We start from the raw sequence: 57,671 nt of genomic DNA, 5'->3' as shown, positions 1-57,671 counted from the left end.
ACCAGCGGATCGAAGACGTTGGAAAAAACCCAGTTGTCGGCATTTTGCGCCGATTTTATCGGGTCAAAAGTGGTGCTGTCCTCGCGACGGCCAATGGTCAATACACCTGCCGCCTGCGCTATTTCGCTCACCACGCTGAGCGTCAGAAAAACGCTCGCCGCCAGTAATTTAACATGCCTGTGCTTCATCAATAGATCCCCCTGTCAAAGGAAAAACGGTCTCATTGCCTTCGTGGTTCAATACGCAGGCATAAGCGTGGTCGGCAATCTGCCGGGTTGGTGGTGGTTCGCCGGTGCGGCACTGCACCTGCGCATAAGGGCAGCGCGGATGAAATGCACAACCTGGTGGAACAGCGACGGGGCTGGGCGGCTCGCCCCCCAGCAAATTTTTTGGCAGCGGTTTATCCGGGTCAATTTCCGGGATCGCGGATACCAGCGCGGCAGTATAGGGATGCAGTGGTCGGGTAAAGACCGCTTCCGTAGGCCCCTCCTCCACGATCCGCCCGAGATACATCACCGCGACGCGATCGCAGAGCCGACGCACAATCGCCAGGTCGTGAGCAATAAACAGAATCGCCAGCCCCATCTTCTCCCGCAGATCCATCAATAAATTCACGATCTGCCCCTGAATAGAGACGTCCAACGCCGCGACACACTCATCCGCCACAATCAGCCGCGGCTCGATGGCCAGCGCTCTGGCAATACCGGCGCGCTGACACTGACCACCGCTAAGCTGAGATGGTTTCGCGCCGGCCTGCTGCGTACGCAGGCCAACCAAGGTGAGCAGTTCCGCTACCCGCTGAGCAACTTGCGCGCGCGGTACCTTCTGATGAACGCGCAGTACCTCCGCAATACTTTCTCCCACGGTCTGTCGCGGATTTAATGACGCAAAAGGATCCTGGAAAATCATCGCGCTTTGCTGGCGCAGACGGGCGATATCGCTGGTTAAGCCATGCGTAATACGCTGACCTTCGAACCGCACCTCTCCGGCAGCAACCCGTTCGAGCTGCAACAGCGCCCGTCCAAGGGTGCTTTTACCGCTGCCGGACTCGCCGACCAGGCCCAGCGTCTCGCCGGGATAAATTTGTACCGTGACCTGGTTAACCGCTTGCACCACTTTTTTCGCTTGCCAAAGCCCGCCGGAAACCGGAAAGGTGACGGAAAGGTTATCGGCCTCAAGCAGCGGCCAGTTAGGGTGAGCCATTATCCCTCCCGCCGGATAAGCGTCGGCAATATGTGATGGCAGGCTGCCGCGTGGCTGTGGCTATCCTGCCCGTAGCGTAGCAACGGCTGGTGCAGGCAGACCTCATCGGCGCGTCGACAGCGCGGATGAAAACGGCAGCCAGATGGAAAGTGGTCGGCAACCGGCGGCTGGCCGTCGATAGTCGTCAACCTCCCCTGCCCGCCTTCGCTGACCGGTTGGCAATCAATAAGTCCGCGAGTGTATGGGTGCAACGGCCCGGCCAGCACTTCTCGCTTGCCGCCCACCTCGCACAGTCGGCCGCCGTACATCACCGCAATCCGGTCACAGGTTTGCGCCACCACGCCGAGATCGTGAGTGATCATAATGACCGCCAGCCCCAGCTCAGCGCGCAGGTCGCTCAGCAGGCGCAAAATCTGCATCTGCACGGTCACGTCCAGCGCGGTCGTCGGTTCATCGGCAATCAACAGCGTGGGCTCCGGCGCGAGGGCGACGGCAATCATCGCCCGCTGACGCATGCCGCCGGAGAATTCATGCGGATAGTTATTGAGCCGATTCTGCGGGTCCGGGACCCCCACTTGTCGCAGCAGCGCCAGCGCATCCTCCCGCGCCTGACGACGGTTAGCGCCAAAATGGAGGCGGCGGCTTTCTGCAATCTGTTCCCCTATAGTCATCACCGGATTCAAGTGGCTGGAGGGGTTCTGGAAAATCATGCCGATTTCCCGTCCGCGCACCGCCGACATTTGCCCTTCGCTCAGGGACAAAATATCGCGGCCTCCCAGCAGAACTTCTCCGCCAGTAATCCGCAGCCCGGCCCCCGGCAACAGGCGCATCAGCGCCCGGCAGGTTACGGTTTTTCCCGACCCGCTCTCGCCGACCAGCCCGAGCATCTCACCGGCTTCGAGACTTAATGAGACGTTATCTACCAGCGCGATATCTTCACCACGCGTGACCGTCAGGTGATTAACCTTCAACAAACTCATACGCGCTCCCCTAACTTATCCCCCAGCCCATCGGCCAGCAGGCTGAATCCCATTGCCAACAGCACGATGGCGATCCCCGGAAAGGTCGTTATCCACCACGCGGTGGTGATAAAGCTCTGCCCTTCGGCAACCATCACGCCCCATTCAGCGGTTGGAGGCTGCACGCCGAGCCCGAGATAGCTCACCGAGGCCCCGTTTAGCAGCACCAGTACGCAGTCGGACATCGAAAAAACGATCGCGCCGGTTAGCGCATTCGGCAGCAGATGGCGGAACAAAATGCGCAGGTGTCCATAGCCCAGGCTGCGGGCAGCCAGAATAAAATCTCGCTGTTTCAGCGTCAGTACCTGAGCGCGCACCAGCCGGGCATAGGAGACCCAGCCCACTATCGCCATCGCAATATAAAAGCTGCTCAGCCCCGGCCCGAGGATGGCAATAATCGCCAGCATCAGTACCAGAAACGGAAAAGCCAGCACAATATCAATCACCCGCATCACCAGCGCATCCACGACGCCGCCAAGATAGCCGGAGAGCGCACCCAGCGTGGTACCGAGCATAAAGGGGAACAGGACTCCCAGAATGCAAATTTGCAGATCGACCCGCGCGCCCCATAGCACCCGGGAAAAGACATCGCGACCAAAGTTGTCAGTACCGAACGGGTGCGCGCCACCCGGCGACAGCAGGCTGGAGGACACGTCCTGAGCAATCGGATCAAACGGCGCTATCCACGGTGCCAGGCAGGCCACCAAAAGCCACAATCCGACAATGGCCAGCCCGGCATATAGCGCCTGCTGGCGCGGAATAATCCGCTGACGCAGACGGGAAAACGTTGCCGTCACCTTCATAGTTTTATCCTCGGGTCGAGAGCCACGGTCAGAATGTCCGCCAGCAGGCTGACCGCCACGGTGGCAAGGGCAAAGACCATGACCACGCCCTGAACCACCATGTAGTCGCGGCTAAAAATCGCCTTTACCAGCAGTTGCCCGAGGCCAGGGATGGCAAACACGCTTTCGATAACTACAGTACTGCCGATTAACCATCCAATATTCACCGCCAGCAAATTGATGGTTGGCACCAGCGAATTGGGCAGCACATGTCGCCAGAAAATGCGTCTTTCCCGCTGCCCGCGCGCCCGTGCCGCCACGACATAGTCACTATTCATCTCCATCAGCAGGCTGGCGCGTAGGTTACGAATCAATACCGCTGAAAGCGCCAGCGCCACGGTCAGGCACGGCAGAACCATATGGCGTAACTGGTCTAAAAAATCGCTGCCGTAGCCGGAAACCGGGAACCAGCCAAGCACGATGCTGAACAGCAGAATCAGCATGATACCGAGCCAGAACGCTGGAAACCCCAGCCCGGCGGTGGTAAAAAGACGAATCAGCCGATCGGCGAGACGTCCACGCTGACGTGCGGCAATCGCCGCTAGTGGCACCGTCAAGGCAATGGCCAACAGGACGCTGCCCAGTACCAGCCACAGCGTTGGTTCAAGACGCGAACCAATCAGCTTCAGAGTATCCACGCGATACACAATCGACTTCCCCAGTTCTCCTTGCAGCAGGTTGCGTAGAAAATAGCCGTACTGCACCCATAGCGGCTCATCGAGACCAAACTGCGCGCGGATGCGGGCCAGCGCAGCCGGAGTGCTGCGGACCCCCAGCAGAATGCGCGCCGGATCGCCGGGGATCGCCCGCACCATCATGAAGGTGATCAAGCTGATGCCGAGCAGAACCGGCAGCAGTTGTAGCGGGCGAAAAAGCAGAAAGCGGTAACGATGCATCAACATCCTCCCGTATCGCGCTGACGCGCCAGAAAATCGAGCAGAACCGGGTAGTAAGCCTGTGGCTCTTCGTAAAACGGCATATGGCTGCTATTGGCAAAAACTGCTATTTCGGCATTCGCCAGTCTCTGCTTCATTTTCAGGGCGCAGGCGGGTGTAAGTTCATCATGCTGCCCGGTGACTATCAGGCACGGCACGCGGATCGAAGCCAGTTCCGCGCTGCGGTTCCACGCTTTTAAATTACCGGTATAGAGGAATTCGTTCGGCCCCTGCATTGTGATATACGGCCCCGTATTCCAGTCCTCAAGCGATCGCTTAACAGGTTCGGGCCACACATCAAGGCGGCAGACGTGGCGATAATTAAGCAGGGTAATCGCCGCCTGATAGGCCGGGTGATCCAGCCAGTCCAGCGCTTCATAGCGCTGCATCATGGCGACGGTTTCTGGTCCCAGCGCACCGCGCAGGCGGTTCAGTTCCTGCACCAGATGCGGCATATCGGCGACGGTGTTTTCCAGAATCAACGAGCAAATTGCGCCAGGATGGTGCAATGCCACTTCAATCGCCAGCCATCCGCCCCACGAATGACCAAGCAGATGCACCTTACCGAGCCCCAGCGCCTGGCGGACGGTTTCCACTTCACGTACGTAGCGCGCCATGGTCCACAGGCTGGCGTCATCCGGTCGGTCGGATTTCCCGGTTCCCAGTTGATCAAAGGCAATCACCCGGTAGCCGTGCTGTTTCAGGCAGGAGTGAGCCTCACGCAAATAGTCGCTGGGCAGCCCAGGTCCGCCGTTGAGGCAGAGGACGGTCTCATCGCCGTCACCAAATTGATAAGCCACGACGTTATAACCATCCACAGCAATGTTATGGCACTGATCGGGCGCTACTTCGCTCCACATGGTGTGTTCCTCGTCGTCGATGCTGCTGGTGTGTCGTAGCCTTAACGCTAACGACAACGTCGGAAGCTGAACAGTTAGCAAAAATACTAGTTTTGCGCTGCGCCGGAACGGCACCGGAATTGCATGCCTCAGAGCGAGCTATTGACGGTTTTGCACAAATCGTGCCCGTCGCAGGTCTCGTTTAACGTAAAGGGGGATATATGCGACTGGAGTTTGAACGCCCCGGCAGCACCCGGGCAACCAGCCTGGATGACGCATTCAGTGGGCTTTTCCAGCACACCCGGACGCTGGGATTTGACGCGGTTATTTACGACTACACGCCGGTCCCGCGTTCGCTGGAGGGGGAGCTGATTACGCCATCGCTGCTGAAAACGTGCAATGTACCGGAGGATATGCGCCAGCTATGGTGCGAGCGAGGATATTACCAGGTTGATCCGGTACAACACTGTGCGCTGGAGAGCTGCGCGCCCTTCGTCTGGTCCTATCAACGGCCGGACAGAAGCATGCTGCGCGGCAGGCTCGACGATCACGCTACCGCAGTCACCGACTATATGCGTGAACACAATATGCCCTGTGGAGCAACGGTTCCCCTGCATCTCCCCAACGGCGGATTCGTTACTCTCACCGGCATCCATACCGGCCAGCGTCAGGAACGGGAAATCAGCGCGACCCTGGCGCAGCTGATGCTGATTGCCCACCAGTTCCAGGAGTCAGCCTTTCCGCTATTCGATAGCACCATGCTGACCTGTCTCCACGTGAAGCTAAGCAATCGTGAACGCGAATGTCTGGCGTGGTCTGCTGAAGGGCTCACCGCCAAAGAGATCGCCCGTAAACTGCACCGCTCGGTGGCGACGGTGACGTTGCACCTGAATACCGCAGCCAGAAAACTGGGCGCCAGCAATCGCGTACAGGCGGTAGTACGCGCTCTGCATTACCGTCTGCTCGACAGCTAAGAACTAGCATTTTTGCTAGTGTTCAGCGTTGGTTGCGACCCTTTACCCTGAAAGCCGGTCCACTTAGCAGGGTAAAGATCATTCATGTACACCATTAGCGAAGGCTACGCCCCGTTTCGGGAATACCAAACCTGGTTTCGTATTTGTGGCGACATCCATAGTGGCCTGACGCCGCTGATTATTGCCCACGGCGGGCCGGGATGTACGCACGATTATGTCGATGCGTTCCGTGATATCGCCCTCAGCGGGCGAGCGGTGATCCACTACGATCAGCTAGGCAACGGCCGCTCAACTCATCTACCGCAGCAGCCTGCCGACTTCTGGCAACCGGCACTGTTCCTCAACGAACTGGATAACCTGCTGCGCTATCTCGACATTGCCGATAATTACGCCCTACTGGGTCAATCGTGGGGCGGCATGCTAGGCGCAGAACATGCTGTGACCCAGCCAACGGGCTTAAAAGCGCTGATTATCGCCAACTCTCCGGCCTCAATGGCGCTGTGGCTGCAGGGCGCAGCAGAACTCCGGGCGCAGCTCCCTGCCGATGTCCAGAAGACGCTGCTGGCACATGAGGCGGCGGGTACGCTGGACAGCGCAGAATATAAGGCGGCAAGCGCGGTATTTTATCAACGTCACGTCTGTCGGCTTGATCCCTGGCCGCCGGAAGTCCGGCGCACCTTTGATGCTATGGATGCCGATCCAACGGTCTATCACGCTATGAATGGCCCCACCGAATTCCACGTCATCGGCAGCATGAAAGAGTGGACGATTATCGACCGCCTCGCGCAAATTCAGATTCCGGTGCTGCTGATTTCCGGGCGCTACGATGAAGCCACGCCGGAAGTGGTACAGCCCTTTATGGACCATATCCTCGGCGCGCGGTGGGTCATTTTTGAAGACTCAAGCCATATGCCGCACGTTGAAGAGCGCGATCTATGCATGAAGACGGTGAGCGATTTTTTAAGCAGTGCGATTGTAAGCATCACGCGTTAAAAAAACGGATAAGCTGATTGAAACCGAGTTTGTACTAGATATGTACATTGAAGATGGTCTTATTACCCGTTTTCGCATGTTCGAGGATAGCTACGCAGTTTCCGAAGCCTGTCTTTGATTTGTAGATATCCTTGTTCCCTTCAGACATCCATTCAAACGAGCGTGCAGCGAACTTTTTCGTTATTGAGAGTTCGCTGACTTAATACCGCATTCAATATTGGCCTGACCCTTGTTGAATTATACCTGCTCACATCCGCTCCGGGTACGAAGCGGATGTGAGTGCTGTTGGTCCGCTGAGAGCGAGGAGCGGACCATCAACATTCGCTGCTAATCCACCGGCAACGATCGCTTTATGATCAACAATGCTCGATGATTTTTTTCTGTGTACTTGGTGAGTTACTCAAGCTGTATGACAACTTTTCCCTTAGCATGCCCTTTTTCAAGATATGACAACCCCTCCAGGCTTTCTTCAAAGGGAAAAACTTTATCAATAACGGGCTTAAGCTGTCCGCCTTCAATTAAGGTTGCAATCTCTGACAATTGTGCGCCGTCAGGACGAACAAAAAGGAACGAATATTTAGTCTTGTGCCGCCTTGCCTGAGAAATGATTTTTCGACTTAGTATCCAGAAAATCATTTTCATTACTTTATTCATGCTTCGCTGACGGGCAAATGGCAAATCCGGCGGTCCAACAAGTGAGACAACTTCAGCCCCAGAATTCAGGATTTGCAGTGATTTTCCAATACTGTCACCACGGACAGTACCAAGAACAACGTCGTACCCGCTCAGCACGCTTTCAACGTCCTGACTTTTGTAATCAATGACAAGGTCAGCACCCAGTCCGGTGACAAGGCTGGCGTTAGTCAGACTGGTCGTGGTTGCCACTGTGGCGCCCAGATGTTTTGCCAGCTGGATAGAAAATGTTCCTATGCCACCAGACCCTGCGGGGATAAACACTTTCATTCCCGCTTTCACTTGCGCCCGTTCAAAAGCCTGCCATGAAGTCAGCGCCACCATCGGAAGCGAAGCTGCTTCGACAAAACTAAGGTTTTGGGGTTTTAGCGCAGCGGCATGCTCCGGAACGAGGGCGTACTCAGCAAGCGCACCACGGTCCATGTCAAATATGCTGGCATAGATGGCATCGCCTTTTTTGAAACGAGTGACATTTTTGCCAACAGCCTCAATAACGCCTGAAAGGTCGCTTCCCACTACAGCGGGTAATGTGAGGGGTAGGATCGGTTTGAACAGCCCTTTGGGTATCATACAGTCTATGGCGTTCAGCCCCACAGCATGCACGTTAATCAGCAGTTCGTTATCTCCCACTGCAGGCTGCGGAACAGAATCAAATACTGTCAGGCCAGGCTTACCATATTTTTTAAGCACCAGTGCTTTCATCGTGTGTCCCTGCCTTTAGTAAAGAAGCGGATTTTCAAAATGTCCCGCCATCGGCGGGACCTCAAAATCAGGCCAGAGAGGCAAGGTCTTCGGCATGAAAACCCTGGAGTTCATCCGTTTTACCCGCCCGGACTTTTTGCACCCACTGCGGATCGGAGATCAATGCGCGACCGACGGCGATCAGGTCAAACTCACCACGCTCCATTCGGGTGTAGAGATTATTCAGCGCTGCTGTGCCAGAACCCTGTCCGCCAAACGCACCGAAGAAGTCCCCGGACAGGCCGACAGAACCGACGCTGATGGTGGCAGCACCGGTCAGTTTTTTGGCCCAGCCCGCAAAATTCAGCCCATCGTTTCCGTCCTGCTCCGGGAATTCCGGCTCCCGGAAACGACGCTGGGAACAGTGCAGAATGTCCACGCCGGCCTCGACCAGCGGAGTCAGCCAGTCAGCCATCTCACGCGGTGTGTTTGCCAGACGCGCTGTGTATTCCTGCTGCTTCCACTGGCTGACACGGAGAATAAGCGGGAAATCCGGACCCACGGCAGCCCGTACGGCACGCACAACGTCAGCTGCAAAGCGGGCACGCTGCAGAATGGTTTCACCTCCCCATGCATCGGTACGACGATTGGTGACCGACCAAAAAAACTGGTCGATCAGATAACCGTGTGCACCGTGCAGTTCTACGGTATCGAACCCAAGGCGCCTGGCATCGGCTGCGGCGCGGGCAAAGGCCGCGACTGTATCGGCAATGTCCTCTTCCGTCATGGCCACACCGCGGGGGTCATCTGCGCCGACCAGCCCGGAAGGGCTTTCAACCGGCGCGTCAGGCTCCCATCCTTGTGCGCGTGTAGAGCCGGTATGCCAGATCTGCGGCCCTATACGTCCGCCCGCTGCATGTACCGCGTCGGCTACGCTTTCCCAGCCCGCCAGCGCCTGTTCGCCGTGAAAGAGAGGAATTCCCGGCATGTTGCGTGATGCCGGACGATTAACCACGGTACCTTCAGTCAGGATAAGCCCGGCTTCGCCTTCGGCGCGACGGCGGTAATAGTCAGCCTGAGCCTGACCTGGCACACCTTCAGATGCCATACCGCGGGTCATGGGAGCCATTACGATACGGTTTGGTAGTGTCATCCCCTTCAGGGTGAAAGGGGTGAAAAGAATATTGTCACTCATTGCTCTATTTTCCTTACGGTGAAACAGGGGTTATTTGGTGTCACTGAGATAGCGAGGAGCGGCGTGTTCCTGACCGTATTCCGTCAGCATGGCCTGGCGGGACTGTTGATGGGCGGTCCACAACGACTCTTCATGCAGAGGAGGAATGGTCACCGCTTCCCGGCGATCGAAACCGCTAAGTGCTGCATCAACCAGTTCACCGGGATCCATCACGCCGGTCATGGTATTCACGTCTTTGCCGGAACGCTCCCAGATTTCAGTGCGAGTGGCCGATGGCACAACAGCCTGGACATACACGCCCTGTGGACCCAGTTCAAGGCTTAATCCCTGCGACAGGAAAAGCACAAACGCCTTGGTGGCGCCGTAAATCGTCATGCCAAATTCCGGGGCCAGACCGACCACGGAACTGATGTTAATAATTGCGCCGGCGCCTGCTTTGGCCAGACGAGGGGCTACCGCGCGTGCCAGGCGGACAACGGCAGCAAGATTAACGGCGATCAAACGGTCGATATCTGCCGGTGTCTGGGTGGTAAATGTACCAGACAAACTCATCCCGGCATTGTTGACCAGGACGGTAATGCGGTCGTCGGTTTCGAGGCGTTTTGCCACGACATCGAGATCCTCTTCCTTAGTCAGATCTGCGGTCAACACGTCCACCTCAACGCTGCACTGCTCCCGCAGTCGGGCAGCAAGCATCTCCATGCGAACGCTATCACGGGCAACCAGAACAAGATTATGCCCGCGGCGGGCAAAACGGTCGGCATACACGGCCCCCAGGCCGCTTGATGCACCAGTGATTAATACAGTCGGTGTTGTCTCAGTCATTTTTAGTTCTCTCTCGGGGAAAAAATCGTCTTGCCTGTCTTTTTAAATGATGATTGACATGTATAATAAATGTCAATCATCATTTATCAAAACAAACTGAGTGGGAGACAGCATGCGATACACAACATTTGGACGTAACACCGGCCTGCGCGTATCAGAGCTGGCCCTGGGAACAGGAAACTTCGGGACAGGCTGGGGATATGGTTCCGAAAAAGAAGAAGCCCGGGCCGTGTTTGACGGCTATGTGAATGCCGGAGGCAATTTTATCGATACCGCAGATGCTTACCAGTTTGGTCAGTCTGAGCAGATGATTGGTGATTTTATTGTGGCCGATCGCGATCATTTTGTGATTGCGACCAAATATACCCTGAGCGCACTCCCGGATGCCGGGGTTGCCAGGACGGGTAACAGCCGCAGGAACATGATTGCTTCGGTTGAAAACAGTCTGAAACGTCTGAAAACCGATCGCATCGAGCTTTTATGGGCGCATTTCGATGACCAGATGACACCGCTGGAGGAAATCGTCCGGGCTTTCGATGATCTTATCCGGGCAGGAAAGGTGCAGTATGCCGGGCTGTCCAACTTCCCCGCCTGGAAGATTGCGCGCGCAGAAACACTGGCTGAATTGCGCGGCTGGTCGCGTATTGCGGGTATTCAGGTTGAATACAGTCTGGCCGAGCGTACCGCCGAACGGGAGCTTTTGCCGATGGCCGATGCGCTGGGTCTGGCCGCCACCATCTGGTCCCCACTGGGTGGTGGAATGCTGACGGGAAAATACCGCACCAGCCAGGAAGGCCGACTACAGGGTTTTGCAGGTCGACTGGTTCATACAGAGCAGGATCCGACACTTCTGGATGAAGTCTTCAGCGTGGCTCAGGAACTGAATGTCATGCCAGTACAGGTTGCCATGGCCTGGCTTCGCCACAGAGCTTCGCAGTTGCAGACGCCGCTGATCCCCATCATTGGCTCGCGTACGCTAGTCCAGCTTACCGAAACACTGCTGGCGCTGGATATCAGACTCAGTGATACCCAGGCAGCCCGACTGGATGACATCAGTGCGGTTTCAGCCGGTACTCCGCATCAGCAGATTGCCGGGACTTTACCGCGGGCACAGGGGCTGGGTGCTGAATATGGTAAGATCACACCACCACGCGCCTGAGCAGGCGATATGTTTTACAGGGGCAGGTTAACTGCCCCGGCTGGAAGTAACGGGAGCAAAAATGGCCAGAACCGGACGAGTGTCAAGAGAGCAAAGCGAGATTAATCGCAACAGCATCATCACTACCTCATCACAGTTGTTCAGAGAACGGGGACTTGATGGGGTCAGCGTTAAGGACATTATGTCTGCTGCCGGACTGACCCATGGAGGATTTTACGGGCATTTCAGTTCTAAAGACGCACTGGAAGCGATCGCCTGTGAGCAGGCATTCGAAGAGAGTCGTTCGGCGATGGCAGAAAGCGGTATAAGCAGTTTTCCACAGCTTGTTGAATACTATCTTTCACCCCGTCATCGGGATGCTCCGGCCAGCGGTTGTGCCGTTGCGGCACTTGCCACTGATGTGCAGCGTAAAGGAGAAGATAAGCCGGTGCATGAGGCTTATATTTCCGGTGTCAAAAAAATGGCCGAGAGTATTAAAAATATGCAGGACGGTGTCCCGACGCCTGACATCAATGACAGGTATCTTGTGCAGTTTGCTCTGATGACCGGCGCCCTGATGCTGGCCAGAGCGACCAGTGGTGATGATATATCTGAACGTTTTCTTACGGCTGCAAAAAAGGCATTGCTTGAAAGGGATTGTGTTTGAAGATCTACCTGCATAAATATTGTCATCCCGCAGAGACAAGCTGGAATCGCATGATCTTATGGATCTGCCCAGAACGTTGTTAGACGCCCGGTTCCAGTTGTGAGTTCAACGAGTCGATGCAACGCTATCCTTAATCAACGGGGAGCATATCAGTGGATAGACGCAAAACGGGCAGCGCTAAGATGTATGGCTTCTGCTACGGATGAACAGCGGAGGTTCTGTCGCAACCCATTTCCCTACTCAATAAACTCATTAATGCAATTGACATCCATTCTCATCTATTATTATCCGCACATCGCACGACCCATGGCAGCTGCAACAAGGGAGGTCGTCAGTGCTACTGGCTATCAGGTACGTCTTTGCTTCATGTCCCCTTCGTATTACCGCGCTCATCGCCGTTGTATTGCTTCAGGGGCTGATACCGGCCCTCAACGTCTTTATGACCGGCCAGATCATCAATACGCTGCATGCAGCGCAAACCACCGACGGCGAACTAATGCTGAACGTCGCAGTTTGGTGTGTCTCACTCCTCGGCATGCAGCTGATGCAGCCCCTGGTCAATCTTGTTCAGGGGGATGTCACCGAGATTTCGACCAATTACTTCAGCGCTAAGATCATGCGCCGCATGAATGACTCCTTTTCCCTGAGCCTGTTTGATAACAAGGCGCGTTACGAGCAGCTGGAATATTTGAAAAAAGAAGCCGCCTACCGACCGCTTAATTTCATCATCTGTATCATTTACGTCATCCGGGCAATCATCATGGCCGGCAGTTTACTGCTGGTTCTGCTCAACTATTCAGGAGCAGGAGCGGCCATTTGCGCGCTCTCCGCCATACCGATGATCGTTATCAATATACGTATTCAGCAGAGATACGTGCGGGACCTATTCCTCACCTCTAAAGATGCGATTGCCATGCGCTACGTATATGGCGTCAGTATGGACAAAAGTTTTTTGCAGGAGATCCGGCTGTACGGACTTGGAAAATATCTGCTGAATAAATTTAGCGTATCTGCCCGTCATACCTACTCACGGATGCACAAACAGCGCATTCGGGCGCTCATCGCGCCCGTGCCAGCCATGGTGCTGAGCCTGGGGATGCTGTTCGCCGGAGTAACGCTGTTTTTAAGCAACTTGCGCACCAGCGATATTGCCGTGGGCGCGCTGGTGATGGTGTTCCAGTCCCGTATGACCAGCACACCCGGCTGGGCAAGCAGTTCGGCGGGGATGAGCTCTCCACGGGACAGTGGCAACGGCTGGCGATTGCGCGAGCGCTATACCGCAAGGCCAGTTTGTTTATTTTTGATGAGTTCTCTTCGTCGCTCGATCCCGAAACCGAGCATCGGCTGTTTAATGATATTCTCGCCCTCAACACGACGGTCCTCGCCGTGACGCACAGGCTAGGTAATATCAAAGAATTCGACCGAATTATCGTGATGTCTGCCGGGAAGGTCATCGAAAATGGCGACTTCGCCGCGCTAATGAGCCAACGAGGAAAGTTTTACGACATGTGGCATGCGCAGTTTAAATCGGTGATGGCTTCGCAACCACAGTGCATTTAAATCAACCTGCGGCGCCATCGAAGCCAATACGTTGAAATCAGCAATCTGGAGGTAAGTTTGCAGCTTGAAACCAGACGTTTATGTCTTAGACCGGTAGTTGCATCAGATGTAGCCGACCTATTCAGGATATATGGCGATCCTGCCACAAACCAATTCAATCCGGCTGGACCTTATCCAGATATTCAACATGCGCAGGCGGTTTTGAATCGATGGATAGACCATTGGGTCGCCAATGGTTTTGGTAACTGGGCAATATCCCTTCTCGACAGACCTGAAGATATCATTGGCTTCGGTGGGTTGAGCATCCTCAGCTATGCCGATAACCCATTCAATAATCTGGGATATCGGTTTGCAACTGAAGCGTGGGGAAAAGGACTGGCGACGGAGTTTGCTGAATATGCCGTAAGGTATGGGTTTGAGGTAATTAAACTTGCAGAAGTTAATGCTGTTGTAAGAGCAAACCATCTGGCATCGCAAAAAGTTCTGCAAAAGGCAGGCCTGAGCTACATCAGAGATATAGATGATGTCAAAGACGCCCCTCCAAGCATGCTATATGCTCTTCTTTTTGATGACTGGCATATAAGTAAAAGCATGCCCGGTTGATAAACCAGAAGATCGTATTGTGAATGCAGCCATAAGAATGAGTCACTTGCCAACTGCTCTCAACTGCATCCCTTAACGGCACTGCAGGATAAGGTGATTTTTAAGACAATCAATTAATCTAAAGCCCCTTAACTACGGATTGACAAGCTATGACAATTCAAACACCGCAGGCAGTAACGGAAGCTTTTTTTCATCGTATAGCCACAGCAGAAAATGTTAATGAAATAGCTGAACTGGTTAGTGAAAATGTAGACTGGCTGGTCGCTGGAAATACTCAGGTAGTACCCTAGATTGGCCGCAAACACGGCAGAAAGGGTGTAGCCGAATTCTATGCGCAAATCCGGGCACAGATTTCATCAGAACATTTTGAAATCAAAGATATCCTTATCAAAGATAAGCATGTAGTGGCTACCGGTGAGCTTGCATCACGCGTTAAAAAAACGGATAAGCTGATTGAAACCGAGTTTGTACTCGATATGCACATTGAAGATGGTCTTATTACCCGCTTTCGCATGTTCGAGGATAGCTACGCAGTTTCCGAAGCATGCATTTGATTTGTAGATATATTTGTTCCCTTCAGACACCCATTCAAACGAGCGTGCAGCGAACTTTTTCGTTATTGAGAGTTCGCTGACTTAATAGCGTATTCAATATTGGCCTGCCCCTTGTTCTGTCATACCTGCTCGCATCCGAGTACTGTTGATCAGCTGAGAGCGAGGAGCTGACGTCAGACCTGAAAAATTGTCATTTACCTCTGATTCCGCTTTCAGCGCTGTTTTGACCGCAATTATCAGATGGCCGACAGATTATCGAATCATGCGCATGGCCCCGGGAGACTTGCCCGTCACGCGTTTAAAGGCCCGGCTAAAGGCTGCTTGCGAGGAGTATCCCAGCCGTTGCGATGCGACGTCGACGGTGATTTTCTCTGACGACAACCAGCGAACAGCCAGGTACATCCGCACTTCAGTTGCATACCGCAGCGGTGGTATGCCGATCGTTGCCTGAAACCGCTCTGCGAATGCAGATCGGGAGATATGCGATTCGGCAGCGAGTTCAGCCACGCTCCAGTCCCGGTTCGGTTCGCGGTGAATCGCCAGGATGGCGCGAGCCAGGCGCGGATCACGCAGGGCTGCCGCCAGTCCAGGGCTATTATCGCAACCGCTTTCCACCCAGCCTCTGATAAACATTGCGGCAACCACATCAGCCAGCCTGGCGAGAATGCCAGCATAGCCTACGCGACCGGAACATATCTCACTCTTCATCGCATCAAGTATATGCATAAGTCCCGGCCAGTTCGTGCCATTCGCATCGGCAAGCATGATTTCAGGCATCACACCTGCCAGCCTTTGCATGCTCCCCAAATCGATCTCCATACAACCAAAAAACAGGATGGCACCTGGCGTTTCCTGGGTACTGGGACAGGTATCAAGCCCACTCACATTTTCATCCAGGGGGGCCGCCTCAAAATCATCGATATCCAGCACGTCAACGGCGGTTGCCGACAACAGCTGGTGCTCGCCTCCGCGCGGAATAAATACCGCCTCCCCGGCTGAAAGCGCAAGACAATTGCCATTTGCTGTTTGAAGCACCACATCCCCCACGGCGACATAGTGCAGGTATGTATGACCGGGCCGACTGGTGAATTTCAAACCAAAAGTATGGCCTGTCTGAATTCGGCGATACTGCACGCCTTTAAGCCGCAGACCGGATAGCAGTTCGCTGATGAGTGTAGATGAGAGTGCGAAGGAGGATGACTCTGACATATTCGGGTTTTGGGTTAAAAAAAGAGGTTTTTAGAGCATAGATCATCCAGGCCCGGTTGCATAGACTTCGATTTTTCATACAATTTGTCAGGAAAAGCAGTGATGACTAATGAAGCGTGTGTAACAGCCTGTAAAGCTGAATTGAACAACGATAAACCCGCCTGGCGGGCGGTATTTTCATTGACCTTGGGGGTTTTTGGCTTGCTGACCGCTGAGTATCTGCCTGCAAGTTTATTAACTCCATTGGCGCAGGATTTGGACGTATCGGAATCGATGGCCGGTCAGGCCGTTACGGTTACGGCGATAATAGCATTATTTGCCGGACTACTGGTGCCTCGATTAACGCGCATGCTGGACAGGCGCACCGTACTGCTCAGCTTCACTGTGCTGATGATCGTTTCAAACCTGATGGTGGCATTTGCGTGGAACATTGGAATGCTGCTGACAATGCGGGTGCTGTTGGGGATTGCGCTGGGTGGATTCTGGAGCATGGCGGCGGCGGTAGCGATGCGACTGGTGCCGGAAACGCTGGTTCCGCGCGCGCTGTCAATTATTTTTAGTGGTATAGCGGTAGGCACTGTTGTTGCTGTGCCGCTGGGTAGTTATCTGGGCGGGCTTTTTGGCTGGCGTAGCGCCTTTCTTGCCGCCGCCGGAGTTGGGGCGATCACGTTAATTTTTCAGTGGTTCACGCTGCCCGGCATGGCGCCAATTGTTCGTAGCAAAACATCATCGGTATACGTCCTGCTACAGCGGCCAGGTGTTGCTTTGGGCATGCTTGGCTGCGTGCTGGCACACACCGGGCAGTATGCGCTTTTTACATATATACGACCTGCGCTGGAAGGTCTCGCTCATATTGAAGGTGATGAGCTGGCGCTAATGTTGCTCGGATTTGGACTTGCCAACTTTTTCGGGACGCTGTCGGCAGGCTGGTTGATGGAACGCAGCCTGCGCCTGACGCTCATCGTCATGCCCGTTCTGGTGGGGGTCGCGGCGTTGGGCATGATCACAATTCCGATATCGATAGTCGGGCTGGCGATGCTGGTCATGCTATGGGGATTGGCATTTGGGGGCGTGCCGGTGGCGTGGTCAAACTGGGTTACGCGCACTCTGCCAGATGAGGCAGAGAGTGCAGGAGGCATGGTGGTCGCGGCAGTTCAGTCCTCAATTGCCGCAGGTGCCGCAGTAGGTGGTCTGGTATATGGCTTCAGCGGCATAACTGGTGTATTCATTACTGCAGGATTGATTATGCTAAGTGCCGCGCTCGTTATTGCATCCCGAGTCAGAGTTCCTTCACTAACTGAAAGCTCTTCCAGCAGATCATTTCACTGAAAATTATAGCTTCCCGAGCGGAGGACTCCTTTGGCCGTCAGCATCATGATGACGCGGCTGACGTATGGTTGCTTGATGGCCTCTCTAATCGTAGCCGCGGCGGCATCAAGAGAGGACATCGTAATACGTGATAGTCAACTTAGGGTGCACAGCCACGCTTTTTTCATCCATGAATGTTCCAGGGCGCGATATAACCCAATTCAGTTGGCTTTCAGTCGCCGCGACGTTCGCCCTCCCTCCCTTCCCCCGCATATAATTGCCAAAGGTTGCGAAGAGGCTTTTACCTCTTCCGGCTATAGTAAGTGCGGATTTATCCGGTTACGTATTCGAAAAATTACTTGTTTGTGTTCAGTAAAAAATGACAGTGAACCAGACAGCCTTTGAAGGCCGGCTGAGCGAAAAGCAGACGATTATAGAGTAACGGATCGTTTATTTATTAAGAGCGGGGCCGCTGCCATTTGCCCCACCTATGCAGTGAAGCTTTGAGTCTCTACTTCCGGAAATGATGGGGGGCTAAATTCAGTAATGTACTAGTCCACCGTCTACTGCGTACTGGCTGCCGGTAACATAGGAGGCGTCATCGGAAAGGAGGAAAAGAGCAACTGCAGCAGCTTCTTTTGCTGTTCCTACCCGGCCGAGAGGTACCTGGCTGACCACAAAATCCTCAAACTGCTGACGCGACTCTTCAGGCATAAAATGCCTGAAGTTAGTTTCAACCGGGCCCGGTACCAATGTATTGGCGCGGATACGACGTTCAGCCAGTGCAGAGGCCCAGCTTTTAACCATAGCGACAATAGCGCCTTTCGTTGCGGCATAGAGGCTGGTCATTGCTGCACCTTCATAAACAGAAGAAGATGAGGTGACAAGAACAGACGCACCTGGATTGAGTGATCCAGAGAGGGCTGCAAGCTGTAGCATCGGACCACGGACATTAGCATTCATCATACGAGTAAATGCATCTGCCGTTACAGACTCCGGCGAGCCAACCTCTGCGAAGCCGGCATTAAGCCATAATCCGTCAAGTGAACCCCAGCCGCTTATAGCTGCCTGAAGATCACTTATATCTGCTTCGCTGGCAGCATCGTTTTTCAGAATAAGAGATGACTCAGGCAGCAGGCTTCGGGTGCGCTCCAGTCTTTCATCATTGAGCCCGGTAATGGCTACCTGACCTCCCTCACTAACAATGCGCAGTGCACCTGCTAGTCCCATACCGCTGGTACCGCCAGTAATTAATATACGTTTTCCCTGAAACCTGCTCATGATTACTCCCTCTTTGGCTTTAAATCATCTGTTAACTAACGAAAAATAAACATCAGCCGTCATCTGTTTCATCACGTAACGATGACATTTCTGCTTCAACGTTCGCTACTGGCACTAAACGGCCAAAAACGGATACCTGGTCTGCTATGAGCGATAAGCGGAAGTTTCGCCCAAAGTTGTATGACTAAAATTGCTTATGGAACAGGTCAATAACCATTAGAATTACGTAGAGTGAGTCATAGTGAATTCGGGTGGTAATGCGCTGGCTGTTGAAGCATCAGGCGGCGCGGGATCCAAGGATTGGTCAATTAAAGACTGCTCCTTAATTTCGCTTTTACGGTTTACTTGCATACTTTGCTTCGTCCCTCCTCGCGTCAAATTTCGATTTCTGGAGGTTCTTCACCGAACATTTCAATCCACTCTGACTCCCAGGTACTGCTCAGTGAAAACTTCCTGAACTTAGGATGCAAATCCGTCCTGATCAGCAACCATTTCTGTTTAATTAGAGTATTAGAACGCAGGGCACGTGAAACATTATTTGTATATTTTTTATTGTCGTCATTTACTATGTGCTCATTAATTGTTTCTGTGATCTGTGCGCCAATGCTGGTCTCAAAGCCAAGATAAGATCGTATCGCAAGGGCGACAAAGATGAGAGGGATATACTCACTTCCACAGGACATAGCATTTTCAAGAGATAATGGCTTGAATGACGGTGGGATGTCTCTCTCTTCACCGGATGTGCTGGTTGTTTCAATACCATCGTCGAAATCGAAAGATAAATTACCGTGATAGCTTTTCTCACGATGAGTAGTCAACTCGTCGTTGTCCCCTATGTTACGACTGAACGATGCCACCAGTCGACTTATGCTTTTTTCCGTTAAGAGTACGTCAGTCTGAGTTCTCAGCAATGATAAAGTCAGTTTTTCTCTTTCATACTCTGATGATAGATATCTTGATATCAGAATTGGCATTTGACTTTCTTCAACTAGATTAATAATCTCATGGTTGGTGTTAATACTTTTATCATTATAAATTGCATTGATCAGTCTGGTGAGTTCCTGTTTTGCTTCGTTATAGGGCTTTTTTTCATGAAAAGGCAAATAAAGAGATGTCAAACAAAGATAAATTGAGGTATGACAGATATCGAGTATCAAACAGGTGCCTAAAGGCGATATACGAAATGTATGGACGGAGCTAACAGTGTATTCTATGTTGAAGTCGCTGTCAGAGGGTAGTTCAATACATTCAATAATCCTTTCTTTAACCGAACCCTCAATTGCTTTGCTGATCCAGTCTCTTTTATAACCGTAAAGCGATGCGAACCGAATTATCCGTTCAAGATTAATTCCTTTTGCAATTTCCCCGGGGGAAACGGCGTCATTCAGAAAATAGAGTATTCTTAACTTCAGGAAGTAGCACTGGTTTACGTTCTGATAGGGCAGGTAAACATTCGGTATATATGCTTTTTCCGTGTGGTCTGGATGGTAAGTAAGTGTGGAGATGACATCCTTTTTACGCCACGCTGACTCATTTCCCAATTGGTAGTGTACGTGTTTAATCAATTGATAAAAGTTTCGGATATTATGCCAAGACACAGAAGATAATATTTCCAGGATGGGCATGGCCTCGCTCGACAATTGAAGGTTTTTTCTCAGCACATCAGCGTAGAAATTCATTTTCTCCAAAAAATCTTGAAGCTGGTATTTCTTCCTCCAGTCTTTAAGCCTAAAATCCTCACTCAGATATTCTTTAATGTACTTTATCCTAGTCGAAATCAGTTTGTTAAAGTCCGGTGATTTTAGGTGAATAATCTTGTCTTCTGGCCTAACATCCAGAAAGCCTTTGTCTTTATTTTTAAAAAAGGTAAACTCCCTGAGTGTGATGATGACTGTGGCACCCGCTGCTTGGGTTATTAAATGAGATAATGCATAAATTTCCTCTTGAAACGATTCAGAGGCTCGATCGACATTATCAATCACAATAATAACGGACTTATTTTCTTTGACACGCTTTTTGAATATTTTCAATACGAGGCTCTGCTGGTTGACACTTTCCTGCTCCAGCAATTCAGCTTCTTTAACCATAAACATTTCTGGGTTCTTGTAAAATATATCCTTGTAGGGGCCATTTTTTAACACTTTAATTTCATGAGCAAATGTGATGCGAAGTTCATCTAATGTAAGCTCGCTTTCATACTCGTTTTTTATCTTGTCATGCAGATAAGTAAATACGACGTTTTTTACATCAATGTTATGTTTTGAAACGTCGTTAATTAAATCTATGATGATTGGAGTTGCATATATATTCTTTTGCTGCCTGGCTTCTAATAAACATTTAGTCACCAAAGTAGTCTTCCCACATCCAACAGCGCCAGTTATGATGATAACTTTACCATTATGATGTTCTAGGATAAATTCTTTACCTTCAGAAGGTGAGAGATCTAACGCATCATTCGGAAGAAAGCTGGGTTTTGAATCTTTTAACGCTCTTTTTATTTCTCCTTTAAATTGATCCAACTTAGAGTCACTTACAAAGCAGTGTTCCAGCATTTTTCGCTGATTGTTCTCTGTTATCTGGGAGAAAAAGTTTTCATAAAAGTCATCTATCCATTGGTTGTCTTTGTTACTATCCCAAATGAAATCATGAACATGATCTTTTAGCATGTAACATACTTCTGATGGTACATGATTCAGCTCTGAGAGGTAACTGTCCAAATTATTCTTTTCTGTACTGTCCCTAGAGATGAGGTTGTACATGAGATCAAACGAAAACTCACCTCCAAAGATATTTCCAAAATAAACGCCTTTCATAGAGTCAGTTGTTTTACCGGCTTTTGGCAGCATGGGGCAAACAAACCACTCTGCACCATTTGTGATTAATGCGTATTGAACCGCTTTTTCGACACAGTATCTTTGTGCCTGATCGATAACCTCAGAGATTTTCTTATTGAATGCTTTTTTGAGATAGGAGACAGAGTATTCGTTCAAGGTTAAGGTGTTTTTTGGAAGGCCGAAGGTCGCACCGATTTTTTTGGCTTCAACAACAAGTCGAGGCGTTCTTTCCATACTCAGTATATAATCGGCATACCCCGCTGTTCTGCAATATGCTTCCGGCGTAAATTCTTCTTTATTCCAGCCAAGTATGTTTAGGATCTCATCAATCACCAGTAAGCGGCTTTCAGCTTCATTTGCTTCGAAAAGAGTATCCTTTCGAGCGATATACCGTTCCTGAACTTCCTTGAATTTTTCGAACGCCTTTTCTCTGTTCATACTTAGCCCCAATAAGAGTATTGAAAAATTTCTATTCTTTTCAGCTGCCTAGTTTGAATCATCGGGGTGATATCTCAGTATCACTTAAAAAGTGATCCTCCCCCGGTTTTCTGATCTGTGGCGCATGTCCCAATGATCACGCTTTGCCGTTTAGCTCGCAGGTTAAAGGAGTAAGACAGTGCTTTACTGTTTGTTTTATAGCCTGTTATCGCATCTTTCTGAGACAAGTGAAATAGGGATGACGTCGTTTTTTAAGGGCAAGCCCTGCTTTTTACGGAAAATCAGGACTGACATACTTCCCTTTGGTTAGTACAGACTTTTTAGTAATGTCCACTCCTGGCACAGGGCTGCTGTTGCAGCCCTGACAACCTTAGACTTCAATCGATTCAGAGATCTCTAACGCATCATCGACTTCGATGCCCAGATAACGGACTGTGCTTTCCAGTTTCTTATGGCCCAACAGAAGTTGGATCACCCGGAGATTCTTGGTTTTCTTGTATATCAGGTAAGGTTTTGTTCTTCTCATGGAATGTGTGCTGTAAAGCGAAGCTTCGAGACCAAGCTTTTCTACCCACCCATGAAAAATTCGGCTGTATTGTCGGGTTGATATGTGCCGGTTAGTTCCGATCCGAGACCGAAACAAGAAGTCTTTACTGTGCAAATTGCCAAGCTTTATCAATGCAGCAACAGCTTCTCTTGTCCCTTTGGTTATCTCAAATTGCACAGGGCTACCGGTTTTCTGTTGCAGCACCGTTGCTCTGCTTGAAACCGAGCTACCATATGCAACATCAGATACTTTGAGGTTCACCAGATCGCAGCCTCGTAGCTTACTGTCTAAGGCCATATTGAACAGAGCTAAATCACGCGTTTTACCTTCCAGTTCAAGCCGGATTCGGATCCCCCAGATATGAGATATCTGAAGTGGTCTTTTTTGGCCTATGATACGGTCTTTATTCCACGGTGACGTGTTCATACTCAAATTTCCTGCAATGTGGGAGATTTGAGTATGGTTGTCCCTTATGAGCGAGAAGCGGGCACGATTAAGCAATACGATAAAAAACTCTCCTTTCAACTTATTTAATATTTAAAGATGCCAACACATGCTTTTCTGTTGCAACTGCAATTTCATATATCACTTCCATATTTTCAAAATTTTCCTTGTAACTAAGTTCTTCAGATGCATAACCTGTATGAGCAATTTTATGTCTAGTTTTCAGAACCTTATTTAGCACATTGAGAGCCATCTGAGAATCCGCTGTACCCAATGTCCACGTCTTAGATGTCTTTTTTACACCAAAAGCTTTGTCAAACAACAAGTCGACATTCGCTGCGCTAGGCGTATTGAACTGTTTAAGCAGGTCATCAATGCGACTTTGAGCAATTGAATTAATTGAAGGGTTATCGCTATCTTTTTTCAATGCATCAAAACAATACAGTACGAGGTCTTTATTAAACTCTTGCCAACTTGCAACTAAATGAACTATGTATGACTGATAAAGATATTCTTTTTTTTGATTAATTGAATATACTGAATCCGATTCATGCAAGTCTAACTTATCTAGATCGTGTTCAATTCTTTGTATGATAGCTAACTTTTTAAGCTTCCGGGAAAAGAGTTGTGCATGAGTTTTTCTTAAACTTATTTTGTTCATCATTGATGACCTTCGATGTTTTAGTTCATAATCGTATGGTTAAGATATCAGTCAGTGAATTTTTGCGTTTTATCTTCTACCGTTACTGTAACATAGTTACTCATAAACGCTATCTGGAATCTATTTGTTAAAGATATGTCTATTAGTTTGGAAAAAGGAGTTACATAGCTGCCATCAACTCCACTTTATCAGCTTAGCCTTTTTCTGCCGTTGCCGTGAACTGCTCCCCTTAAATTAAGATATTGCGATGATAGAAAATCCGCTTATGGCTCGCAGCGGACAGCATAAATGGCCATCAGGTCTGCTGTGAGCGAGGAGCGGATATTGGCCCTATAAGCATAACTGAATTGTACTCAGGATCTCTAAAATCGATGGTTCGGTTAAACGGGATGCTTACAGTACCAGTTCACAATGACGGAGCCAAATCAGGTGTGGTACAGCGGTGTGTTCTTTATCTGAACTCGAAGATGCAAAGGGTAACTTGTAGCTGTTCCTGCTATGTTTGCCAGAAAGTATGTGGCTAAGGCCGTGTCATGATCCCCAGTGATGCCTTCTCATACATGCCAAATGTGAATTCGCACGAGTAACTCAAAAAAGAGTATGTTTTCATCGTGTTAAAACGCTACGATATAACTATCAGGATTATTCTGGGCGTCACTAAACACAGTTGGAATTTACGCTTATCGTAATCGGGTATTGGCAAAATGGAGTCGCTGAATGAGCGTGTTGAGCTGGGCAATAGGTCTGTGCAGGAAGACGGAAGCATGGCTGGTTAAGCGCCAGGCAAAAGATCAGCTACAGCGTGCAGAGCAGGGGCTGAGTCTGACGGAAGGAGAGTTAGATGGCCGCTATGACACCTTAGCGCCGAAAACTATCAATGATGCCAGTATGCGAGAGTATTTCATTGCCCTGAAATACGCTTTGTTGCAGAAAGATGTGAGAAACATTGCCATTACAGGTAGCTACGGAGCAGGGAAAAGTACGGTTATTTCATCATTTATGAAATATCACTGTGATGATAAGTACATCAATGTATCACTTGCCGGATTCGATATGACGGAAAATGAAACAACCGTCAGCCCAACTCATCAGGAGGTTGAATTCAGTATCCTGCAACAAATTCTTTATAAAGAGAATAGAGAGAAACTTCCCGACTCAAGGATAGACAGAATAATCGATAGAGGCCCCCACTATGTCAGAGGAACCTATCGGGCCTTACTTAAAGTCATTGCGCCCATAGCGGTTGCCGCATTTATTATCTATTTCAAAACAATTGCAGAGTTTCTAAGCCTTCCACTAACTTGGACCGAGGTATTTAATGAACACTATATTATAAAAAGCATTATATTAGTTTTGCTGGCTTTTACGGCGCTATACTTTATAACTGCCAGTGCATCACGAATCGGTATTTTTGATAAGAAACTTAAGTTGAGCAAGATCGCCCTTTTAAGCGGGGATGTTGAAGCAAGCGACCAAGAGACGCCATCTTTACTGAATAACTGCCTTGACGAGATTGTGTATTTTTTTACCAAGTTGGAATATAAAGTGGTTATCTTTGAAGATCTTGACAGGCTAGGAACGCCTGAGATTTTCGTTAAGTTGCGTGAAATTAACAAAATAGTTAATAACAATATTGTTGATGGCAATCCAGTCAGGTTTGTTTATGCGGTAAGAGACGACCTGTTCCTTGGTGCTGATGCCAGAACTAAATTCTTTGATTTCATTCTTCCCGTTATTCCATTTATGGATAGCAGAAATGCGTTTACTCTATTAAAGAGGAAAATGTCGTTCGATACGCATAATGATAAATATCTGAAAGACATTTCGGCATATATAAATGATATGCGCAGCCTGCAAAATTTAGTCAATGAATACCATGTATTCAGCAATATCGTTGATAACGGAAATGATAAAATCAAACTGTTATCGCTGGTTTTTTATAAAAATATCTACGCCTTAGACTATTTTCTTACCGATAAGAAAACAGGGGTTTTATATTCATTTATTCGCGACTATCGCACTCGCAAACTTCACCGTAATCATTTCGACTCTCTGGAAACAAAACTGAATCTTTTACAGTCCGAAATAGAAAATCTTAATCATGAACCTATGTATGATCATAGGGGGATTAGAGAGGAAATAGTTTGTCGATATATTCCGAAAATACTCTGGGATGGCATTCATTTTGGTACGGGGAATGGATATAGTAATTTTTACCCCCTAACAACTTTGGCTTTAATTGATGATGAAAATGGTTTTTTAGAATTTTTATCGCAAAAGGAAAATTTATATATAGGCTACTTTGTTAGTCATCAGAGATATTCACTCTCACTTTTTGATAGGGCATTAAGAGAACAACTAAAAGAAGAATACCTGAAACGAAAAACAAAAATGGGTAAAGATAAAAACTCGGCTTTTAGTGAGCTGCAGATAAAAATAAAGAAACTTAAAGAGTCAATAAAATTAAAAAATGCCCTTTCGCTGCGAGAACTTACGCTAATCATCGGGCGTGAAAAATTTGAAGATATTGCTCAGGGGTATCTTGAGGCGATGGAGGGTCATGACTTCGTCTCTGAGCAGCAGCTCCATGCTTTGCGTACCGATATGCGAAATGGCGGGTTAGACGCCTTGTATCTGCTGCTGTCTGATGGTCTGGTGATGCAAGACTTCATGGCCTACCGCTCTATTTTCCATGAAGGATCGATGACCGTAAATGATAACGACTTCCTGAAAGCCGTTGGTCAGGATCTGAGCTACGCAACCTCAAACGGTGAATATTTTATCGATGATGAGAACAGAGTCATCAGCGAACTGGTTGAACATAACCGTATTTATGCCGATGGAGCGCTTCATCATCAACTGGTGACACATCTGATTGATAACGAGGATGAACATCTGGCTGGTATGATCACTTCGCTATTCAGCAAGTCTGATGAACATATCCTTGCTGTTTTTTCTGAGCTTTATAGCAGATTTGGCAAACCCGAGACCTTCGATAAGTTAATCGTTACTGCACTGCAAAAAAATGGTTATCTTGACAGAATGGTTGCCGTTCTCGCAGGCCAGCCGGGTGAAAAATTCACCAATGATATTGCTATAAGTATGATAGCCTGCGTATCGCCTGAACATGCGCTAGATAAATCGCAATACCGCCAGCTTATTCATTCGCTGGGCTGCCGTATCATCTCTCAGCTCACCGAGGAGAATCAGGAAGAGTTCATGCGTCACGTACAACAGGCGGAGGCATGTTATGACGAGCTGTTCGAACCAATGACACTAACGGAGCGGTATTGCCTGCAATTTATTGCACAAAACAGTCTTTATCAGTTAACTCGGCACAATGTTGGCATTGCCGTTTCGTGTCTTATTGAAAACATAACGCCTGAAGAGGCGGAAAGGAAACCTTGGACGCTCGCCTATGAGCATAAACTCAATGCGGTTTCTGATTACTTCAGTCAAAACATCGATACATTCGTAAGGGATGTGTTTATCTCCTCTGCTGAGGATGCCGAATGTATCCGCTACGTCCTGACCCGCACCTCCCTAAGCGATGGTTCCAAAAGCGATATCGTCAGAAAAATGACCTTCTCGTTTGCTGATCTGTCCGGGATATCGGCTAAAGAAGAATTTACCGAAGACCAGCTAACGATCTCCTATCACGACCTGTTTTACCGTTATGACCGCGTCGTGCCGGGATGGGGCGCGCTTATAGACTATATCTGTGAAGACTGCAACATGGCGATACTGACGGCGTATGTGACAAAGCATGTGGCTGCATTAGGTCAGTCCCCCATAGAAGTCTATGATGGCGACCGCTATGACCTGCTGTACATGAAAATTATCTGTAATGATGACTTAGACGAGTGGACTTATCAGAACCTGGTTGCACCGATTGAGATTAACATGCGGGAAATTGATGAGCACCTCAGCGCCCGTAATTTCTGCACATTGATAGCTATGTTGAAACTGCCTCTCGACGCGGATGTGTATGAAAAAATTGCGGCTCAATACGCGGATCTGGATGAGAAAATCAGTGATGCCTTCGTCTATTGGTTCAGTCAGTATAAAAGTGAATTTTTGGAGCAGCCCGAGTTCTATCTAAGAAAAGAAAAAGATGCGCGCTTCTTTAAAACCATGTTCACAAAAGTCATGACTTACGCACTCTTTACTGTGCAAGAAAGAGCGGACCTGGTGTCGCTATTTATTGATTATTTCATTGCGTCTGATATCGCTGACCTTAATTTCCAAAATGATGTCCTGCTGCAGGTGTTTAACAGCACTAGTAATGAAGAATTCAAGGGCATGCTGTTTACGCGATTTATTGTGACAGGTCTCAATAAACATCAACTGGCCGGGCTTTGTCATCATTTAGGTGAAGATGAATTGAGAAATATATTCCTTAATCGAACCCGAGCGACAATTGCTGTTGCAAACAGGGAGCGCGTGATATCAATTCTTCAGCATCTGCAAGCAGTACGCATCATCAGAGATTTCAAGGAACGTGAGGATGGGAAATTCTCTGTCGTTATCGAACCTAACCCAGAGGATGAAGATTAGCTATTTAACCTTTGCTGGCCGGGACCGGGTAGGTCTCTGCCGGTCTTTGTTAATCTGTTAACGAACCTAGATTGTCTCTATACATGTTAGATTCTTTCAGCAATATGTTGCTGAACAGTCCGCTTTTGGCACGCAGCGGTCATCAGTAAGAGCCAGTGGGCCCGCTGCAAGCGGAAAGTGTATATACCGGCATTTGAGCACACTATTATAGCGTAAGCATTGAAAATAATTTCTTGTGTCAATCCATATGGTTAGGTCACGACTGTACGCAAAAAATGATTTTATTACATCATATGTTAAGACAATCTTTTAGTTGCGTAGGATACCTCTGTGAGATTTAAAAGCTGATGGTGACTAAACAGTCGACATGAACGAATCTAAGTGATAAATAAAAGGAAAAGTAGTAATCCTAAACGACTGTCGATTAGAGAGAGGTTAATATGGACGTGATTTATGTAGGGAAGGATAACGTAAAACGGGAGGCTATTCTTAAATCGCATCATACTGTCATCCTGTTACTATTCGACCGATGGGATGACTACGATTACAAAACATCCTTCCCAACATACTGTCAGATTAGTGGCAAAGAGATTGAGCTTCCGACACTTAAGATTTTGATTAAAGATCAAATGACGTCTTTCAGTTATCTTGATGAACTTGTCTCAAAAGGATGGGATGGTGTATTCCCTATTAAAGATTTATCCTATATTTCAAATCCGGAAGATATTACTTTTTACGAACTAATAGATGGGCACCTTGGCTTGGATGCTGCTATTGAGGTTGCAAAAATTCTCTGTGATGCGAGTTACATGGCGCATATTCTTGAAGATGCCAATAGCTTAGAATTAGTTAGTTCAAACGGTTTTAAGAAGTCGCTCCAACGTGAGCGTGGGTCTATTAAAGCATTTCTTGATGGATGGCGCTTTCTAAGCAGACAGGGGATCAGCATAGGCAACATGATCTTTCGCTTTCGAACATCTGCAGGAGACATCCAGCCCTTGAGTCTCAACTTTGCTACAGTCACGCCACTACCACATGATATTAATGTCCTGATTGGTCCTAATGGTATCGGGAAATCACAAGCTTTAATTCAGATTGTCGATGACTGGCTTAGACTGGTTCCGGGTGAAAAAAACGAAATAGGTTTCGAAGAAGAACCTAACATTAATCAGATTGTCGTAGTTTCTTACAGTCCATTTGAACTGTTCCAACTTGATAGTGAAGCAGTCGATATTAAGAGTGGTAACGAGCGAAAAGATCATGGAGTTTATCGATATTTTGGCCTGCGCACTTATGAAACACGAAAAAGCGCTAAAGGTAAAGAGAATAAAGTAATCCGTTTATCTCGACAATGGCCTCATCTTAATGCTGCTTATTCCTTAATATCATGTCTTGAGGATGATCGTAAATACGGTGCAATTACTACTTGGTCTAATAAGATTTCCACCCTTTATTCTGTACTCAAAACCGCAATTGATTTTGACGATATCGCCATTGGTGTTTCTGGTTTTGAAGATGTAACTCAATTATTTGAAGAAGGTGCATATCCACCGGATAGTTCATACGTCATTGTCGATGAGAAAATTGATGGCAATGAGAAACCAGATGCATATATTCCGATTCGTTCATACCGTATGGATGAACCTGATACAAAAAGATTACGTGAGTATCTCCACGCCCGCACTGGCATTGTTTTCCTTAAGGGAGATTCACCTATTGAATTGAGTTCAGGCCAGCGGCTGTTTTCCTACATGGTTACGAATATCTTGGGGGCAATGCGCCGAAACAGTCTTATCTTAATTGATGAACCTGAACTGTTCCTACATCCTACGCTCGAAATTGCCTTCATCCAAATGTTGAAGAAAATTCTTAGTAACTATGGTTCCAAGGCTTTGCTGGCCACACATTCGTTAGTAACTGTGCGTGAATTGCCCCGACATTGTGTCCATGTTTTTGAGCGCACTAATGATGGTTTATTTATTAACCATCCTCCTTTTGAAACATTTGGTGGAGATATACAGCGGATTTCGTCTTATGTTTTCGGCGATAAATCTATTTCTAAACCATTCGAGGCGTGGCTACTAGAAAAGTTGGAAGAGTATGGAAACGCAAAAAAACTTATTGAAGCCTTAGGTGACAACATCAACGAAGAGATGTTAATTCAGATCCATGCAATGGCGGAGGATAAGTGGTGATACGCCTTAACTATCCTCATTTGGATCTAAATGATCTTGAATTACTTGAGCGCATTGTTGAAGAGCGCCAGAGAGGAATACACCAAGCTTATTTTTCCCGGATTAAAGATGCATGGACAATGCGAGTCATCAAATATATTGAATTTGGTGGTAATTCAGAGCATATTGAAAAATGGGAGGAGATGAATGATCTATCAGTTCATGGGCGATTCAAAAATCTATATCTATCTCCACGGGAGCAATCTGTTCAGAAACCCCTTCTGGAAAAATTGCGAAATCGTGAGTTGGATTATTGTCCGGCATGTGGTGAAGATGGAACCCCTAATACTCTTGACCATTATTTACCAAAAGATATTTTTCCTGAATTTTCTGTCACCTTAGTAAATCTTTTCCCAATGTGTGATATATGCCAAGGAGCAAAAAGCGTTAAGATAAAAGATGAGGAAGGTAAACGACTTTTCATTCACCCTTACTTTGATAATTTTATAGAACAACAAGTGCTAATTTTGGATATTCATGAACCATTTAATGCACCTGCTTCAATTGAACTTTATCCTCACCCTGATATTGATAGAGAGTTGCAAGGGTTAATTTCGAGACATATAACAGAATTAGAAATACCTGTACGCTACTATCGTTATTTTCAAAGTAATTATTTGCGATTACTGCGTCTTGTGGGGAAAATGCGCCATAAAGACTTGAATGTAAGGGAACAGCTTGAGAATTTTCGTGATATGGCTCTTGAAAAGTCTATTAATTCTTGGAGTTATATTTTCTATGACGGCGTGCTACGTAATGAGCATCTAATGGAGTATTTATCCAATGAGGAGTTGCCTATGGTGTGAGTTGCGCTATATTTTATATACTGAAGTTGAAGATATTCACTACAGTTAAGCAGCCCAATTGTTTGGACGTCTGCTTTTGGCACGGAGCGGACAGGCTTACTGGGCCAAAGGTCCGCTGTGAGCGACAGCAGACATGAACACTTCGTATCACTAGACGACATCGTACGCGTCAGACTCACTTCAGCAGTAGTCGTATTCCCAAAAAGGCCATAACGCCTCCGCTGAGTTTATCTATAAACTTACGATATTTAATGTAAGCCTGACGTGGCCCGTCAGTTGATAATAAGCATGCAACGACTGCATACCAGAGCACATCAATAACGAATGCCATTGCGGGCAGGATGATGTACATAACAGGCTGAATATTTTTGCTAAGCGCTGCGGAAAAAATACTGGCAAATACCAGCGCAGTATGGGGATTGCTTATTTGCGTAAAAACGCCAGTCATAAAAGCTTTTGAGACGCTTACTTCCTGCGTACCGGCAGAATCATTAAAACGATTTGAAGGACGACGAAACATTTTCAACGCCAGCCATAAAAGATAGCAACCGCCTGCAACCTTAAGTCCTGTGTAAAGTGATGGGATCAGAGTCAGCAGGGTGTGGAGACCTGCTAACGCTATTGCAGCAAAAACAGACGCACCAAAACCCATACCTGCAGCAACAGATAAAGCCGCCCGTCTCGAACTGGACATGGCCATTCGGGCGACGAGAAGAAAGCTAGCTCCCGGGCTCATTGCACCAAACAGGATGGCTACGCCAATAGCAGAAACCGCGATCAAATCACTTGTCATTTATATTCTCCATAATTAATCAGTGTCAGACAGCTCCCTCATTGCTCGAACCGCACACCCTATGAACTTCTCCCAGTTAACAACATAACACTATGCCAACAACGTCCGCTTCTGATACTTAGCTGCCAGAGTAGTGTGCTGAGCCCGCTTCTGGCGAAAAGCTGAAGCTAGCCTTACACCGCCATGATTAGTGTGTCGAAAGACATCCAAAAGTGACTGGTCTGGTTTAGCGGGATACTTACAGATGCACTCTTAGCCCGGTTCTCAGGTTTTAGTCTGACCTATACGTCATGATTATTAAAGAGTTACCTTCCCGGACAGGTAATATGTCACATCGCCGCCTTATACCCCAGTAATGTAATGATCTGCTCCTAACCGGAGCCAAAGAGCGATTTATTTAATAAAGCATATGGGTGGCTGTTTTTCACAAAAATGCGTGAATTGTGATAATAAAATCATAAATTTGTAACAAGAAATAAACATAGCGCTTCTATATTGACCCCTTCAATTTTTGGGGGGGAGTACCATGCGTAACTGGAGTGAGCCTAAAAAGAATAAAGCCCATATCGAACTGATCCCAATGATCGATGTGATGATGTTTTTACTGGTTTTCTTTGTCCTGATTAGCCTGAATGTGATCCCGGCTCTGGGCCTGAAAACCCAGCTGCCGTCGGCCAGTAGCGCCCAACAGCTTAAACCGCAAAAAAAAGCCATTATCACCCTCGGCGCCGGTGAACAGCTGCAGCTGGACGGCCAACCGCTGGCCCTTGATGCGTTGGTGCAGACCCTAAAGCAACAGCAGCAGGAAAGCCAAACCACCACCATTATCGTGAACAGCGATAAAGAGGTTGCGGTGGAACGCCTGGTCGCGGTGATGGATACCTTACGTCAGGGCGGCTTCTTCTCCATTTCCATCGCCACACGGAAGCAGTGATATGTATCTGCTTTATCGCTCACGTCACGTTGTTAGCTGGCTACCCGCGATAGTTATCGCCGGATGCTTACTATTCGTCAGCCAGCATGCCGTGCTGCAGGTTAAACCGCATTATGACGATACGGTAATGGAACTGTCGCTGGCCGAACCCGAACCGCCGCAGCCGGAGCCCGTCCCGGAACCTCAGCCAGAACCGCCGCCGGAACCTCAACCTGAGCCGGAACCGATTGCTGAACCCGTCGTTCCTGCCCCGGCCCCCATTATCCAGGCCAAACCGATTGTTAAGCCGAAACCTAAACCAAAGCCAAAACCGGTCCATGAGAAAGCACCCAAGCCGCAGGAGCGCGTGGCTCAGCAGCCCGCCGCCGTTCGCAGCCCGGTGAGTAAACCAGCCGCGCCGCCTTCTCCTCCGGCGCCGAAAGCGAATGCACAGGCGGTGGAAAACGGCTACCTGCAGGCGCTGCGCCGCGAGCTGGAGCAGCGTAAACGCTACCCGAGCGGCCGTCAGGCTTCACTGGAGCGCCCGCAGGGCAACGTTGAGATCTGGCTGGAAGTCGACCGCAGCGGCAGAGTGCTTTCTTCCGGTATTGCCAGCAAGGCCCCGAGCATGTTGCTCAATCGCGCAGCGCTTAGCTCTTTACAAAGTATCAGCCAGCTGAAGCCCTTTCCTGAAGAGGCCTTTGCCGGGCAAAGAAGCAAAAAATTTACCGCAACGTTTAATTATCAGGCTCCATAAAACCTAATTAATCATTTGTTTTTTATAGGAAAAGAAATGAAGAACTTTAATTATTCTGGGATTGCGTTAGCCGTGGTGTCGGCATTGTTATCGGGTTCCTCGCTGGCGGCGGAAAGCAGCGACGTGGGAGAGATTAACGTCAAAGGGCAGTCGCTCGGCGGCGGTCTGATGGTGCAGGAGGACAGCAGTAAAGCACGCTCCACTCTGACTAAAGAAGCCATGGACAAAGCTCCCGGCGCCAGCAACGCCATCGATATGCTGAAATATACGCCGGGCATGAACGTCAACAGTAATGACGCCAGCGGCCTGAGCGGTATCGACTACACCATGCGCGGGATGAACTCCGATCAAATAGGCCTGTCGATGGACGGCATTCCGATTAACGACTCGGGCAACTACGCGGTTTATCCGAACCTGCTGGGCGATGCGGAAAACCTTGAGCAGATCTTTGTTACCCAGGGCTCTTCCGAAGCGGATGGTCCGCATATCGGTTCCAGCGGCGGTAATATTGGTCTCGTCACAAAGCGTCCAGCGAAAGAGTTCGGCGGCTTCGTCAAGCAAACGCTGGGGAGCAATAATCTCAGCAAAACTTTTGCCCGCCTGGAGACCGGTGAGTATAACGGCTTCAGCAACTGGCTCTCATACTCGCATACCGAGGCCAAAAAATGGCGCGGAGAAGGACGCCTCTATTCTGATAAGTTCGAGATGAACTCACTGTACGAGGATGGGAACGGCAACAGCAGTAACCTGATCATGAAGTATAACCGCCAGGATAACAGCAACTACAACACCCTAAGCAAAGCGCAGTTTGAAGAGGATCCGCGCCAAGACTACTCGACCACTCCGGCCTATAACAACAAAGGTCAGCTGAACAAATATTACAAGCTTAACCGTAACCCGTTTGAAACCTTCACCCTCTCTTTTTCACAAAGACTGCAGCTGCGGGACAACCTCGCGTTGACTGTTCAGCCCTATTACTACTGGGGTAACGGCGGCAGCTTTACCGGTCAAACGGCCTCAGTGCTGTCTAATACCTCCGATAAAGCCGGACAGTACGACCTGAGCAATTTAAGTTCCAATACCTATTACCGGCCTTCGTGGACCCAGACATGGAGACCGGGCGTCACCACCAAATTGAAGTGGGATATTAACGACGAGCATAGCCTGGATATCGGCTACTGGTATGAACGTGCGCGCCAGTCGCAGACCCAGCCGTTTATCAGCATTCAGGATGATGACAACCCGGCGAACGTCTCCGGTAAACCAGGCGGATCCGATCAGGTGAAAGACGCCAACGGCAACACGGTACAGGGCCGTAACCAGTACACCATCACTCCGGCGCAAAAAGTATGGCTTCAGGATACCTGGTTCGTGACGCCGGACTGGACGCTGGTGGGTGGGCTGGCGTATCAGTACGTCGAGCGCATTGGTGATAACAAAGGCAGCCTGTATAACGCCCCGGAAAAACGTAAGGCGACCTATCATGAATTCCTGCCGAATTTTAGCATCAGCTACAAGCCGGATATGGAAAACCAGCTGTTCTATAACCTGACGCGCAACATGCGTACGCCGCCAAACTACGTGCTCTACAACGTGGGCGATTCAATCAGCACCAAACCGGAGCTAAGCTGGAACCACGAGCTGGGCTGGCGCTTCCAGCGTGAAGATATGCTGCTGAGCGCGACGCTTTTCTATATGCGCTATACCGACCGTCAGATTTCGACCACCAATGCTGACGGCGACTACGAAATGATGAATATCGGCAGCGTCGAAAGTAAAGGCATGGAGCTGGAGTGGAGCGGTAAGCTGCCGTACAACTTCAACTACTACACCTCTTACACCTACACTCATTCCGAACAAAAAGATGACATTGTCAGCAACGGCGGTAATCCACTGCCAACGGCAGGCAAAACGGTACCGAACGTCCCGAAAAACATGCTTAACATGTCGCTGGGCTATGACGATGGCCTCTATTACGGCAGCTTCGGCGGTAAATACGTCAGCTCGTTCTATGGCGATTTGACCAACGATGAAAAAATCGGCGGGCGCACGGTGTTTGATGTTGCCGCGGGCGTTCATCTGCCGGTGGACAAAAAGATTGTTAAAAGCGCCACCCTGCGCTTTGGCATCGATAACCTGTTCGATAAACAGTACCTGACCTCCGTACGCTCGACGACCTTTAACGCGGCTCCTTACGATGGCGTGAAGGCCAGCACCCCGTATTACAACGTCGGCGAAGAGCGCACCTTTAGCGTTTCGCTGGAAGCAACCTTTTAATTAACCGGAGGGCACTTTGATGGATGCCAACCTGATTCACGACATTATTTTCTACGTTATGTATGCCGCGCTGGCGATCGCCGTGGTGATACTGGTCGAACGCGGTCTCTATTTTTCGTGGGCCCAGCGTCAGGCTCAGCGCTTTGAGAAGGCGCTGACGCCGGACGTCCGCCGAGTGTCGGACCTGCCGGAATCGCTGACCGGGCGCAATAGCCTTCCGCTGACCGTTATTCTGCCGGTACTGGAGAAAAAACAGACGGCAGAAGACCGGGAGGCGATGAGCGATTTGATTGACGCCCAATATCTGCTGAGTAAACCACAGATGTCGCGCGGGCTGTGGATGCTCGAAACCGTGGTAACCGCCGCGCCGTTGCTGGGTCTGCTGGGTACGATACTGGGGATTATGGATACCTTTAAGGCACTCTCCGCCTCTGGCGTCTCTGATGCCAGTATGGTTTCCGCCGGGATGGGCACCGCGCTATACGCCACCGGTCTGGGGATTGCGATAGCTCTGCTGTGCCTGGTAGGGAATAACTACCTGCAAAGCCGCATGGAGCGCATTAACGAGCTGCTGAAAGTGCTGCTGATCCGCGCCGGAAGCCCGGTCAATCGTCCGGAACAGGGCGGTAATCGCTGGGAAGGGCGCGAGGCGCAGCGCTATGCCTGATTATCGTCGATACGGGTGGCCAAGAGGCCGCCTGATGAGTCTGGTCGCGGGCGCCTGGATATTGTTAAGCCCGCCCGCGCAGGCGGAATTCTCGATACCAGGCTACGAGCTGGTATATAACGCGCCGCAGGAAACCACGCTGCAGAATAATGATTTGCGCAATGCTGCCGAAGTCTGGCAGCAGATGTTTGACTCGGCGCGCAGCCATATCGATCTGGCGCAGTTTTATGTGGCAAATGAAAAAGGCTCTCTGCTGGACGGCGCGCTGAACCATCTACGGGCCGCCGGAGAACGGGGAGTGAAGATTCGTTTTCTGATGGAGGAGAAGGGAGTTGGCCTTTCGACGCCGGAAACGCTGGCGGCCCTGAAAACGATCCCGAACCTCGAGCTGCGGATTATTCCGTTCCATCGGCTGACCGGGGGGATTGTCCACGCCAAGTATCTGCTGGCGGATGGCAAAGAAGCCTTTGTCGGTAGCCAGAATTTTGACTGGCGCGCGCTGGAACAGATTCAGGAGACCGGCTTGCGAATCAGCGATGCGCAAGCGGTGCGGCAAATTCAGGCTATTTTCGATCAGGACTGGCAGGCGCAGGCCCTGCTTGAGGAGAATAAGCCGGTGCCAAAGCTGGCGTGGCAGGCTTCGGAGTCGCCTCCGCAGGGCAATTATCTGGTTGCCAGCCCGCGTGATTATAACCCGAGCGGGGTGATTGACTCGCAGGTTGAACTGCCGCGTCTGCTGGCCAACGCCAAATCGCGGATCCGGGTACAGGTGATGGATTATGCGCCGCTATCGTGGGGAGAAAAGGGGAAGCGTCCCTTTTACGCCCCCATTGATAACGCCCTGCGCAGCGCGGCAGCGCGTGGTGTACAGGTTGAACTGATGGTTGCCAGTTGGAATCTGAAGAAGCCGGATGTGTTCTGGTTAAAGAGCCTGTCGCTGGTGCCTAACGTTCAGCTGAAGGTGGTGACGATCCCTCCCGCAAGCCGTGGATTTATCCCGTTTGCGAGGGTGGTTCACAGTAAGCTGATGACTATCGACGGCTCGACTGCCTGGGTGGGGACCAGCAACTGGAGCGGGGGCTATTTTGATAACTCACGTAACCTTGAGCTGGTGCTGAATAGTGTGCCGATGGCCGAGCGTGTAGATGCGCTTTACAGCCAGCTATGGAACAGCCGCTATGCGGAGCCGATCAAGGTTGATTTTGATTATCCGCTCCCCCACCCTGCCCGCGAACACTAATAAAAACGTAGCTGATGATTCAGGCGGGTACTCTGTGATTACACAGCCCGTCTTACCTGAACATAAGGGAACACAGAGGGTTTGAATCATGTTATCAAAGAGGGCAATGTCGGCTTCCGGCACGAACCAGACAAGTTAAAGGTCCGCTGAAGCGAAAAGCGGAAGTTCGCAATCGCTCTCATTGCTGATGACGGCTGTATCCATATCAGCCCAGGATATGTTGTCACTTACTCTATTCAGGGGACTGATTCTCCAATATAGGTGTGTGCAGCAGCGACAACCATGAGTGCGATCATTTCTCGATTCATCCAGAGTGAAACAGGAATTACTGTGTTTGCAGCGGATCCAGCCACCAGCGCGTTTGGTAAAGCGGGTACCGCGCAAAAGGCTTAAGCAATGGGATGAAGTGCTGTTCAAGACTGAAGCGGGACGGAAGCGCTGGATACAGCGTCAATCACTGCCGAAACAGCCGGGGCACAGTATGCCTGGAGGTCAAGGGCTATACCTGCTAAAAGAGTGACTCGTAAAAACTATTTCTAATTTACAGATCTACGTGTAATCTGTATTTTCCTGACGTTAGCCGGGGATTTCCGGCCTCTCTGTACTCGTCGTTTCTCGACATGCCGATGGTTGCCACTTGTCGCGCTGGGCCGCGTATCGCCGCCGCTTTCGCTAAGGGTCGCCGAAGGTTTCTTATCGCCTAGTAAGGGGCGTAGCGTTATTAGTTTGGGCTATGCGCTTGCGCTAAGAATCGTCAGGATTGTATAGAGAGAACGATTTATGACTAAACAACATAAAATCGGCTTAGTTAAAGTGCTCGAAACTACTACGGTAGTTTTGGCCTTTATCAACGAGTCGTGGACTTTCGTTGAAAAGGTGCTGAGCCTCTTTAACATAGTCCCTAACTACATGACTTTTAAGAATGAGTACACCTAGCGATTGGTTGCATAAATTTGAAATCAAGGCTAAACGTTGGGTTTTTGTTCCGAGCAAAGAAACCCTGAAACGAGGGCAGCAAATCCACGCTTACATTAAGCAAAAATGGAAGTATCCGCGCTATATGTTCCATTTGAGAAATGGTGGTCATGTTGCGGCCGCTAATTTTCATTTAAAAAGCAATTATTTTAGCTTGATTGATGTAAGTGATTTTTATGGTGCGACTAGTCAAAGTCGTGTTACGAGGGAACTTGGTCGATTAGTTCCTTACGTTAAAGCCAGAGAAATTGCTAGGCTGTCGACAGTAGTAAACCCAAATAGAAACGGATTTAAGCACGTCATTCCCTATGGATATCCCCAGTCGCCAATATTGGCCAGCCTATGTTTTCACCACTCTTTTTGTGGTGGGGTCATTAGCTCGATCAGTAAATCTGAGCGTGTTTTCGTAAGTGTTTATATGGATGACATTCTTCTATCAAGTGACGACATGAATCTCTTAGTCGAGGCATTTGATACCGTAAGTCAGGCCTTACGGAAGTCCGGTTATACACTCAATGAAAACAAAACCCAGCCCCCATCTCCCAAAATTCAAGTATTCAACTTAGAGCTTGGGCACAATCATTTACGCGTCACTCCCAAAAGGATTGTTGAGTTCCTTAAGGTTTTCACATCCAGTTCCAATGAGCATGAAAGAAAGGGGATTGCTTCGTACGTTGGCAGCATCAATAAGTCGCAAGCTAAACTCTTCAGATAGCCATATATCAACAATTCTAGTCATAAACCGTCTACTTCCGACTCAATTATACTCAAATTAAGACATGCGACATCTTTGTGACACGCTTGGCTTTTCTGATACAGGTTAGAGCTGACCTGCTCCGCGTTGATTAGTACACCCCGATGTTAGTAATGTCTTCATAAGCCACATGAGGATATCCCCATGAAGAAGCGTTTTTCCGACGAACAGATCATCAGTATTCTCCGCGAAGCCGAAGCTGGTGTATCCGCCCGTGAACTCTGTCGCAAGCACGCTATTTCTGATGCCACGTTTTACACCTGGCGTAAGAAGTATGGCGGTATGGAGGTGCCTGAGGTTAAGCGCCTAAAGTCGCTTGAGGAAGAGAACGCCAGACTCAAGAAGCTGCTTGCCGAAGCCATGCTGGATAAGGAGGCGCTTCAGGTGGCTCTGGGCCGAAAGTACTGACGACAGACCAGAAGCGGGAAGCCGTGGTGTTAATGTGTGATACGACCGGTCTGTCGCAACGTCGTGCCTGCAGACTCACAGGTTTGTCCCTGTCGACCTGCCGCTATGACGCTCAGCGTCCAGCTGCTGATGCGCATTTATCAGGGCGCATCACTGAGCTGGCATTGGAGCGCAGGCGTTTTGGTTATCGGCGCATCTGGCAGTTACTGCGTCGGGAGGGCCTTCACGTTAATCACAAGCGAGTGTACCGAATTTACCACCTTAACGGACTGAGCGTAAAACGCAGACGACGTCGTAAAGGGCTGGCGACCGAACGGTTCCCGCTTCTGCGCCCGGATGCGCCGAACCTGACCTGGTCGATGGATTTCGTTATGGACGCGCTGGCCACCGGTCGCAGGATCAAGTGCCTGACCTGCGTGGATGATTTCACGAAGGAGTGCATGACAATTACCGCCGCATTCGGGATTTCAGGCGTACAGGTCACGCGTATTCTCGACAGTATCGCGCTGTTTCGTGGCTATCCGGCGACGATAAGAACCGATCAGGGACCGGAATTTACCTGCCGCGCACTGGACCAATGGGCCTTTGAGCATGGAGTGGAACTGCGTCTTATCCAGCCGGGCAAGCCGACTCAGAACGGATTTATTGAGAGTTTTAATGGACGATTCAGAGATGAGTGCCTCAATGAGCACTGGTTCAGCGATATGGTTCATGCCAGGAAAACGATTAATGACTGGCGGCAGGATTATAACGAGTGTCGTCCACATTCATCACTGGATTACCAGACGCCGTCTGAATTTGCAGCGGGCTGGCGAGGGAAATATGAAGAAAAACCAACCGACATTACTAACTGAAGGTTGTATCTAATCCTGGGGGCAGGTCAGATAGTATATCGGGGTAGAACTTTATGAAACAAAAAGCGAATACTCAGGCACTCTGGGAGCGAAAGAAACTCACAGTAAGCGTCAGGGCATGACCAGGTAAGCAACCCTATAAATGCATGAATTTCCTGCCTCGAAACGCTATCCTGCTCTATTCAGAAGGTGGCACACCACTCAAAGAGTAGAGGGAACATAAGTCTCAAGCAAAACGATAAAACGCGTCTGTGCCAGTATCACGTCCAAACACGACAGATTAATAGTAGCGAGGTACTGACGGAGATGTCCATGCAGGATGACTAATACACAGAACAGGCTACCCGCTAAACTATAGCCGTTCAGTCATCACAGGGAATCCTCAGAAGTTCTGTGACATCAACTTCCAGGGCATAGGCCAGGCGCTCCAACCCATCAATGCTGATGTTTGTGACGCACCTTTCCAACTGGGAAACATAAGTACGATGGAAGTTCGCCAATTCGGCGGTTTTTTCCTGACTCAATCCCTTTTCGGTACGTAACCTTTTAAGATTCAAAGAAATCCGAATCCTTGCATTTGGGAGATGTTTGTCATGAGTGTTTTTCATGCCAGACAGTGTGGATTTCTGTTGCCTAAACATCTACAGTACATCAATCTACTGCTTTTAAATCTCAATCAAATTTCAGTAGATATACTCTCATTGGTTAAAAAACTCTAATCGATTGTCTTTAAAGACATTTTATAAAAAGGAGTCTTATATGCTCATAAGGATTGTTACACTGTGTTTTGTCACGCTGGCTCTCACTGCATGTGTGACAGGAGAGAAATTCTCTAAAATCAGCCAAGGTATGAGCCGTGCCGATGTGATTGACAGGCTAGGATCACCTGATGGCGTGCAAACACAAGGCACAGCTGAATTGTTGACCTATGCAAACAGGTTTATGTCCGACTGGTCATGGGATAAAGCTGACTATCAGGTATTGCTCAATAATGGTTTTGTTGTGCAATATGGCGCGTCCAATATTTATCACGATACAGGAATGGGACAAAGAATGATGGCTGCTGGGCAAATCATGCAGCAGAATAAGCCAGTACAAACCAACTGTCACCAAATCGGTTCATCGGTATATTGTTCGAGTTATTAATATTGATAACATTCACTACAAACATGGAATATTTTAAATTTAAAAACCAACCATTAACTCTGTTGTCTATTCGATAGCTAAAGTTCTTCTGAAGCCGAATCTTCTACAGTTATTGACATTATTACAAGGTAGCGAATATAACCGCTGGTGGGGGAGCTGTCGTACTAATCTGGCAGGTCGCTGCAAAAAATAACTAGCCCGAGTTCGTAGTATTTTTCCCGTTGTTGAAGTCGGGCATTTTATTCCTACAGTTATTGTCGTTGTTTCTCCCCACAGGTTTTCGTATGGGGATTGCTCTCTTACAATCTGCAGTATTCTTTCCGAGCGCTTTAACCCTGCCCCACCTTGCGCTCGGATGTAGTCTGCAAAATCGCTGGTATCAGCTGCATGGCGAACGGCTTCAGCAGCCGCCCCTAACTCTACTGTTATGCTCATGCTTCTGATTCGTCGACATTCTCGCCATACTCCAATCTCAGGCAAGCCAAAATGCTGAAATTGTCTTATACCCCATAATGATGCCCAAGATTTGGCTCGCTCTGCCATAGCAGCATACTTTTCCCCAGTGGTATCATCTTTCGCGTTGCAGTCAGCGACACCAGGAAGCGAAGAGGCCATATATTTCATCAGGTAATGAATAATAGCTTCATTTTTAACTGAAACAGTATGAACGAGTTTATTAACGTCTAATCCGGTTAATTTTTTTGCATATTTTTTGAATGTGGCAATAACGTGTTCTCGATCTTGCTCATTCAGGTACATGATAATATGCCAATGTGGCGTGGCATCGTGGTGAGGCTCCACAACCCTAGTTCCATAAATGGGGACTTCTGAAAGTGCACTTCGTACTTTCTTCCAGGTCGCCTCAAGAAACTGGTGAGCAACTCGCGGCGATGAGCCGTCCCAGTGTACACAAGGTACCCCGTTTTTTTTCATCGCATGAAAAGCAGGAGGGAGCGTGAGTGTGATAAACTCACAAACATGATTGTTTTCTCTTGCATACTGATACGTCCCCAGAAGGATGTTAACCAGCTCACTTTTTCGCACCCTGGGATTGGCAATGCCCGCCATAGCCATAGTAAGCAGTGTCTCTGACTCTTCACGAGTCTCAGCGTTTATAGCATTACGAGAACTAAGAAATCGCAACCTGTCTTGTTGTTTTCTCTGACGACAAAAAAACATCTCCCTGCTAATAACAGGAGATACTTTTGCCTGGACTAAACCTGCTGAAATAAATAAAAGCTCTTTTAATCGCTCACTTTCTTTTCTGATTCGACTTTCCCACCATGTGGAAGATAACAATCTGGCAGACTGATGATGCTCCTTACCAAACATGTTTAGCAAATTTATTTTTATTTCCTGAATGCTTTCCTTATCACTATTGATGGACAATTCTTCAGACAGCCGAAAAATACCCTTATCACTAACATTAACAAGATAGCGTGACAGATCATCCCACTTATCTAATATGGATGAAACTCTTGGCCAGAGAGCACAGAAAGGTCTGGTAGTTTCACCATCAGAATTTGTATATACATTCCCATTGAGCATACGAAAAACATTAGGTGTTAGTTTTTTTATACTACCGGCATCCTCATATTTTAAATCCATAATGCGATTACTCTTCACCAGTATGAGTAATTGCATGATTTAGTAAAAAGATAGCCAAATCACGGATGCGATACCGTACCAAACGCCCCACTTTTACATAGGGAAGGTTATAGCGACCAGTTGAGCGCCATACTGCAAGTGTTGATGCTTTTACACCAAGAACAATCGATGCTTCCTTATCGGTGATATGATGCGGTGGACAACCTTCCGAGTAACCCAATGACTCTAAAATCTCTAACGTAATGGTAGATACTTCATGATTTTTGCTTGTAAACATCAGTAATCCCCTATGTTGCGAATAACAATGAGGGGATTATTATGTAAAAGTAAAACAAGAAAAAAGCCATCTGACACGTGATAAACATGATTATCACATGTCAGTTATGTTTTTTTGGGGCGCCCAGGTTTTTTTGCATAATCAGGGGCAATAGGGCTGAGTATTTTTTTTATAGATGCAAGCCCCAATACTTTCATATCGCCTTTAGAGACTAATTCATTATGAATAATTACAGCCATTTCAGTCATTTTATATTCGGAATCATCATCTTCCTTAAACCATATTTCCTTTGCCATATTACGAACATACTCATGATATTCTTTTCGCACACGGTTAATTTTATCCACCCCACGTTCTTTCTTCTGACTTCTAGAACGAGAGTCCAATGACGATGAACATACTTCCTTAACTTCGCCCTCTCCACTAAATATATTATTTTTTTGCTTACCAGCAATAAATTCGCAGAAAACATCATGAGAGATGGGGAAGTCAATCCCTTCCTCATTTGTAAATTTCAACAGTTCCACTAGTTCACTTATTGTAAATGGAAATGTTAATACAGGCTCTTTGATGTTGCCTGTCGGATGAAGAGAAAGTACCGCGGCTTCCTCAGGTGTGAGGTCTACAATACCTTCATGATCTGTATTTACATATAATCCGTCGCTTGCAATTTTTACCCATTCACCGAAATGGTCAAAATCTATTGTTCCTCCGATACCGGGCTCAACCATCCGAAGGAAATCAGAACGAGAGATCTTAATCTCTCTATCGATGCAAGAAAAATCAAGAGAGGGCGGATTGATAGTGCTATTTCCATCAGGATTATTGATTTCATTTTCCATTCAAGTGTACCCATTTCATTGGCAATATTAATCATTCGAACTGTTTCATACTGAAGGTACCATGATTATTAGCTGTTGTCTTAACCCCAAAAAAACACTCGTCGCAGTCCACCGAGTATTGATAGCCATCCAAATCATGGTCACAACTATTTGCCTCTGTTCTTCCAGTGAAAAATCATTAGTGATTACCACTAAGGTTGAGAAAATCACAATCCGGTATCCACAACTCCCATTCCCGGAACAGCCACAAACACAGCCGGGGCTGGCTTCCGACATGCAGCCTATGCCCGATCACGGGGAAAAGAACTATAAAGGCCATGGTCGACAGTCTGACAAAAAGGCTCTGATCACTGGTGGTGATTCGGGTATTGGTCGCGCTGTAGCAATCGCCTATGCCCGTGAAGGAGCGAATGTCGCTATCAATTATCTACCTGAAGAAGAGGAAGATGCGGTTGAGGTGATTGAGTTGATCAAAGCGGAAGGCCGGATTGCCGTCGCGCTGCCTGGTGATGTCCGGGACGAGACGTTTTGTCAGAATCTGGTAGAAGAAGCCATCGCAAAATTGGGGGACTGGATATTTTAGTCAATAATGCCGGTCGCCAGCACTACCGGGAATCTCTGGAGGAATTAACCACCGAAGATTTCGACGCGACGTTTAAAACTAATGTCTATGCCCCTTTCTGGATTACCAAAGCGGCACTCCGTCATATGAAAGCTTCCGCAGCCATTAGCAACACATCGTCTGTACAGGCGGCTAAACCTAGTGCCGTACTGCTCGACTACGCACAGACCAAAGCCTGTCTGGCAGTGTTTACCAAAGCCCTTGCTAAGCAGCTCGGCCCAGAGGGATACGGGTTAACGCTGTTGCACCAGATCCCTACTGGACGGTTCTGCAATACAGCGGAGGACAACCGCAGGAAAAAGTAAAACACTTCGGGGAGGCTACCCCAATGGGGCGCCCAAGCCAGCCTGTCAAGATTGCACCATTGTACGTAACGCTGTCCTCCGATGAATGCTCGTTTACGTCAGGCCAGGTCTGGTGGTCCGACGGAGGAGATGGCGTTTTGTAAGGGAGTTATGGTTATCAGGTTAGACAACAGACTTAAGCAGTTATACCTCGCCTTAGAGTGGTCCTCACATCACTATAGCTTAAGTTGATTATCCGCTAGCCCGGCCTACAACAACTAAAACGTGCCCGGCGCTATGCCGTGCGGCATCTACTGAACGCCAAAGGTGGGCCAGCTGTTGCACATACAGAGCAGGAGTTGCAGACATTAACAGTAACATTCGCCTTACCACCGACAAAAGTGTCATCAAAGCAAACAACTAATGGCGGTAGCGCTGGCATCGCCAGTCGAACTGGTCGGCCATCTTAATAGAACCCACGAAGAACAACTCCAATCATTATTCGATACTTTCCCAGAGGCCGACCAGGCCAAATCACTTTCGGGTATAGTGCCATACCTGGACCATTGAATGCGTGCTGCACAGGAGATAGCCTACTCTCTGACTATGAAGCATCCTACCTTCGAGGTTATGATCATTCCTCAATGGCATTTTCATCCAAGTATGTGTGACTGTTTCCACTCTTCTGCTTGGGTGCCTCTTTTATCCCTGCAGCTTCCCACATTGCCCGTGTGGCTGTGTTAACCGATTGTCTTACTGGATCCAGATCGAGTCTGGCATAGATAGCAGTAGCCTGATGTGTTTTATGGTTCAGGCTCTTTCCGATGACAGTTAAGGACGCACCTGTCTTAGCCTGCCAACTTCCCAAAGTGCGACGTAGATCGTGTATTCTCAGGTCTGTCATATCATACGCAGATAGAGGCAAATGAGCCCCCAATGCCACCAGTTGAGCATTAGCTGTATTTGGGGAAAGTAGAAGTAATTGACGGTATTGTAATCGTTCTGTATCTGATATTAGGTTCTTCTCGACCAGTAAATCAATTAGTCGACGCATACTGGCCTTTTTAAGAATGTTGGCCCACCCTTTTTTAGGCTCAACTAAATGTCCGGTTTTCCCTTTTCCAGGGAAGACATACGTTGATTTGCCAAACGTAGCTTTCCGTTCTTTGAGTATCGCAACAGCTTCCGGGGAAAGAGGAATATTTTGCGGAGTGCCATTTTTGGTCATTCCGATATGCCAAAGCCCGGAGTCAAGATCGAGGTCATGCCATGCCATTTCCTGCGTATTTGATCGACGAGCCCCGGTTAATAACGCCAGCAGGAAATAATGACAATTTGAAGATTCATTTATTGCCTCCAATAAATAAGGTAACTCGCTAGCCTGCGCAAAACGGTCACGCATCGGAGACGGATTTTTTTGTACTCGGCTAGCTGGGTTTTCACCACTAAAATATTCCTGGTCAAGGGCAAACGAGTAAACTGACGAGATAAGAGCCAAAGAGCGATCGGCCTGAGATGCACTTTTGCGAGAAACTTTCTGATGGATAGCTTTCACATCACTTCGGGTAATTTGGGAAAGCTTTTTCTGGCTTAAAGCATCAAGGTACAAGCGCAGTACATCTTGATAGTCTTTGATAGTCCTTGTCCCTAATCCCATCCCATTGCGCTTTCTCTTTCCTTTAACGAAAATTTCAAACATTTCAGAAAATGAAAGCTCCTCTCGTACTGCCCTACGAACCTGGGCCGGATTAGCTCCAGCTTCTATCTCTGCATTTACAGCAGATGCTGCTTTTCGAGCCTGCTCTACTGTCATTGCAGGGAAACGCCCAAGAGTCACACGCTCTGGTCGCCCATTTTTTATTCGCCGATATACAGAAAATGTTTTTATACCTGTAGACGATACTCTGAGCTGTAGCCCTGGCGTTTTTGTATCATGCCAGGTCGCCCTTTGCCCTGTGGCCGGTAGTGGCAAAGTAGACAATCTTTCTTTACTAAAAGGGATGCGATTGCTGGTGGTCATCGGCGCGTACTCTATGGGGTTACCATGGGGTTACATATTTGGTCAAAAACCATATAATTACAGATAACACCATAAAAGCAACAACACATTTACTGCATTGTTTTATAAAGATAAATTAAAGATGGTAACAATAGATTCAATAATATCCCTTCTAATTCGTAATGCGAAGGTCGTAGGTTCGACTCCTATTATCGGCACCATCACGTAAAAATACACAAAAATCAATAACTTATACTTAAAAACCCACCTTTTATTCATCTATAAGAATCGGTAAATCATCCCTCATAGCTGCCGTTACGGTTGATATAGCCCCTATTGTCTTAAAACTTGTTCATGCAGATCCAGAAAGCTGGATGCAGACATACAACCCTTCAGCTCAGCTTATCCACTAGTTAAAATGACTTTCAGGGGGTTACAATTCCCGCAGATCTTCTGGTAAGGGCCGATCAATGGACGACGAAAAATTACACGCCTATCTTAAAGCTATTGGTATGGGGTGCTTTGTGACGTATTACGGCAAGTTTGCCAGCTCAACTATTTCACGCGCTGACCTTATTGAACTGCTACATACTCAGGAAGGATACACGGAAAAAAGCTGTGGGAGCCGCGCCAGTAAAGCGAGGGCAATTATTGCCGCAGGGGCAAGTGAAGAAGCATTAAGGCTGATTATTGCGTCCAGTCGTGTGAACGATGATTTAAGAGATGGGGCGCGAAAGTTGCTGGTGAAAAATTTTGCGTAAAATCAGCGTATCACTTGTTACTCCCGGCTTTCACTGGTGACCGTAGCTGGAATGCTCCCACGACAATAGACCTTTCCAGTCCTCAAGACGAGGCCTGCTCGAAGGCCTCCGGACTGACCCCGCCTTTATTATTCAATCCGCCTCACGTCGGGATGCTTTTCCGTTGCTGCCTCGTGAAAAATATCACCCAGCCAGCCCGGAATCTCGGTTTCTGTAAGATCGTCGGGGATAATGACTTCATGCAATCGGGAAAATTTTCGCTCCGTCAGGTCAGCACGAAATATCAGCCAGCGCTCACCTTCACGCTTAACCCCTATATGTCGGCCAAATACATCGTAAATCAGCATCGTTACCTTCTTTTAGCCCCGCGTTGAACCCTTAGGTTCCTACCTTAGCTGAATCACTATTAAAAACGAAGACGTCAGTTTTATCGCCCTGCGCCGCGATAAACCGCGGTCACTCCTCATTGCATCCCCGATCATTCCCCCGATATCTATCACTTTTCGATCCGAATTTTCATCTTATTCTCACACTTTGTTACACCATGTTTCAGGGGTGACACATTCAAAAAACAGGATTACTCTTACCCCACTTTTTTTAACCCTCTGAGAATTCAATGAATAAACTAATCTTTGCCGCTGTCATTCTTTCTTCAGCCCTTCTTGGCGGCTGTGCCTCGGTCCCTTTAGCCAGCAATGCTGAAAATACGACGGCTAAATCATTCCCTGCTCCGGAAAATGGTAAGGCTGGTCTCTACGTGTACAGGGACAGCTTTGTCGGAAAAGCGTTAAAAAAAGACGTTTATCTTGATGGCCGCTGTCTCGGCGAAACCGCCGACAGAGTCTTTTTCTATCAGCAAATATCGGCCAGCCAGCCGCATACGCTGGGGACAGAATCTGAGTTCTCGCCAAATAACCTGACGCTCAATGTCACCCCAGGCAAGAACTACTTTGTCCGCCAGTACATTAAAATGGGCGTTTTCGTCGGCGGCGCCGGGCTGGAACAGGTTCCTGAAAGCGAAGGTATGCGCGTCGTTTCCAAACCGGAAGTTAAGTTAGCGGTACCAGGTAAGTGCGATAACTAATCGGCTACGATTGTATACTACTGGCATCCAGCCCCTGTCGGCGGCTGGATGTTACCGCTCCGCGCCAGAAGATGGCATGGAGGGAAGCCCCGGCCAGCGCCTTAACTCCGCTCATAAAGAAGGCTAATGCCGGTGGGAAGTTTAGGGCCAGGAGCCATCATCGCTACCGTCAGGACGCGGCAATCCGCGCTGAGTTCGTCAACCAAGATCATCTACGCATATAACAGCGCGGGCATCTGTCTTTATCGCTGGTCAGTGAACGCACTGAATCCCCTTCCGGATATGCAAAAGGACGTAACAGGCTCAAATAGATATTTCCCAATAAACACTGGGTGACTTTATCTAAAACCAACGCATTGGTTATTATGCTTGCGTAACGGCTTAATTAACACAGAGTCAGGTAGAATATAGTGCATGAGATAATAAATTAATCAATTACTCCATTAAACTTTCGATACCTGAGCGGTGGTAACCTATAATTATTTGAAAATACTCTTGTAAAGGTCTGCTGAGAATCAAATCCATACTTAAAAGCAATTTCCATTATCGATTCGTCGGTTTCGACAAGATCTTTTGCCGCGAGGGACAGTCGCCGATCGCGAATATATTTACCAAGGCTAATGCGTTTAACCTGAAAGAATATCCGCTGAAGATGCCATTTAGAGTAGCCAGCCCTGGCGGCAACATCCTCGATCCTCAGCGGTTGATGTAAATTTGAATCAATCCATTGAGTTATCTCATCGATGATGTCTTCTGTTCTGAACATAAATTGACGCTCATTATGAAAGGTTTATGACACCATCCCTCTCAGGATACTTATGATTTATTTGTAGATTTCTGCTACGCCGTGCAGTCGATTATTTCCTGTTGTTGACAGAATCTTGAACGAGGTTGCCCCTTGCTCATCAGCCTTGCGAGAAAGCTCATTCGATAAATCATCAAGCGTATAGGCGTTGCTGGCCGAGACTACGCCAATTCTCTCCTTGCCATCGGCATGGTTAATTTCCTGTGCCGCAGATGCGGCATTCACTGAAAGGAAGCCCATGAACAATGTAGTAATAAGTAGCGTTTTCATGCTGTGTACCTCTGTCAAAAAATGTATATTCCAGAGCTTCCGCTATGAGAAGTCCCCTCTGGCCGCCAAAATAAATATACAGATCTTAGCTGTCATAAGACTGACCGTGATATGACAAAATTGTCAGAGTAATTAAATTGATTTAGCGTGTTTTGAAAACAGATTTAGCTCGTTAATAACGCATTGTGGTTCTTCATTGAGAGGCATATTGTCCAGATCTAAAATGCCCTCATTTCTTTGGGGATTATCAGCCTGCAGGTCAGCAAACAGCGGCATGAGATCCTGCTGCTCTTCCCCTTGCTCAGCCACCAGCTCAAGGGTTTTATTTTTTGCCGCATCGCAGGTCAGGGCATTAACCAGCACCCGGGCGATTTGTTCTCTGGAGATCACGCCATCCTCCGGCGTTCCGGCATGGCGTCGATCGCCCTGGAGCATAACGATCCTCTGCTCATCATCGTTGTTGTAATCAAACCAGCCCGGTCTGACGATGGTGTAGGGATGACCGCTTGCTCTGACCAGACGCTCGGCGCGCCTCTTCCAGTCATGAACCTCGGTGCGTTGATTCCAGGTGCTGAGCCGCTCAGTGACGCCAATCGTTGTCATTAAGGCGATGCGGACAGGCCTCTCTATGAACATTCTCAGGATATTACGCACGCCGCCATAATCGATCGCTCTGGCACCGATACGCCCCTGCCCATCCGAACCGAGCGTAAAAATAACGGCATCAATATCTTTCGCCACATCAGCCAGCGTTTCAGGCAGCGAAACGTCCCCGTAAAAAACATCGGTTCCGCGAGGAAGCAATTTCACTTTGCTCCGGTTTCTGACAAGGGCCACGGGCTGATGGCCCATTTCAATTACGCTGTTCATGACGTGAAGCCCTATGCTTCCTGTCGCGCCGGCAACGAGTATTTTCATAGTAAACCTTTTGATAATTCAGATATATTTTTTAATACAAAGAGAATATCAATTATCATTATTGTCAGTAACAGGGCTAAAATGATTGTGTCTATGAACGCCCTTCATGAGTGCTTTGGGGGGAATGCCTCAATAAGGGAATCGCCAATGCTCAAAGAAAACTTCAACGAACTCCAAATCTTCCTTGTGGTGGCAAGAGAGCGAAGCTTTACCAAAGCTGCGGGTAAGCTCGGCGTTTCCCAGTCAGCGCTCAGCCACGCGATGAAAGCGTTGGAAGAACGATTAAACATCCGTCTTTTGACCCGAACCACCCGCAGCGTTGCCCCCACGGAAGCTGGTGAGAGAATTATTGCCTGCCTTGAACCCCGTATTGCCGATCTTGAGCAGGAGCTGGAGTCGCTTGTTCAACTGAACGGCACTGCCTCGGGTAATATCCGTTTATCTGCCGGGGAGCACGCCGCGCGAAGTCTCGTATGGCCGAAGCTAAAACCCTTTCTCAGGGAATATCCGGAAATCAATGTCGAACTGGTCGTTGATAATGGTTTTGTCGATATTGTTGAGGGGCGTTTTGACGCCGGGATCCGCCTGGGCGAAAGCGTGGATAAGGACATGATCGCCGTCAAGATAGGCGCGGATATGCGTATGGCGGTGGTCGGTGCTCCGGCATATTTCGCCGCTAACCCCGTGCCTGAAACGCCGCACCAGCTACAAAACCATCGCTGCATTAATATGCGTTTGCCCACCGCCGGCGGCCTTTATCACTGGGAGTTCGAGAAGGACGGGAAACCGCTACGCGTCAGAGTTGAAGGACAAGTGACGTTTAACCTGCTGGCGGAAAGAATAGATGCCGTTCTATCGGGTTTTGGCATCGCCTGCATTCCGGAAGATATGGTCCAGGGCTATATCCGGTCAGGGGAGCTCATCCAGATTCTGCAGGAGTGGTGCCCTTCTTTCCCCGGATACTATCTTTATTACCCTAGCCGCAAGCAGCACCCGCCCGCCTTTGCGTTAATGATCGATGCCCTTCGCTACGCGGAATAGCTGGTCCGCAGCTCGCGGCGAACCAGCCAGGGTCTTAGCGGCCTACGCGGGCCTGATGCTCAGGCGAGTAACGCTCGCCGACGATTTTTATCGTCTCAAGCGCCTGGGTGACCTGGCGTAAATCATCCTGAGAAAGGATAATCTCGGCGGCGCCCAGGTTTTCCTCCAGACGGTGCAGTTTGGTCGTACCGGGGATGGGGGCAATCCACGGTTTTTGTGCCAGCAGCCATGCCAGCGCAATTTGCGCAGACGTCACACCTTTTTCGCCTGCCAGTTCACCCAGTAAAGCGACCAGCTTTTCATTGGCTTCAATCGCATGCGCGGCAAAACGCGGTACCGTACTGCGATAATCGTCCTTGCCAAACGAGGTCCCGGCCTTGATCGATCCGGTGAGGAATCCTTTACCTAGCGGACTGAACGGCACGAACCCGATGCCCAGTTCCTCCAGCAGCGGCAGGATCTCCCGTTCAGGCTCGCGCCACCACATGGAATATTCGCTTTGCAGGGCAGTGACCGGTTGTACGCTATGCGCACGTCGGATGGTCTGCGCCCCCGCTTCGGAGAGGCCGAAGTGTTTGACCTTTCCTTCTGCAATCAGATCTTTTACCGTTCCCGCAACATCTTCAATGGGAACATCCGGATCGACGCGATGCTGATACAGCAGATCGATAACCTCGGTTTTGAGGCGGCGTAATGATCCTTCAACGGCTTCGCGGATATGCTCCGGCCGGCTGTTTAAAATCTGCTGCCTGTTGTCATCCCCGAAGGTAAAGCCAAATTTGGTGGCGATGACCACGCGATCGCGAAACGGTTTTAAGGCTTCGCCGACAACCTCTTCATTTAGATACGGGCCATACACTTCGGCGGTATCGAAGAAGGTGACGCCGCGTTCAACCGCAGCACGAATGAGTTCGATAGCCTGACGGGTATCTGTCGCCGGGCCGTAGCCGTGGCTAAGCCCCATGCAACCGAGTCCGAGGGCCGATACTTCCAGTCCGGACTTACCCAGATAACGTTTTTGCATTTAATAAGTACCTCTGTTGTCGTGGCTTAAACGTCAAGTTTGCGGCCGGTCAGCCACTCAACCATTGCCGGATCGCGATGCGAGAAGAATGCGCTGGTTGCGGTATCAAGGGCGGCAATCTGCAGCATGTCTGCAGAACTGAGTTCAAAATCGAGAACGTTGATGTTCTCTTCCATGCGTTCTTTTCGCACCGATTTCGCCAGCGAAACGGTGCCTCGCTGGAAGATCCAGCGCAGAACAACCTGACCGACGCTCTTGCCGTACTTCTTACCGATCGCCGTTAACACGGGGTGCTGAAACAGACCATTTTTGCCTTCTGCAAACGGAGCCCAGGCTTCCGGCTGAATGCCACGACTCTGCATCCACGGCACAGCGTGCAATTGCTGGTTAAAGGGGTTAACTTCAATCTGGTTCACCGCAGGGACGACGCTGTTGAAAGCGATAAGATCGGCAAGTCTGTCAGGATAGAAGTTGCTGACGCCAATCGCGCGAATTTTGCCAGCCTGCTGCAGTTCTTCCATCGCGCGCCAGGCACCGTGGACGTCGCCGTAGGGCTGGTGAATCAGGTACAGGTCAACATAGTCCAGCTGCAGTCGGTTCAATGAACGTTCGAACTGCGCCTTCGCCCCTTCGTAGCTGGTATCCTGTAGCCACAGTTTGGTGGTCACAAAGAGTTCGTTACGTGCGATACCCGTCTGCTGCAGCGCATTCCCGACCTGGCTTTCATTCTGGTAGGAGGCGGCGGTATCGATCAGACGATATCCCGTATCGATGGCATCGATAACGGCTCTCTCGCATTCGGCGGCATCAGACATCTGAAACACACCAAAGCCCAGCAGGGGCATTTCAATACCGTTGTTCAGTTTTACAGTTTGCATGACGTTATCCTTCAGCTGTTGTCCGGAAAAAGCATAACGCAAAGCAATTTATTCTATTAGATGGGGTAATTAGCTAGGGTTTATTAGATGTGTTCATCAATGCTGTTGGCGTCTGACGGGCTGTTTTGCGTCAGAAGCGGACCTGACTAACATCACTGATGAATTAATCAATGGAGAGCAGGTCATATTTATAATATAAATTGACAGTTACGCTTAGTTTTACAGGAACATAATCGGTGAATATTACAGCCTCCATTGCCCTTTTGAGCGCATGCCCGTTTGTGAGTCTGGCGTCGGTGCCGGTGACCTTTTCCGAAACTTTCCTTGAGGCTCCCGGGCCAAAAGGTCCTTTGAAAGGCACGTTACTCACCCCAAATTCAACACCAACCGCAGTTGTTCTTATCGTTCCTGGCTCCGGGCCTACCGATCGGGATGGAAACAACCCGCCTGGAGTGAGTGCATCATCATATCGACTTCTTGCTGAAGGCCTGGCTGCAAAAGGCTTTGCAACGCTTCGTATCGACAAACGTGGAATGTTCGCTAGCGCAATGGCCGTAGAGGATGCCAATGCGGTGACGATTGCTGACTATGTTGACGACGTTCGATCCTGGGTAAAAGTGCTTAGACGTGAAATGCAAACTCCCTGTATTTGGGTTCTGGGACACAGCGAAGGAGGTGTTGTCGCACTTGCCTCGGCTCAGGAACAGGATGTGTGCGGAGTGGTTCTTATCGCAACGCCCGGGAGGCCGATGGGCGAGGTGTTGAGGGGACAACTTAAAGCTAATCCGGCAAACGCGCTGTTATTAAAGGAGGCATTGCCGATAATTGATGCTCTGGAGCATCGGCGGCGGGTCGATACAACGAATATACATCCAGCACTGCAAAATCTCTTTAATCCTGCGGTTCAGGGATTTTTGATCAATGTGTTTTCATATAATCCGAGTCAGCTCATTTCGACCATTACCAAACCCGTGCTAGTGCTACAAGGGCAACGCGATCTCCAGGTGGGAGAAACGGATGCAAGACAGCTTAAAGCCGCAAATCCTCAAGCGTCCCTGGTTATACTGCCCAATATGAACCACGTTATGAAAGAGGTGACTTCGGACGATCTCAAGGCAAATATCACTTCATACGCGGAACCGGCACTCCCCTTAGCTCCCGGTTTAATCGACTCGATTGGGAATTTCCTGATCCATAACTGACTTTTTTTCCGAAAAATAACCGTTGCCCTGGGATAAGAGTCCCGGCAAAAAAGCGATTCATTTTCAAAGTGTCCAATACTCTTTTAAAGCCTACGTTCGCCTATAGCAGACCTGGAGCCGCCATACGCCTGGGTGCAATAATATTAACTTTGGCGGAGCGACATCTGGAGTAACGCGCAAAATACCCGCGTACTATTCTCGTAGTATTAAACCGCCTGAGCCATCACCGATTTAAACTGCGCACGCCACATGTCGTAAAATTTCCCCCGGCGGCCCATCAGCGTAGCGAAGTCTCCATTTTCGATGACCTTTCCCGCAGACATCACGATAATCCTGTCGAACTCTTTGATGTTACCGAGCCTGTGCGTTACGGCGAGAACGGTCGTGTTCAGAGCAAGGATGTCATTAAACAGCCGATGCTCGGTTTCGGGATCGAGTGACGAAGAGAACTCATCAAAAATAAACAAACTCGCCTTTCGGTATAGCGCTCGTGCAATCGCAAGCCGTTGCCACTGCCCCGTGGAGAGCTCATCGCCGCCGAACTGCTTGCCCAGACGGGTGTGCTGGTCATACGGGAACCCTACCTGTTTTAGCAATTCATCCACCGCGGGTGACGGGGCTTCAGCGTCGTAATTATTCAGGGCAATGTTTTCGCCCACCGTGAACTCGTATTTTCCGTAATCCTGAAACACGGTGGCGATCTGATTCCGATAGCTTTCAATATCCAACCTGTCGAGCGGTACGCCTGACACCGACACCGCCCCTTCACTGAAGGTGTACATGCGCAGAATCATTTTTACCAGCGTTGTTTTTCCGCTGCCGTTATCGCCGAGAATAGCGACCTTTTCGCCGGGGGCGATTTCAAGGTTAACCCCATTCAGGGCGGGATGATTACGCCCCTCATACTGAAACCGGAGATTTTGAATGCTGAGCGCAAAAGGCATTTCGGCGGGCAAGGTAAGATGGCCGTTTTTCACCGGTTCGATCTTATCCGTCATAAACGAATGATAGTGAGTGAAAAAACTGCTCATGCTGACGAGATTCGAACCAAAGTTGGCTATCTCGTCGAGGTGCGATTTCATCATCACAATAGACTGGAACACCATCACCAGCGCGCCCACGGCAATATCGCTGGTGCGTAAGTTGCTTAAAAACAGCGTTACTCCGGCGAACAGCATCCCCAGGCTCAGCACCATCGCTGGCACGGGCGCGATGAGCGCGCGGATGCGCTGTTTGTGCATGCGCGAGTAGGTATTGCGGGCAGATACGCTAAATTTATTCAGCAGATATTTCCCAAGGCCGTAAAGCCGGATTTCCTGCAAAAAGCTCTTGTCCATACTGACGCCATATACGTAGCGCATCGCAATCGCATCTTTAGAGGTGAGGAATAAGTCCCGCACGTATCTCTGCTGAATACGCATATTAATAACAATCATCGGTATGGCGGAGAGCGCGCAAATGGCCGCTCCTGCTCCTGAATAGTTGAGCAGAACCAACAGCAAACTGCCGGCCATGATGGTTGCCCGGATGACGTAAATGATACAGATGATGAAATTAAGCGGACGATAGGCTGCTTCTTTTTTCAAATATTCCAGCTGCTCGTAACGCGCCTTGTTATCAAACAGGCTCAGGGAAAAGGAGTCGTTCATGCGGCGCATGATCTTCGCGCTGAAGTGATTAGTCGAAATCTCCGTGACATCCCCCTGAACAAGATTGACCAGGGGCTGCATAAGCTGCATGCCAAGGAGTGAGACACACCAAATTGCGACGTTCAGCATCAGCTCGCCGTCGGTGGTTTGCACTGCATGCAGCGTATTGATTATCTGGCCGGTCATAAAGACGTTGAGGGCCGGTATCAGCCCCTGAAGCAATACAACGGCGATGAGCGCGGTAATACGAAGTGGACATGAAGCAAAGACGTACCTGATAGCCAGTAGCACTGACGACCTCCCTTGTTGCAGCAGCCATGGATCCTGTGATTTGCGGATAATAATAGATGAGAGTGGCACTCAATTGCATAAATGGGATTTGTTGGGCAGGGAAAGGGTTGCGCTCCGCTTCTCGTCCATAACAGAAGTCGTACGCTTAGGACCTGTCCGTTTTGTGCTGTGAGTTCAACCGATGGATGCAACACATTGATTGAACCGCTCTGCGGGTGATTCATAGTCTAGCGTTTTTCTCGGCCTTTCGTTGAGCAGTCTGGCAACACTGTTAAGTCTTTGCTGGCTGTGA

51 protein-coding genes and 3 pseudogenes (1 of these 54 running past the window's edge) are annotated in these 57,671 nt (G+C 48.9%); 26 read left to right on the top strand and 28 right to left on the bottom strand.

The window, feature by feature from the left end; genetic code table 11:
• The 6 genes in view from NWP14_RS07970 to NWP14_RS07945 are tightly spaced (each overlapping or abutting the next) and all read right to left on the bottom strand, a layout consistent with a single transcriptional unit that may run on beyond the window.
• Positions 1-188, bottom strand: the 5' end (the start) of a protein-coding gene (locus NWP14_RS07970; protein WP_331834101.1) for an ABC transporter substrate-binding protein. 1,327 nt of this gene lie to the left of the window's left edge; 188 of the gene's 1,515 nt are visible here — the first part of the coding sequence; the start codon lies at positions 186-188; its stop codon lies off the left edge, out of view.
• Positions 169-1,203 carry an ABC transporter ATP-binding protein gene (locus tag NWP14_RS07965; RefSeq protein WP_095105514.1) on the bottom strand — a complete coding sequence of 345 codons (1,035 nt, stop codon included), beginning with the start codon at positions 1,201-1,203 and terminating at the stop codon, positions 169-171. Before NWP14_RS07965 ends, NWP14_RS07970 begins: the two co-directional genes overlap by 20 nt.
• Positions 1,203-2,183 (bottom strand): ABC transporter ATP-binding protein, encoded by a 981-nt coding sequence (locus tag NWP14_RS07960; RefSeq protein WP_095105512.1) that lies wholly within the window; start codon positions 2,181-2,183, stop codon positions 1,203-1,205. The genes NWP14_RS07965 and NWP14_RS07960 overlap by 1 nt, the downstream gene beginning before the upstream one ends.
• Complete coding sequence (locus NWP14_RS07955) at positions 2,180-3,025, bottom strand: ABC transporter permease (protein WP_095105510.1); 846 nt, start codon at positions 3,023-3,025, stop codon at positions 2,180-2,182. The genes NWP14_RS07960 and NWP14_RS07955 overlap by 4 nt, the downstream gene beginning before the upstream one ends.
• Complete coding sequence (locus tag NWP14_RS07950; RefSeq protein ID WP_095105508.1) at positions 3,022-3,960, bottom strand: ABC transporter permease; 939 nt, start codon at positions 3,958-3,960, stop codon at positions 3,022-3,024. The genes NWP14_RS07955 and NWP14_RS07950 overlap by 4 nt, the downstream gene beginning before the upstream one ends.
• Entirely contained in the window at positions 3,960-4,859 is a 900-nt protein-coding gene (locus NWP14_RS07945) for a proline iminopeptidase-family hydrolase (RefSeq protein WP_331834098.1), read from the bottom strand. Before NWP14_RS07945 ends, NWP14_RS07950 begins: the two co-directional genes overlap by 1 nt.
• Before the next feature lie 200 nt (positions 4,860-5,059).
• Between NWP14_RS07945 and NWP14_RS07940 the strand changes: the two genes are divergently transcribed.
• On the top strand, positions 5,060-5,812 hold the full coding sequence (locus tag NWP14_RS07940; RefSeq protein WP_045857278.1) for a LuxR family transcriptional regulator: 753 nt from the start codon (positions 5,060-5,062) through the stop codon (positions 5,810-5,812).
• An 84-nt stretch (positions 5,813-5,896) separates the two neighbouring features.
• Positions 5,897-6,805, top strand: a complete 909-nt coding sequence (locus NWP14_RS07935) for a proline iminopeptidase-family hydrolase (RefSeq protein WP_375215138.1) — start codon at positions 5,897-5,899, stop codon at positions 6,803-6,805.
• Between the two features lie 396 nt (positions 6,806-7,201).
• On the opposite strand, the gene NWP14_RS07930 is transcribed toward NWP14_RS07935, so the two are convergent.
• From NWP14_RS07930 to NWP14_RS07920, 3 genes are all read right to left on the bottom strand, one after another.
• Positions 7,202-8,200, bottom strand: coding sequence for an NADP-dependent oxidoreductase (locus NWP14_RS07930; protein ID WP_375215137.1), 999 nt, complete (start codon positions 8,198-8,200; stop codon positions 7,202-7,204).
• 67 nt (positions 8,201-8,267) lie between these two features.
• A complete protein-coding gene (locus NWP14_RS07925) occupies positions 8,268-9,374 on the bottom strand; it encodes an NADH:flavin oxidoreductase (protein WP_375215136.1) in 1,107 nt (368 codons plus the stop codon).
• Positions 9,375-9,404: 30 nt separating this feature from the next.
• The gene (locus NWP14_RS07920) at positions 9,405-10,199 is read right to left on the bottom strand and encodes an SDR family NAD(P)-dependent oxidoreductase (RefSeq protein ID WP_375215135.1); all 795 of its coding nucleotides are present in this window, start codon (positions 10,197-10,199) and stop codon (positions 9,405-9,407) included.
• 112 nt (positions 10,200-10,311) lie between these two features.
• Between NWP14_RS07920 and NWP14_RS07915 the strand changes: the two genes are divergently transcribed.
• The 7 genes and pseudogenes from NWP14_RS07915 to NWP14_RS07885 all read left to right on the top strand — a co-directional run bounded on the left by NWP14_RS07915 (position 10,312) and on the right by NWP14_RS07885 (position 14,721).
• Positions 10,312-11,358, top strand: coding sequence for an aldo/keto reductase (locus tag NWP14_RS07915; protein WP_375215134.1), 1,047 nt, complete (start codon positions 10,312-10,314; stop codon positions 11,356-11,358).
• Positions 11,359-11,419: 61 nt separating this feature from the next.
• Complete coding sequence (locus NWP14_RS07910) at positions 11,420-12,004, top strand: TetR/AcrR family transcriptional regulator (protein ID WP_375215133.1); 585 nt, start codon at positions 11,420-11,422, stop codon at positions 12,002-12,004.
• Between the two features lie 1,008 nt (positions 12,005-13,012).
• Positions 13,013-13,255, top strand: a pseudogene (locus NWP14_RS07905) (hypothetical protein); the annotation flags it as partial.
• A gap of 135 nt (positions 13,256-13,390) precedes the next feature.
• Positions 13,391-13,564 (top strand): hypothetical protein, encoded by a 174-nt coding sequence (locus tag NWP14_RS07900; protein WP_375215132.1) that lies wholly within the window; start codon positions 13,391-13,393, stop codon positions 13,562-13,564.
• Positions 13,565-13,621: 57 nt separating this feature from the next.
• On the top strand, positions 13,622-14,167 hold the full coding sequence (locus tag NWP14_RS07895; protein WP_375215131.1) for a GNAT family N-acetyltransferase: 546 nt from the start codon (positions 13,622-13,624) through the stop codon (positions 14,165-14,167).
• Between the two features lie 149 nt (positions 14,168-14,316).
• Entirely contained in the window at positions 14,317-14,457 is a 141-nt protein-coding gene (locus NWP14_RS07890; RefSeq protein ID WP_375215130.1) for a hypothetical protein, read from the top strand.
• A complete protein-coding gene (locus NWP14_RS07885; protein WP_375215412.1) occupies positions 14,458-14,721 on the top strand; it encodes a nuclear transport factor 2 family protein in 264 nt (87 codons plus the stop codon). It abuts the gene before it with no gap.
• A gap of 252 nt (positions 14,722-14,973) precedes the next feature.
• Here the strand turns inward: NWP14_RS07885 and NWP14_RS07880 are convergent, their stop codons facing one another.
• Positions 14,974-15,930, bottom strand: coding sequence for an AraC family transcriptional regulator (locus tag NWP14_RS07880; protein ID WP_045857266.1), 957 nt, complete (start codon positions 15,928-15,930; stop codon positions 14,974-14,976).
• A 102-nt stretch (positions 15,931-16,032) separates the two neighbouring features.
• Here NWP14_RS07880 and NWP14_RS07875 point away from each other — a divergent pair, with 102 nt between their 5' ends.
• Positions 16,033-17,259: an MFS transporter gene (locus tag NWP14_RS07875; protein WP_375215129.1), complete on the top strand. Its 1,227-nt coding sequence runs from the start codon at positions 16,033-16,035 to the stop codon at positions 17,257-17,259.
• 519 nt (positions 17,260-17,778) lie between these two features.
• Here the strand turns inward: NWP14_RS07875 and NWP14_RS07870 are convergent.
• From NWP14_RS07870 to NWP14_RS07855, 4 genes are all read right to left on the bottom strand, one after another.
• Positions 17,779-18,519 carry an SDR family oxidoreductase gene (locus NWP14_RS07870; RefSeq protein ID WP_045857262.1) on the bottom strand — a complete coding sequence of 247 codons (741 nt, stop codon included), beginning with the start codon at positions 18,517-18,519 and terminating at the stop codon, positions 17,779-17,781.
• A 374-nt stretch (positions 18,520-18,893) separates the two neighbouring features.
• Positions 18,894-21,791 (bottom strand): AAA family ATPase, encoded by a 2,898-nt coding sequence (locus NWP14_RS07865; protein ID WP_375215128.1) that lies wholly within the window; start codon positions 21,789-21,791, stop codon positions 18,894-18,896.
• A 370-nt stretch (positions 21,792-22,161) separates the two neighbouring features.
• Positions 22,162-22,764 carry a site-specific integrase gene (locus tag NWP14_RS07860; RefSeq protein WP_023320086.1) on the bottom strand — a complete coding sequence of 201 codons (603 nt, stop codon included), beginning with the start codon at positions 22,762-22,764 and terminating at the stop codon, positions 22,162-22,164.
• Positions 22,765-22,864: 100 nt separating this feature from the next.
• Positions 22,865-23,446, bottom strand: coding sequence for a HEPN domain-containing protein (locus tag NWP14_RS07855; RefSeq protein ID WP_375215127.1), 582 nt, complete (start codon positions 23,444-23,446; stop codon positions 22,865-22,867).
• A 714-nt stretch (positions 23,447-24,160) separates the two neighbouring features.
• Between NWP14_RS07855 and NWP14_RS07850 the strand changes: the two genes are divergently transcribed.
• The 3 genes from NWP14_RS07850 to NWP14_RS07840 all read left to right on the top strand — a co-directional run bounded on the left by NWP14_RS07850 (position 24,161) and on the right by NWP14_RS07840 (position 31,040).
• Positions 24,161-28,000, top strand: coding sequence for a DNA-binding protein (locus tag NWP14_RS07850; protein WP_375215126.1), 3,840 nt, complete (start codon positions 24,161-24,163; stop codon positions 27,998-28,000).
• 440 nt (positions 28,001-28,440) lie between these two features.
• Positions 28,441-30,195, top strand: a complete 1,755-nt coding sequence (locus NWP14_RS07845) for an ATP-binding protein (protein ID WP_375215125.1) — start codon at positions 28,441-28,443, stop codon at positions 30,193-30,195.
• A complete protein-coding gene (locus NWP14_RS07840; protein ID WP_375215124.1) occupies positions 30,189-31,040 on the top strand; it encodes a hypothetical protein in 852 nt (283 codons plus the stop codon). Before NWP14_RS07845 ends, NWP14_RS07840 begins: the two co-directional genes overlap by 7 nt.
• Positions 31,041-31,215: 175 nt before the next feature.
• On the opposite strand, the gene NWP14_RS07835 is transcribed toward NWP14_RS07840, so the two are convergent.
• Positions 31,216-31,833 carry a LysE family transporter gene (locus NWP14_RS07835; RefSeq protein WP_045857255.1) on the bottom strand — a complete coding sequence of 206 codons (618 nt, stop codon included), beginning with the start codon at positions 31,831-31,833 and terminating at the stop codon, positions 31,216-31,218.
• Between the two features lie 526 nt (positions 31,834-32,359).
• Here NWP14_RS07835 and NWP14_RS07830 point away from each other — a divergent pair.
• From NWP14_RS07830 to NWP14_RS07800, 7 genes are all read left to right on the top strand, one after another.
• Entirely contained in the window at positions 32,360-32,767 is a 408-nt protein-coding gene (locus NWP14_RS07830) for an ExbD/TolR family protein (protein WP_375215123.1), read from the top strand.
• A 1-nt stretch (position 32,768) separates the two neighbouring features.
• Positions 32,769-33,503 (top strand): energy transducer TonB, encoded by a 735-nt coding sequence (locus NWP14_RS07825; RefSeq protein WP_375215122.1) that lies wholly within the window; start codon positions 32,769-32,771, stop codon positions 33,501-33,503.
• A 36-nt stretch (positions 33,504-33,539) separates the two neighbouring features.
• Entirely contained in the window at positions 33,540-35,780 is a 2,241-nt protein-coding gene (locus NWP14_RS07820) for a TonB-dependent receptor family protein (protein WP_375215121.1), read from the top strand.
• 19 nt (positions 35,781-35,799) lie between these two features.
• The gene (locus NWP14_RS07815) at positions 35,800-36,447 is read left to right on the top strand and encodes a MotA/TolQ/ExbB proton channel family protein (protein ID WP_045857250.1); all 648 of its coding nucleotides are present in this window, start codon (positions 35,800-35,802) and stop codon (positions 36,445-36,447) included.
• A 34-nt stretch (positions 36,448-36,481) separates the two neighbouring features.
• Positions 36,482-37,687, top strand: a complete 1,206-nt coding sequence (locus NWP14_RS07810) for a phospholipase D-like domain-containing protein (RefSeq protein WP_375215120.1) — start codon at positions 36,482-36,484, stop codon at positions 37,685-37,687.
• 922 nt (positions 37,688-38,609) lie between these two features.
• On the top strand, positions 38,610-39,377 hold the full coding sequence (locus tag NWP14_RS07805) for a reverse transcriptase domain-containing protein (RefSeq protein WP_375215119.1): 768 nt from the start codon (positions 38,610-38,612) through the stop codon (positions 39,375-39,377).
• 183 nt (positions 39,378-39,560) lie between these two features.
• A protein-coding gene (locus tag NWP14_RS07800) for an IS3 family transposase (protein WP_375215118.1) occupies positions 39,561-40,678 on the top strand; the annotation gives its coding sequence in 2 pieces (ribosomal slippage) (positions 39,561-39,819 and positions 39,819-40,678; 1,119 coding nt in all).
• Positions 40,679-41,040: 362 nt separating this feature from the next.
• Here the strand turns inward: NWP14_RS07800 and NWP14_RS07795 are convergent.
• Positions 41,041-41,286, bottom strand: coding sequence for a helix-turn-helix transcriptional regulator (locus NWP14_RS07795; RefSeq protein WP_132514664.1), 246 nt, complete (start codon positions 41,284-41,286; stop codon positions 41,041-41,043).
• 151 nt (positions 41,287-41,437) lie between these two features.
• Between NWP14_RS07795 and NWP14_RS07790 the strand changes: the two genes are divergently transcribed.
• Positions 41,438-41,824 carry a hypothetical protein gene (locus NWP14_RS07790; RefSeq protein WP_375215117.1) on the top strand — a complete coding sequence of 129 codons (387 nt, stop codon included), beginning with the start codon at positions 41,438-41,440 and terminating at the stop codon, positions 41,822-41,824.
• 66 nt (positions 41,825-41,890) lie between these two features.
• Here NWP14_RS07790 and NWP14_RS07785 read toward each other — a convergent pair whose 3' ends face one another.
• The 3 genes from NWP14_RS07785 to NWP14_RS07775 form a co-directional block, all read right to left on the bottom strand.
• Positions 41,891-43,432, bottom strand: coding sequence for a replication endonuclease (locus tag NWP14_RS07785; RefSeq protein ID WP_375215116.1), 1,542 nt, complete (start codon positions 43,430-43,432; stop codon positions 41,891-41,893).
• A 7-nt stretch (positions 43,433-43,439) separates the two neighbouring features.
• Positions 43,440-43,709 (bottom strand): helix-turn-helix domain-containing protein, encoded by a 270-nt coding sequence (locus NWP14_RS07780; protein WP_080888737.1) that lies wholly within the window; start codon positions 43,707-43,709, stop codon positions 43,440-43,442.
• Positions 43,710-43,813: 104 nt separating this feature from the next.
• Positions 43,814-44,551 carry a hypothetical protein gene (locus NWP14_RS07775; protein WP_375215115.1) on the bottom strand — a complete coding sequence of 246 codons (738 nt, stop codon included), beginning with the start codon at positions 44,549-44,551 and terminating at the stop codon, positions 43,814-43,816.
• A gap of 136 nt (positions 44,552-44,687) precedes the next feature.
• Here NWP14_RS07775 and NWP14_RS07770 point away from each other — a divergent pair.
• Positions 44,688-45,621, top strand: a pseudogene (locus tag NWP14_RS07770) (SDR family oxidoreductase).
• Positions 45,622-46,091: 470 nt separating this feature from the next.
• On the opposite strand, the gene NWP14_RS07765 reads toward NWP14_RS07770, so the two are convergent.
• Complete coding sequence (locus tag NWP14_RS07765) at positions 46,092-47,477, bottom strand: tyrosine-type recombinase/integrase (protein WP_375215114.1); 1,386 nt, start codon at positions 47,475-47,477, stop codon at positions 46,092-46,094.
• A gap of 449 nt (positions 47,478-47,926) precedes the next feature.
• Between NWP14_RS07765 and NWP14_RS07760 the strand changes: the two genes are divergently transcribed.
• The gene (locus NWP14_RS07760) at positions 47,927-48,217 is read left to right on the top strand and encodes a hypothetical protein (RefSeq protein ID WP_375215113.1); all 291 of its coding nucleotides are present in this window, start codon (positions 47,927-47,929) and stop codon (positions 48,215-48,217) included.
• A 128-nt stretch (positions 48,218-48,345) separates the two neighbouring features.
• Here NWP14_RS07760 and NWP14_RS07755 read toward each other — a convergent pair whose 3' ends face one another.
• Positions 48,346-48,564, bottom strand: a complete 219-nt coding sequence (locus tag NWP14_RS07755) for a hypothetical protein (RefSeq protein ID WP_095105479.1) — start codon at positions 48,562-48,564, stop codon at positions 48,346-48,348.
• A 269-nt stretch (positions 48,565-48,833) separates the two neighbouring features.
• Between NWP14_RS07755 and NWP14_RS07750 the strand changes: the two genes are divergently transcribed.
• The gene (locus NWP14_RS07750; RefSeq protein WP_095105478.1) at positions 48,834-49,301 is read left to right on the top strand and encodes a DUF2846 domain-containing protein; all 468 of its coding nucleotides are present in this window, start codon (positions 48,834-48,836) and stop codon (positions 49,299-49,301) included.
• Between the two features lie 427 nt (positions 49,302-49,728).
• Here NWP14_RS07750 and NWP14_RS07745 read toward each other — a convergent pair whose 3' ends face one another.
• From NWP14_RS07745 to NWP14_RS07735, 3 genes are all read right to left on the bottom strand, one after another.
• A complete protein-coding gene (locus NWP14_RS07745) occupies positions 49,729-50,067 on the bottom strand; it encodes a helix-turn-helix domain-containing protein (protein WP_095105476.1) in 339 nt (112 codons plus the stop codon).
• 57 nt (positions 50,068-50,124) lie between these two features.
• Positions 50,125-50,376 carry a DUF1471 domain-containing protein gene (locus NWP14_RS07740; RefSeq protein ID WP_331833626.1) on the bottom strand — a complete coding sequence of 84 codons (252 nt, stop codon included), beginning with the start codon at positions 50,374-50,376 and terminating at the stop codon, positions 50,125-50,127.
• Positions 50,377-50,508: 132 nt separating this feature from the next.
• Entirely contained in the window at positions 50,509-51,294 is a 786-nt protein-coding gene (locus NWP14_RS07735) for an SDR family oxidoreductase (protein WP_375215112.1), read from the bottom strand.
• Between the two features lie 147 nt (positions 51,295-51,441).
• Here NWP14_RS07735 and NWP14_RS07730 point away from each other — a divergent pair, with 147 nt between their 5' ends.
• On the top strand, positions 51,442-52,335 hold the full coding sequence (locus NWP14_RS07730) for a LysR family transcriptional regulator (protein ID WP_331833628.1): 894 nt from the start codon (positions 51,442-51,444) through the stop codon (positions 52,333-52,335).
• Between the two features lie 34 nt (positions 52,336-52,369).
• Here the strand turns inward: NWP14_RS07730 and NWP14_RS07725 are convergent, their stop codons facing one another.
• Both NWP14_RS07725 and NWP14_RS07720 read right to left on the bottom strand, forming a co-directional pair.
• A complete protein-coding gene (locus tag NWP14_RS07725; RefSeq protein ID WP_375215111.1) occupies positions 52,370-53,359 on the bottom strand; it encodes an aldo/keto reductase in 990 nt (329 codons plus the stop codon).
• A 26-nt stretch (positions 53,360-53,385) separates the two neighbouring features.
• Positions 53,386-54,237 (bottom strand): aldo/keto reductase, encoded by an 852-nt coding sequence (locus NWP14_RS07720; protein WP_375215110.1) that lies wholly within the window; start codon positions 54,235-54,237, stop codon positions 53,386-53,388.
• A gap of 236 nt (positions 54,238-54,473) precedes the next feature.
• Between NWP14_RS07720 and NWP14_RS07715 the strand changes: the two genes are divergently transcribed.
• Positions 54,474-55,439 carry an alpha/beta hydrolase gene (locus NWP14_RS07715; RefSeq protein WP_095105461.1) on the top strand — a complete coding sequence of 322 codons (966 nt, stop codon included), beginning with the start codon at positions 54,474-54,476 and terminating at the stop codon, positions 55,437-55,439.
• Between the two features lie 206 nt (positions 55,440-55,645).
• Here NWP14_RS07715 and NWP14_RS07710 read toward each other — a convergent pair whose 3' ends face one another.
• Together NWP14_RS07710 and NWP14_RS07705 are read right to left on the bottom strand one after the other, a co-directional pair.
• Positions 55,646-57,448 carry an ABC transporter ATP-binding protein gene (locus tag NWP14_RS07710; protein WP_375215109.1) on the bottom strand — a complete coding sequence of 601 codons (1,803 nt, stop codon included), beginning with the start codon at positions 57,446-57,448 and terminating at the stop codon, positions 55,646-55,648.
• A 105-nt stretch (positions 57,449-57,553) separates the two neighbouring features.
• Positions 57,554-57,671, bottom strand: a pseudogene (locus tag NWP14_RS07705) (IS30 family transposase); the annotation flags it as partial.

It is taken from the genome of Klebsiella sp. C349492 (assembly GCF_042055345.1).
Lineage (GTDB): Bacteria > Pseudomonadota > Gammaproteobacteria > Enterobacterales > Enterobacteriaceae > Klebsiella > Klebsiella scottii.
The sequence above is the reverse complement of the archived record's forward strand: the minus strand, read 5'-3'. Positions and strand labels throughout refer to the sequence as shown.

Excerpts from the sequence above, each read along its gene's own strand:
- NWP14_RS07870 (WP_045857262.1), bottom strand. The coding sequence starts at position 18,519 with ATGAGCAGGTTTCAGGGAAAACGTATATTAATTACTGGCGGTACCAGC.
- NWP14_RS07860 (WP_023320086.1), bottom strand. The coding sequence starts at position 22,764 with ATGAACACGTCACCGTGGAATAAAGACCGTATCATAGGCCAAAAAAGA.
- NWP14_RS07805 (WP_375215119.1), top strand. The coding sequence starts at position 38,610 with ATGAGTACACCTAGCGATTGGTTGCATAAATTTGAAATCAAGGCTAAA.
- NWP14_RS07720 (WP_375215110.1), bottom strand. The coding sequence starts at position 54,237 with ATGCAAACTGTAAAACTGAACAACGGTATTGAAATGCCCCTGCTGGGC.
- NWP14_RS07850 (WP_375215126.1), top strand. The coding sequence starts at position 24,161 with ATGAGCGTGTTGAGCTGGGCAATAGGTCTGTGCAGGAAGACGGAAGCA.
- NWP14_RS07750 (WP_095105478.1), top strand. The coding sequence starts at position 48,834 with ATGAATAAACTAATCTTTGCCGCTGTCATTCTTTCTTCAGCCCTTCTT.
- NWP14_RS07795 (WP_132514664.1), bottom strand. The coding sequence starts at position 41,286 with ATGAAAAACACTCATGACAAACATCTCCCAAATGCAAGGATTCGGATT.
- NWP14_RS07820 (WP_375215121.1), top strand. The coding sequence starts at position 33,540 with ATGAAGAACTTTAATTATTCTGGGATTGCGTTAGCCGTGGTGTCGGCA.
- NWP14_RS07810 (WP_375215120.1), top strand. The coding sequence starts at position 36,482 with ATGAGTCTGGTCGCGGGCGCCTGGATATTGTTAAGCCCGCCCGCGCAG.
- NWP14_RS07780 (WP_080888737.1), bottom strand. The coding sequence starts at position 43,709 with ATGTTTACAAGCAAAAATCATGAAGTATCTACCATTACGTTAGAGATT.
- NWP14_RS07930 (WP_375215137.1), bottom strand. The coding sequence starts at position 8,200 with ATGAAAGCACTGGTGCTTAAAAAATATGGTAAGCCTGGCCTGACAGTA.
- NWP14_RS07865 (WP_375215128.1), bottom strand. The coding sequence starts at position 21,791 with ATGAACAGAGAAAAGGCGTTCGAAAAATTCAAGGAAGTTCAGGAACGG.
- NWP14_RS07755 (WP_095105479.1), bottom strand. The coding sequence starts at position 48,564 with ATGCTGATTTACGATGTATTTGGCCGACATATAGGGGTTAAGCGTGAA.
- NWP14_RS07925 (WP_375215136.1), bottom strand. The coding sequence starts at position 9,374 with ATGAGTGACAATATTCTTTTCACCCCTTTCACCCTGAAGGGGATGACA.
- NWP14_RS07965 (WP_095105514.1), bottom strand. The coding sequence starts at position 1,203 with ATGGCTCACCCTAACTGGCCGCTGCTTGAGGCCGATAACCTTTCCGTC.
- NWP14_RS07845 (WP_375215125.1), top strand. The coding sequence starts at position 28,441 with ATGGACGTGATTTATGTAGGGAAGGATAACGTAAAACGGGAGGCTATT.
- NWP14_RS07940 (WP_045857278.1), top strand. The coding sequence starts at position 5,060 with ATGCGACTGGAGTTTGAACGCCCCGGCAGCACCCGGGCAACCAGCCTG.
- NWP14_RS07880 (WP_045857266.1), bottom strand. The coding sequence starts at position 15,930 with ATGTCAGAGTCATCCTCCTTCGCACTCTCATCTACACTCATCAGCGAA.
- NWP14_RS07875 (WP_375215129.1), top strand. The coding sequence starts at position 16,033 with ATGACTAATGAAGCGTGTGTAACAGCCTGTAAAGCTGAATTGAACAAC.
- NWP14_RS07890 (WP_375215130.1), top strand. The coding sequence starts at position 14,317 with ATGACAATTCAAACACCGCAGGCAGTAACGGAAGCTTTTTTTCATCGT.
- NWP14_RS07740 (WP_331833626.1), bottom strand. The coding sequence starts at position 50,376 with ATGAAAACGCTACTTATTACTACATTGTTCATGGGCTTCCTTTCAGTG.
- NWP14_RS07775 (WP_375215115.1), bottom strand. The coding sequence starts at position 44,551 with ATGGAAAATGAAATCAATAATCCTGATGGAAATAGCACTATCAATCCG.
- NWP14_RS07920 (WP_375215135.1), bottom strand. The coding sequence starts at position 10,199 with ATGACTGAGACAACACCGACTGTATTAATCACTGGTGCATCAAGCGGC.
- NWP14_RS07790 (WP_375215117.1), top strand. The coding sequence starts at position 41,438 with ATGCTCATAAGGATTGTTACACTGTGTTTTGTCACGCTGGCTCTCACT.
- NWP14_RS07935 (WP_375215138.1), top strand. The coding sequence starts at position 5,897 with ATGTACACCATTAGCGAAGGCTACGCCCCGTTTCGGGAATACCAAACC.
- NWP14_RS07815 (WP_045857250.1), top strand. The coding sequence starts at position 35,800 with ATGGATGCCAACCTGATTCACGACATTATTTTCTACGTTATGTATGCC.
- NWP14_RS07955 (WP_095105510.1), bottom strand. The coding sequence starts at position 3,025 with ATGAAGGTGACGGCAACGTTTTCCCGTCTGCGTCAGCGGATTATTCCG.
- NWP14_RS07830 (WP_375215123.1), top strand. The coding sequence starts at position 32,360 with ATGCGTAACTGGAGTGAGCCTAAAAAGAATAAAGCCCATATCGAACTG.
- NWP14_RS07760 (WP_375215113.1), top strand. The coding sequence starts at position 47,927 with ATGGACGACGAAAAATTACACGCCTATCTTAAAGCTATTGGTATGGGG.
- NWP14_RS07855 (WP_375215127.1), bottom strand. The coding sequence starts at position 23,446 with ATGATGAACAAAATAAGTTTAAGAAAAACTCATGCACAACTCTTTTCC.
- NWP14_RS07735 (WP_375215112.1), bottom strand. The coding sequence starts at position 51,294 with ATGAAAATACTCGTTGCCGGCGCGACAGGAAGCATAGGGCTTCACGTC.
- NWP14_RS07765 (WP_375215114.1), bottom strand. The coding sequence starts at position 47,477 with ATGACCACCAGCAATCGCATCCCTTTTAGTAAAGAAAGATTGTCTACT.
- NWP14_RS07960 (WP_095105512.1), bottom strand. The coding sequence starts at position 2,183 with ATGAGTTTGTTGAAGGTTAATCACCTGACGGTCACGCGTGGTGAAGAT.
- NWP14_RS07785 (WP_375215116.1), bottom strand. The coding sequence starts at position 43,432 with ATGGATTTAAAATATGAGGATGCCGGTAGTATAAAAAAACTAACACCT.
- NWP14_RS07825 (WP_375215122.1), top strand. The coding sequence starts at position 32,769 with ATGTATCTGCTTTATCGCTCACGTCACGTTGTTAGCTGGCTACCCGCG.
- NWP14_RS07915 (WP_375215134.1), top strand. The coding sequence starts at position 10,312 with ATGCGATACACAACATTTGGACGTAACACCGGCCTGCGCGTATCAGAG.
- NWP14_RS07950 (WP_095105508.1), bottom strand. The coding sequence starts at position 3,960 with ATGCATCGTTACCGCTTTCTGCTTTTTCGCCCGCTACAACTGCTGCCG.
- NWP14_RS07910 (WP_375215133.1), top strand. The coding sequence starts at position 11,420 with ATGGCCAGAACCGGACGAGTGTCAAGAGAGCAAAGCGAGATTAATCGC.
- NWP14_RS07945 (WP_331834098.1), bottom strand. The coding sequence starts at position 4,859 with ATGTGGAGCGAAGTAGCGCCCGATCAGTGCCATAACATTGCTGTGGAT.
- NWP14_RS07725 (WP_375215111.1), bottom strand. The coding sequence starts at position 53,359 with ATGCAAAAACGTTATCTGGGTAAGTCCGGACTGGAAGTATCGGCCCTC.
- NWP14_RS07835 (WP_045857255.1), bottom strand. The coding sequence starts at position 31,833 with ATGACAAGTGATTTGATCGCGGTTTCTGCTATTGGCGTAGCCATCCTG.
- NWP14_RS07730 (WP_331833628.1), top strand. The coding sequence starts at position 51,442 with ATGCTCAAAGAAAACTTCAACGAACTCCAAATCTTCCTTGTGGTGGCA.
- NWP14_RS07745 (WP_095105476.1), bottom strand. The coding sequence starts at position 50,067 with ATGTTCAGAACAGAAGACATCATCGATGAGATAACTCAATGGATTGAT.